The organism is Metabacillus sp. YM-086 (assembly GCF_048059995.1).
GTDB classification, from domain to species: domain Bacteria; phylum Bacillota; class Bacilli; order Bacillales; family Bacillaceae; genus Metabacillus; species Metabacillus litoralis_B.
In genome coordinates this window covers 1-47,632 of the sequence record NZ_JBLUOI010000040.1, presented here as the reverse complement: position 1 = coordinate 47,632, position 47,632 = coordinate 1, and the positions used below count along the sequence as shown (strand labels likewise).

Annotated in this window: 45 protein-coding genes, 1 tRNA gene, 1 rRNA gene and 1 riboswitch; of the genes, 15 read left to right on the top strand and 32 right to left on the bottom strand. The window is 35.6% G+C overall.

Going from position 1 to position 47,632, the window contains the following annotated elements; translation table 11 throughout:
- Positions 1–72: transfer RNA gene (locus tag ACEWK1_RS16755), tRNA-Glu, on the bottom strand.
- Between the two features lie 35 nt (positions 73–107).
- Positions 108–223 (bottom strand): 5S ribosomal RNA (gene rrf, locus ACEWK1_RS16750).
- A gap of 317 nt (positions 224–540) precedes the next feature.
- Between rrf and ACEWK1_RS16745 the strand changes: the two genes are divergently transcribed.
- The 5 genes from ACEWK1_RS16745 (at position 541) to ACEWK1_RS16725 (ending at position 3,889) form a co-directional block, all read left to right on the top strand.
- Complete coding sequence (locus ACEWK1_RS16745) at positions 541–804, top strand: DUF1292 domain-containing protein (protein WP_247341112.1); 264 nt, start codon at positions 541–543, stop codon at positions 802–804.
- A 17-nt stretch (positions 805–821) separates the two neighbouring features.
- Positions 822–1,199, top strand: coding sequence for a hypothetical protein (locus tag ACEWK1_RS16740; RefSeq protein WP_416636524.1), 378 nt, complete (start codon positions 822–824; stop codon positions 1,197–1,199).
- Between the two features lie 17 nt (positions 1,200–1,216).
- Positions 1,217–2,482: an erythromycin esterase family protein gene (locus tag ACEWK1_RS16735; protein ID WP_416636523.1), complete on the top strand. Its 1,266-nt coding sequence runs from the start codon at positions 1,217–1,219 to the stop codon at positions 2,480–2,482.
- A gap of 115 nt (positions 2,483–2,597) precedes the next feature.
- The gene (locus ACEWK1_RS16730) at positions 2,598–2,786 is read left to right on the top strand and encodes a hypothetical protein (RefSeq protein ID WP_098798479.1); all 189 of its coding nucleotides are present in this window, start codon (positions 2,598–2,600) and stop codon (positions 2,784–2,786) included.
- A gap of 164 nt (positions 2,787–2,950) precedes the next feature.
- Entirely contained in the window at positions 2,951–3,889 is a 939-nt protein-coding gene (locus ACEWK1_RS16725; protein ID WP_416636522.1) for an exonuclease domain-containing protein, read from the top strand.
- A gap of 81 nt (positions 3,890–3,970) precedes the next feature.
- Here the strand turns inward: ACEWK1_RS16725 and ACEWK1_RS16720 are convergent, their stop codons facing one another.
- Positions 3,971–5,032, bottom strand: a complete 1,062-nt coding sequence (locus tag ACEWK1_RS16720; RefSeq protein WP_416636521.1) for a hypothetical protein — start codon at positions 5,030–5,032, stop codon at positions 3,971–3,973.
- Positions 5,033–5,248: 216 nt separating this feature from the next.
- On the opposite strand from ACEWK1_RS16720, the gene ACEWK1_RS16715 reads away from it, so the two are divergent.
- A complete protein-coding gene (locus ACEWK1_RS16715) occupies positions 5,249–5,947 on the top strand; it encodes a DUF421 domain-containing protein (protein WP_416636520.1) in 699 nt (232 codons plus the stop codon).
- A 173-nt stretch (positions 5,948–6,120) separates the two neighbouring features.
- Here the strand turns inward: ACEWK1_RS16715 and ACEWK1_RS16710 are convergent, their stop codons facing one another.
- The 10 genes from ACEWK1_RS16710 to ACEWK1_RS16665 all read right to left on the bottom strand — a co-directional run bounded on the left by ACEWK1_RS16710 (position 6,121) and on the right by ACEWK1_RS16665 (position 16,075).
- Complete coding sequence (locus ACEWK1_RS16710; protein ID WP_416636527.1) at positions 6,121–7,383, bottom strand: peptidase; 1,263 nt, start codon at positions 7,381–7,383, stop codon at positions 6,121–6,123.
- Between the two features lie 38 nt (positions 7,384–7,421).
- A complete protein-coding gene (locus ACEWK1_RS16705) occupies positions 7,422–8,084 on the bottom strand; it encodes a 3-oxoacid CoA-transferase subunit B (RefSeq protein ID WP_416636519.1) in 663 nt (220 codons plus the stop codon).
- A 68-nt stretch (positions 8,085–8,152) separates the two neighbouring features.
- Positions 8,153–8,857, bottom strand: a complete 705-nt coding sequence (locus tag ACEWK1_RS16700) for a CoA transferase subunit A (protein WP_416636518.1) — start codon at positions 8,855–8,857, stop codon at positions 8,153–8,155.
- Entirely contained in the window at positions 8,823–10,211 is a 1,389-nt protein-coding gene (locus ACEWK1_RS16695) for an aspartate aminotransferase family protein (RefSeq protein WP_416636517.1), read from the bottom strand. The genes ACEWK1_RS16700 and ACEWK1_RS16695 overlap by 35 nt, the downstream gene beginning before the upstream one ends.
- A gap of 31 nt (positions 10,212–10,242) precedes the next feature.
- Positions 10,243–10,515 (bottom strand): YokU family protein, encoded by a 273-nt coding sequence (locus ACEWK1_RS16690; RefSeq protein ID WP_416636516.1) that lies wholly within the window; start codon positions 10,513–10,515, stop codon positions 10,243–10,245.
- Positions 10,516–10,553: 38 nt separating this feature from the next.
- Positions 10,554–11,942: a lysine 2,3-aminomutase gene (ablA, locus tag ACEWK1_RS16685; RefSeq protein ID WP_416636515.1), complete on the bottom strand. Its 1,389-nt coding sequence runs from the start codon at positions 11,940–11,942 to the stop codon at positions 10,554–10,556.
- A gap of 243 nt (positions 11,943–12,185) precedes the next feature.
- Positions 12,186–13,037: a putative beta-lysine N-acetyltransferase gene (ablB, locus tag ACEWK1_RS16680; RefSeq protein WP_416636514.1), complete on the bottom strand. Its 852-nt coding sequence runs from the start codon at positions 13,035–13,037 to the stop codon at positions 12,186–12,188.
- A gap of 14 nt (positions 13,038–13,051) precedes the next feature.
- Positions 13,052–14,440: a sigma-54 interaction domain-containing protein gene (locus ACEWK1_RS16675; RefSeq protein WP_416636513.1), complete on the bottom strand. Its 1,389-nt coding sequence runs from the start codon at positions 14,438–14,440 to the stop codon at positions 13,052–13,054.
- A gap of 70 nt (positions 14,441–14,510) precedes the next feature.
- Positions 14,511–15,314: an ABC transporter ATP-binding protein gene (locus tag ACEWK1_RS16670; protein ID WP_416636512.1), complete on the bottom strand. Its 804-nt coding sequence runs from the start codon at positions 15,312–15,314 to the stop codon at positions 14,511–14,513.
- Positions 15,315–15,439: 125 nt separating this feature from the next.
- Positions 15,440–16,075 (bottom strand): LysE family transporter, encoded by a 636-nt coding sequence (locus ACEWK1_RS16665; protein WP_416636511.1) that lies wholly within the window; start codon positions 16,073–16,075, stop codon positions 15,440–15,442.
- 147 nt (positions 16,076–16,222) lie between these two features.
- On the opposite strand from ACEWK1_RS16665, the gene gvpU reads away from it, so the two are divergent.
- A complete protein-coding gene (gene gvpU / locus ACEWK1_RS16660) occupies positions 16,223–16,654 on the top strand; it encodes a gas vesicle accessory protein GvpU (RefSeq protein ID WP_416636510.1) in 432 nt (143 codons plus the stop codon).
- 135 nt (positions 16,655–16,789) lie between these two features.
- Positions 16,790–18,145, top strand: coding sequence for an amino acid permease (locus tag ACEWK1_RS16655; RefSeq protein ID WP_416636509.1), 1,356 nt, complete (start codon positions 16,790–16,792; stop codon positions 18,143–18,145).
- Positions 18,146–18,208: 63 nt separating this feature from the next.
- Here the strand turns inward: ACEWK1_RS16655 and spoIIP are convergent, their stop codons facing one another.
- The 4 genes from spoIIP to ACEWK1_RS16635 form a co-directional block, all read right to left on the bottom strand.
- Positions 18,209–19,363, bottom strand: a complete 1,155-nt coding sequence (spoIIP, locus tag ACEWK1_RS16650; protein ID WP_416636508.1) for a stage II sporulation protein P — start codon at positions 19,361–19,363, stop codon at positions 18,209–18,211.
- A 112-nt stretch (positions 19,364–19,475) separates the two neighbouring features.
- Entirely contained in the window at positions 19,476–20,657 is a 1,182-nt protein-coding gene (locus ACEWK1_RS16645) for an MFS transporter (RefSeq protein ID WP_416636507.1), read from the bottom strand.
- Positions 20,658–20,840: 183 nt separating this feature from the next.
- Entirely contained in the window at positions 20,841–21,260 is a 420-nt protein-coding gene (locus ACEWK1_RS16640) for a hypothetical protein (RefSeq protein ID WP_416636506.1), read from the bottom strand.
- A gap of 164 nt (positions 21,261–21,424) precedes the next feature.
- Positions 21,425–21,625, bottom strand: a complete 201-nt coding sequence (locus tag ACEWK1_RS16635; protein WP_098798468.1) for a cold-shock protein — start codon at positions 21,623–21,625, stop codon at positions 21,425–21,427.
- Between the two features lie 251 nt (positions 21,626–21,876).
- Here ACEWK1_RS16635 and ACEWK1_RS16630 point away from each other — a divergent pair, with 251 nt between their 5' ends.
- Together ACEWK1_RS16630 and ACEWK1_RS16625 are read left to right on the top strand one after the other, a co-directional pair.
- The gene (locus ACEWK1_RS16630; RefSeq protein ID WP_416636505.1) at positions 21,877–22,668 is read left to right on the top strand and encodes a Cof-type HAD-IIB family hydrolase; all 792 of its coding nucleotides are present in this window, start codon (positions 21,877–21,879) and stop codon (positions 22,666–22,668) included.
- Between the two features lie 36 nt (positions 22,669–22,704).
- Entirely contained in the window at positions 22,705–23,130 is a 426-nt protein-coding gene (locus ACEWK1_RS16625) for a DUF1801 domain-containing protein (RefSeq protein ID WP_416636504.1), read from the top strand.
- Between the two features lie 75 nt (positions 23,131–23,205).
- Here ACEWK1_RS16625 and ACEWK1_RS16620 read toward each other — a convergent pair whose 3' ends face one another.
- The 4 genes from ACEWK1_RS16620 to ACEWK1_RS16605 form a co-directional block, all read right to left on the bottom strand.
- Complete coding sequence (locus tag ACEWK1_RS16620) at positions 23,206–24,444, bottom strand: PucR family transcriptional regulator (RefSeq protein WP_416636503.1); 1,239 nt, start codon at positions 24,442–24,444, stop codon at positions 23,206–23,208.
- Between the two features lie 133 nt (positions 24,445–24,577).
- Positions 24,578–26,062, bottom strand: coding sequence for a flotillin family protein (locus ACEWK1_RS16615; RefSeq protein WP_416636502.1), 1,485 nt, complete (start codon positions 26,060–26,062; stop codon positions 24,578–24,580).
- Between the two features lie 329 nt (positions 26,063–26,391).
- Complete coding sequence (gene pruA, locus ACEWK1_RS16610; RefSeq protein ID WP_416636526.1) at positions 26,392–27,939, bottom strand: L-glutamate gamma-semialdehyde dehydrogenase; 1,548 nt, start codon at positions 27,937–27,939, stop codon at positions 26,392–26,394.
- Positions 27,940–27,966: 27 nt separating this feature from the next.
- Entirely contained in the window at positions 27,967–28,884 is a 918-nt protein-coding gene (locus tag ACEWK1_RS16605; protein ID WP_416636501.1) for a proline dehydrogenase family protein, read from the bottom strand.
- Positions 28,885–29,260: 376 nt separating this feature from the next.
- Here ACEWK1_RS16605 and ACEWK1_RS16600 point away from each other — a divergent pair, with 376 nt between their 5' ends.
- Complete coding sequence (locus tag ACEWK1_RS16600) at positions 29,261–29,446, top strand: hypothetical protein (protein WP_121660967.1); 186 nt, start codon at positions 29,261–29,263, stop codon at positions 29,444–29,446.
- 209 nt (positions 29,447–29,655) lie between these two features.
- Complete coding sequence (locus ACEWK1_RS16595; RefSeq protein WP_416636500.1) at positions 29,656–29,835, top strand: hypothetical protein; 180 nt, start codon at positions 29,656–29,658, stop codon at positions 29,833–29,835.
- 68 nt (positions 29,836–29,903) lie between these two features.
- On the opposite strand, the gene ACEWK1_RS16590 is transcribed toward ACEWK1_RS16595, so the two are convergent.
- The gene (locus tag ACEWK1_RS16590) at positions 29,904–30,596 is read right to left on the bottom strand and encodes a YesL family protein (protein WP_416636499.1); all 693 of its coding nucleotides are present in this window, start codon (positions 30,594–30,596) and stop codon (positions 29,904–29,906) included.
- Between the two features lie 193 nt (positions 30,597–30,789).
- On the opposite strand from ACEWK1_RS16590, the gene ACEWK1_RS16585 reads away from it, so the two are divergent.
- A complete protein-coding gene (locus tag ACEWK1_RS16585) occupies positions 30,790–30,969 on the top strand; it encodes an SE1832 family protein (RefSeq protein WP_416636498.1) in 180 nt (59 codons plus the stop codon).
- A gap of 55 nt (positions 30,970–31,024) precedes the next feature.
- Here the strand turns inward: ACEWK1_RS16585 and ACEWK1_RS16580 are convergent, their stop codons facing one another.
- Entirely contained in the window at positions 31,025–31,798 is a 774-nt protein-coding gene (locus tag ACEWK1_RS16580) for an SDR family NAD(P)-dependent oxidoreductase (RefSeq protein WP_416636497.1), read from the bottom strand.
- 296 nt (positions 31,799–32,094) lie between these two features.
- Between ACEWK1_RS16580 and ACEWK1_RS16575 the strand changes: the two genes are divergently transcribed.
- On the top strand, positions 32,095–33,336 hold the full coding sequence (locus tag ACEWK1_RS16575) for a glycosyltransferase (RefSeq protein WP_416636496.1): 1,242 nt from the start codon (positions 32,095–32,097) through the stop codon (positions 33,334–33,336).
- Positions 33,337–33,363: 27 nt separating this feature from the next.
- Positions 33,364–34,242 (top strand): glycosyltransferase, encoded by an 879-nt coding sequence (locus ACEWK1_RS16570; RefSeq protein ID WP_416636495.1) that lies wholly within the window; start codon positions 33,364–33,366, stop codon positions 34,240–34,242.
- Between the two features lie 8 nt (positions 34,243–34,250).
- On the opposite strand, the gene ACEWK1_RS16565 is transcribed toward ACEWK1_RS16570, so the two are convergent.
- The 9 genes from ACEWK1_RS16565 to ACEWK1_RS16525 all read right to left on the bottom strand — a co-directional run bounded on the left by ACEWK1_RS16565 (position 34,251) and on the right by ACEWK1_RS16525 (position 47,361).
- Positions 34,251–34,916, bottom strand: coding sequence for a M50 family metallopeptidase (locus ACEWK1_RS16565; protein ID WP_416636494.1), 666 nt, complete (start codon positions 34,914–34,916; stop codon positions 34,251–34,253).
- A 101-nt stretch (positions 34,917–35,017) separates the two neighbouring features.
- Positions 35,018–35,977, bottom strand: coding sequence for a 2-hydroxyacid dehydrogenase (locus ACEWK1_RS16560; protein WP_416636493.1), 960 nt, complete (start codon positions 35,975–35,977; stop codon positions 35,018–35,020).
- A gap of 205 nt (positions 35,978–36,182) precedes the next feature.
- Positions 36,183–36,800: a PRC-barrel domain-containing protein gene (locus ACEWK1_RS16555; RefSeq protein WP_416636492.1), complete on the bottom strand. Its 618-nt coding sequence runs from the start codon at positions 36,798–36,800 to the stop codon at positions 36,183–36,185.
- Positions 36,801–36,990: 190 nt separating this feature from the next.
- A complete protein-coding gene (gene atzF, locus ACEWK1_RS16550) occupies positions 36,991–38,736 on the bottom strand; it encodes an allophanate hydrolase (protein WP_416636491.1) in 1,746 nt (581 codons plus the stop codon).
- Entirely contained in the window at positions 38,733–42,365 is a 3,633-nt protein-coding gene (gene uca, locus ACEWK1_RS16545; RefSeq protein WP_416636490.1) for an urea carboxylase, read from the bottom strand. The genes atzF and uca overlap by 4 nt, the downstream gene beginning before the upstream one ends.
- Before the next feature lie 55 nt (positions 42,366–42,420).
- Positions 42,421–43,071 (bottom strand): urea amidolyase associated protein UAAP2, encoded by a 651-nt coding sequence (locus ACEWK1_RS16540; protein ID WP_416636489.1) that lies wholly within the window; start codon positions 43,069–43,071, stop codon positions 42,421–42,423.
- 37 nt (positions 43,072–43,108) lie between these two features.
- Positions 43,109–43,849 carry an urea amidolyase associated protein UAAP1 gene (locus tag ACEWK1_RS16535; protein ID WP_416636525.1) on the bottom strand — a complete coding sequence of 247 codons (741 nt, stop codon included), beginning with the start codon at positions 43,847–43,849 and terminating at the stop codon, positions 43,109–43,111.
- A gap of 70 nt (positions 43,850–43,919) precedes the next feature.
- Positions 43,920–44,052, bottom strand: a riboswitch (guanidine-I (ykkC/yxkD leader).
- A 108-nt stretch (positions 44,053–44,160) separates the two neighbouring features.
- Positions 44,161–45,510, bottom strand: a complete 1,350-nt coding sequence (locus ACEWK1_RS16530) for an APC family permease (RefSeq protein WP_212137257.1) — start codon at positions 45,508–45,510, stop codon at positions 44,161–44,163.
- A gap of 162 nt (positions 45,511–45,672) precedes the next feature.
- Positions 45,673–47,361 carry a methyl-accepting chemotaxis protein gene (locus tag ACEWK1_RS16525; protein WP_212137255.1) on the bottom strand — a complete coding sequence of 563 codons (1,689 nt, stop codon included), beginning with the start codon at positions 47,359–47,361 and terminating at the stop codon, positions 45,673–45,675.
- Between the last annotated feature and the right edge of the window lie 271 nt (positions 47,362–47,632).

The following is a 47,632-nucleotide window of genomic DNA, read 5'->3' as shown; positions in this document are numbered from 1 at the left end:
TGACCCATACGGGATTCGAACCCGTGTTACCGCCGTGAAAGGGCGGTGTCTTAACCGCTTGACCAATGGGCCATATTTTAATTGTTGCATGACCTAAAAATGGATACGCCTGGCAACGTCCTACTCTCACAGGGGGAATCCCCCAACTACCATCGGCGCTGAAAAGCTTAACTTCCGTGTTCGGCATGGGAACGGGTGTGACCTCTTCGCCATCATTACCAGACAATTTTCAAGGACAAATATTATTATAATAACTTCACGAAAAATTTCAAGACCTTTTTATAAAAAACTTATTTGACTTGTCTTGTTTCGAGTGAATCAGGATTTATAATTTATCACACTAGTTAATCATGTGTCAATATCTTAATTGTATTTACTAGGTTTTCTCGGCAACGGAAACAATCATCTCAATTTATAAAAGAAAAGATCCAAATTATGGGCTATTATTTTTTATTCTTCTAAGTAAGTAATTCCCCTCTCAATCTCATTAAATGATTCTAATTAGGATAAACTACTTTTGACAATTTGGAGGTGTGTAAAATGACTTTGGAGCAAGAAAGGGATTTTATTACAGTCGAAGATGAGTACGGAAAAGAAAGAACGTTCTCAGTTGAAGCATTACTTGCTGTGGAAGCTGAAACCTATGCCCTATTAACATCAAAAGATAATGATGATGATTCCATCATTATGCAGGTTTTAGACGAAGAAGATGGTCAATATCTTGTTGGAGTTTCAGATCCAATTAAAAAGAATATCGTATTAGATGCGTATGAAATTGCAGTTGATGCGAACCCTGCTGATTAAACCGAAGGAGATCAGTGATGAAGGATAACATTATAGAAGTAATGGACGAAAGCCTAAAGCTTAAAATTGAAGAAGAAATAAAAGGAATGACCTATACTAAAAACTTTCGCTCACCTTCTGCAGAGGAATGGTATGTTTTTTTACCAAGTTATAAAGATCCTTTAACAGGTGGAGCTGCTGGAAAAACAATTATCCACTACAATCTTTTTGATACGAAGCACATTTTTATCAATACTACTATTATCTTTGATGATCCTGAATTACATATTAGAAAACATCACCAACTTGTTTATTCGATTTCTGATGAAATAGTTAATCGACTTGTCGGCTACGCAGACACCTTATTGTCTGTTCATTCTGGTGAAAACTCTTATCATGCTGAATACAAACAATAATTAAAGGGGAATGAAAAATGCCCAACAAATTAATTCAAGCGATTAAAGATTATTCTAAGCCAATACATGAATCAGAGGATTTAGATTCTTTGATAAACGAATTTAGTAACCACCAATTTGTCCTTCTCGGGGAATCTTCTCATGGCACTTCTGAGTTTTACACAATGAGAGCAGAACTTTCGAAAAAACTTATAAAGGAAAAAGGATTTACATATGTTGCAGTTGAAGGTGACTGGCCTGCATGTCAACAAGTAAATAGATATATTAAAGGTATTGATAAACAATCCTCACATGCACGTGATGTGCTAAAATCCTTTAATCGCTGGCCAACATGGATGTGGGCCAATGAGGAAATGATTGATTTAATTGAATGGTTAAAAAAATATAATCAACATCAACCTGATGACAAAAAGGTTGGTTTCTACGGAATAGATGTTTACTCTTTATGGGAATCAATTGATGAAATTATTAAGTATTTAGAAAGAACAACTCCTTCTCACGTTGAAACAGTAAAAAAAGCTTTTGCTTGCTTTGAACCATTTAATCGCCGCCCTGAAAAATACGGAATTTCTGCTTCATTTTATGGTGAAGGTTGTCACGAGGAGGTTTCCAAATTATTAACCGATATCCGTCTGAATAAATCAAATTATTCAAGTAATAAAGAAAATGAATTAGACCTTGAAGTAAATGCCATCATTACAGCAAATGCTGAAAATTATTACCGAACAATGGTATTGAATGATAATGAATCATGGAATATTCGTGACCGTCATATGGTAGAAATCATTAATAAAATTCATCAATTTTATGGAGAAAATGCAAAGGGTATTATTTGGGAGCATAACACCCATGTTGGGGACGCACGTGCAACAGATATGGCTAATGAAGGGATTGTTAACGTAGGGCAGCTCTTAAGGGAACAAAAAGGAGAAGACAAGCTTTTTATTATTGGATTTGGTACACATCGTGGAACAGTTATTGCAGCAGATCAATGGGGTGTAAACCTTGAGAAAATGGTCACCCCTCCCGCTCAATCTGGCAGTTGGGAAGACTGTATGTATCAAGCAGGTTCATATGATAAATATTTAGTATTCAATGAACAAAATAAGCATCTTTTCAATAAGACGATTGCTCATCGAGCAATCGGAGTTGTCTATAATCCTGCTTACGAACATTATGGAAATTATGTACCATCAATCATGTCAAATAGATACAATGCTTTTATTTATATTGATCAGTCAAATGCTCTAAGTCCGATCGAGGTACAAGAGGTCCTACTATAATTAAGGTAAAGAGTTAAATTTTACTCCCTTCTTTCTTATAAGTAAAGGCTAGAAATTAATTTTTCCCTTGTTATAATGCTAAATGGATAGATTATTTTCATAAAGGTGGGCATTTATGGGGAACACATGTCGGTTTGTTGTCAATGCGGTAGGTAAAAAGGGAGAAACTTACTATACCCAACTAAACACAAAAAAAGAACTTGAAAATTGGATAACAGACCATCAAGACAAATTATTAATGGATGAATTAAAAATCGTAGACAAGAAATTACCGCCTTTCTTAAAATGGTTTTTGAACAAATAAAATAAGAAGCATAAGTAGATATTTGAGTATCTTCTTATGCTTTTACTTTTTAAACGATGTAAAAGGCTAATTGTAATATTAGACATACTTTCATTTTACACTTATTGGATCTTTTCATTTTAAACTTTCCCCCATATAATTACCTGTTAAAGGGGGGGAAATGAATGGCGGACATTAAACAATATATTTTCTTTGATTTCGAGATGTTATGCTCTGATCAAGGGATGGCTTTTGAGAAGATGGAAGCCATTCGTTTGGGTGCGGTAAAATATGAGCTAGATTCAGAAGAAACTTCATATTTTGATCGATATATTCGACCAGAAAATAGAAATCCATTAACTGACTTCTGCAAAAGGTTAACGGGTATTGATGATTCTGATTTAGAAAAAGCTAGTGATTTTAAAGACGTTTTTGCTGATTTTCTTGAATGGGTTGGCGGGTTAAAGAAGTCTCAATATTTTTCCTGGTCTCCAAGTGATTTATCACGTTTAAAAATCGATTCATTAAAACATAGCATCCCAGAACGGACAATTAGAAAAATCGAAACACGATATACAGACTTTCAAGATATTTTCAAAAAAAGAGTTTCTAAGAATAATATATCGGTTGAGGATGGATTAGCTCTGTACGGATTAGAGTTTCTAGGTGAAAAGCACAACCCTATGTATGATGCTTACAATACATTTCGTATCTACCAAAGTTATTTGTGTGAACCAATCAAGTCTGACATGATTATGCTAAAACAATTTATCTTTGAAGAAGAATCACCTAAAGACATTAGGATGATAAACCTAAAGCTTTCTAAACAGCTGCAACAAGATGCGAAAGAGATAACAGAACAATTACGCGAAATATATCGGATACGTGATGTTAAAAAGCTCTTAAAGCCCATAAAAAGACTTTCTTTAAAATATGAAAATGTATTATTAAATCGATCCGGAATTTTCACTAAACAAAATGTTTGTAATGCCGAGTGCTTTCTTTCGTTTTATCAAGATTTCCTATTCACTTTTGAAGAACATTTTGCACATTCATCGAGAGTTGTTATATTACATGAATATATGCTTAACCCATTAAAGCAATTAATCTCAACGAACACTTAAACCCCACCTTCATATAGTGGGGTTTTTTAGTGTCGATCATTTATTATTAACTTGAACTGAACAAATATATCTACGGTTTCATTAGTCCTCTATTTTTCTTATTAACGCTTGATAAAATCTTTCAGGTTCATCCGGTGAAAGATGTACTTTCTTTACTTTTCTCTTAAAGCCATACATGAATTTGGCTTCCTGCTCACAAGTAAATTCGATTTCAAAAATTGGCTTTTCTTTCATAAAATCAGGTAGTACTGCATCAAATACCTTTTCTCTCTCTTCTTTGGACAATTTCTCGGGACCATCATAATAGTGAATGCTTTTTATTTCTTCTAAAGGTACGATTAGCTGCTTTCCTAATCCAATCTGTAGAGACACAAAACGGTCAGTGATTATAAAAGGTGTTAGACGAATTGCGTTAATTTCAGCTAATAAAAAGAAAAGGGTGTACACATTCAAAACGAGTGAGATGATAGCCACAACCTCATTCCAAGAATGAAGCAGAAAATGAAACCCTACAGATTCGAGTATCAAAGCGTGAATCAGCATGATATTTAATGCCATAGAGCTTGTTTTTTTATGGTACGTAAACATTTCTTGATTATTACGTATTGTTAGTGATTTTTTTCTCCAAGTGCAAAGACTAAAATAAAACATAGAAAGCTCAGATACGATGATATTTAAGAATCGTGAAGGCTTTAACTCATGATAAATAGACTGTTCTATTCGATATTGCAGAGTAGGAATTTCTGTTTGATGTGTTTTTACTCTTTTTAAGATAGCGGGTATTTTTGTTATTAATTTATAGACAATATAAAGCTCTAGTAATAGTAATGCAGCTTCCCCCGCAAAAAGCAGATATTTCACAAACGAATAGGAAGAAAGTAGTCCGTTCGGTACAACGAGATAAGCAACTCCATAGCCTGCTAATGCAACGGGAAGTAAATATTTTAATGAGTAACGTTTTCTGATGATAAAAAAGTAAGCTAATAATGGAATAACAATAATAAAATCAAACAAAGAACCTAGTGCAACCCCATTCGGAAGCGGTTTCGCAAATTCCACACGATACAGCATGGTATTGGCTGTGATAATTAATGAAAGAAGAATAAAAAAACTAATTAGGCTTTTCTTTGATATAGCATGCATAATGAATACCTCCTTTCTTCTATTATATAAGAAAAATTAGGAAGAAATAGGAGTTCACAAAGGAAATTTATTACAATTTGATGGCGAGATTTTTCATTAAATCTCTTTAACTGTTAGAATCTATTAACAATTTCATTGTGATGTGAAATAAAATACATAATTTGAGCTAAAAGGAAAAAGATTAATAATAAATAAATATCATTTAGGAGAATGAATATGTCCGTCACAGAATTAATATCAAGAATTGCTATTACCTTTACAACGCTATTAGTTTTGACAAGAATAATGGGCAGAAAAGAAATTTCTCAAATGACTTTTTTCAATTTCGTTTCTGGGATTGCGATCGGTACTATTGGTGCTTCATTAGTAATTAATTCAACAGTTTCAATTAGAAACGGCATTATAGCATTGGCCGGGTGGAGTCTTTTTACAATTGCTCTTGGTTATATTGACATCAAATCGAAGAGAGTACGTACAGTCATTGAGGGACAGCCGCGAATTTTGATTAAGAATGGGAAAATTATGGAGGATGAACTTCGTAAAGTTCGCCTGGATGTTAATGCTTTAAATGCCTTACTTAGACAGAAAAATGTATTTTCAGTCCTTGATGTTGATTATGCTATTTTCGAAACGGATGGTAAGATATCCGTTATGAAGAAAGAAGCCCAACAACCATTAACGAAAGCGGATATGAATATACAATCAATAAAACCTGTTTATTTTCCAATAGCTACTGAGGTAATTAATGACGGAAGAGTAATCTCAAAAAACCTGCAAAAATTAAATCTAAATCAAGAATGGCTTGAACAGCAATTGCAACAATCCGGAATCCAATCTATTTCAGACGTATTTTATGCTCAAATTCAGAAAGACGGAAGCATCTATATTGATACAAAAAATGATTTGATACATTAAACAAGCAAAAGAGGCCTTACCAATTTGGTACAGCCTCTTTCATTCGACATACTTCGGGTCGTACCTGTCACTTGTCGAACTACTTCCAAGCACTACTCGCAATGTCAATAACGTGGCGAACCTTCGCCCATTGCTCTTCTTCAGTTAGTAAGTTACCTTAAATGAAACCGAATCTACCGTTCAACTCCACACCAGTCAACAATTGTTAGCGCAATAATTTCAGCTGCTTCAAATACTTTTTCAATTTCAATGTATTCATTTGGGTAGTGCGCTTTTTCAGTAACACCCGGCCCAAACACAATGGTTGGAGTTGAACCAACTGTAGTTAACAAGCCACCATCAGTTCCCCATGGAGATGCTTCAATAACTGGTTGCTCACCTGTAACTTTTGAGTAGCTTTTTGATAATGAAGACATGAATGGATGATTAAGATCAATTGAACCCGGAACCCATCTTGCTCCAAACCATTCAAGAGAAACTGGATATTTAGCAAACCACGGATCTACTTTTTCCAGGGCCTGAATCCACTTTTCAAATTCTTTTTGAGCTTGCTCTATCGTCTCATCGGGAGAAATTCCTACTCTTCCTTCTAACTTGACAAGATCAGCGACAGATGAGGGCCAATCTCCACCTTCAATTTTCCCTATATTAATTGGGATAGGAATAGGGATATTCTTGTAGAGGGGATCTGTAATACGCTCATTTCTACTTTTTTCAAGTTTTTTAATATGTTCAATAACGACCATAGATTTTTCAATCGCACTGACCCCTTCATACCGTGTTCCTCCGTGTGCAGCTAGACCTTTAACATTTAACCGAAACCACATTGATCCCTGCTGCTTCGGGAATATTTTCATATTTGTCGGCTCAGGAATGAGGGCAGCATCAGCCTGGTAACCTCTTAGTATCGCTGCTAGTGTGCCAGCGCCTCCACTTTCTTCTTCTATTACACTTTGAAAAATAACATCTCCCTTCAATGGAATACCCAGTGCACGTAGAGCAGATAATGCCAAAAGGAGGGAAACATTTCCACCCTTCATATCTGTTGCACCACGACCATAAAGCTTTCCATCAACAACCTTCCCGCTATAAGGTTGTTGATCCCACTGTGTTACATCACCCTCGGGCACAACATCAATATGTCCGTTTAATATAAGAGAACGACCTTCACCAGTTCCCTTTAATACACCAACAACATTTAAACTGCCTTTAAATTCATTTCTTGGTGATGCAAAATAAGGATGTTCAACTAGCTGTTTCCCCTCAGGCTCCCACGCATCAACTTTTAAACCAATTTTACGTAGCTTTTCAATAACAATTGTTTGAGCTTTTCGCTCATTCCCCTGAATACTATTTTCTTGAACTAATTTTTGTAATAGCTTTATTCCATGATCATGATTATTAGTAAGCCATTGGTTTATTTGTGCCCGAAGCATCTCTCGTTCTTCGTTCACCCTTCATCCCCCATCTCTATTTAGTAGATACTATTCTTACTATTTTCTGATAGTTGTAATTTAGCATTTGTTAGACTTACAACTTCTTCAACTGAATAAGGTTCCATCACTTCTTTTAACAGTAAACCCTCATTTGTTACTTCAATTACCGCCATTTCTGTAATAATCATGCTAACACACCTTTTTGCGGTTAAAGGAAGTGTACATGTTTTAACAATTTTGGACTGCCCTTTTTTATCACAATGATTCATTAAAACAATGACTTTTTTCGCTTTTTTAGCTAACTCCATCGCCCCACCAATACCGGGTATTCGTTTACCAGGTACAATCCAGTTTGCCAAATCACCTTCTTCACTCACTTGCAGTCCACCAAGAATGGTCATATCTAAATATCCTGAACGAATCATTCCAAAAGCTGTGGCACTATCAAAATAAGATGCTCCCGGTACGATGCTCACCGGAAAACCAGCTGCATTGCACAAAGTTGGATTTTCTTCTCCTTTTTTGGGTGACTCACCCATTCCTAAAATTCCGTTTTCTGCCTGAAACATAACCTGTAGTTTTTCGGGTAAATGATTTGGTACCAGTGAAGGAATTCCAATTCCTAAATTAACAATCATGCCTTCTTCAATTTCCTTAGCTGCACGTTTGGCAATTCTATTTCTAGCATCTAATTCTGCCATCACTTTTCTAACCTCCCCTTAACGAATTTCGACATAAACAGTCAAAACCCGGGAAGTGACAGGCACCATCACTCCCAAGCCCATTTCCAATCGATCCCTTCGCTTTGTACGACGATGTCTACGTATACGCCTGGTGTGATGATGCTTTCTGGGTCAAGTTCTCCTGTTTCGACAATTTGTTCAGCTTCGACGATTGTATATCGACCAGCCATCGCTACTAAAGGATTGTTATTTCGGGCACTTGTTTCATAAACAAGATTTCCGAAGGTATCTGCTTTTTTGGCGTAAACAATTGAAACATCTGCAGTGAGTGCTGTTTCTACTAAATAGCTTTGACCGTTTATCTTGATTTTTTGTTTTCCTTCTTCAATCATGCTATCAATCCCGATATCAGTGAAAATTCCTCCAAGACCAACTCCACCTGCCCTAATTCGTTCTGCCAATGTTCCTTGAGGACAAAATTCAACTTCCATTTTCTCATCTATCATTAACTGCCCTGCAATCGGATTTGACCCAATATGGGAGACAATCATTTTTTTCGCCCTTCCTTGACTGACCACTTTCCCAATTCCTATTGTAGGAAATCCAGCATCATTTCCTATGAGTGTTAAATCCTTTATTCCCTTTTGAAGTATGCCATTTATAATAGTTGGTGGATTTCCTACTCCCCCAAATCCACCAAACATAAGTGAACATCCATCACTAATACGGGAAAAACCTTCATCTAAACTCCCAACCTTATTTACCCTCTTTTTTGACATTGATTGCTTCATGGTCTGTTCCCCCTGTTAGTCCTAGCTCCTTCTGAATTTCGGAGACAACTTCCTTAAGAATAGAAACAAGTTCCTCTATTTCTTCTTTTAAGATAATAAAGGGAGGAGAAATGATAATCGCATCTCCACCTACCCCATCTTGACCTGCGGAGGACGGATAGATTAATAAGCCTTTTTCTCTAGCTTTTTTTACAACCTTGTTCGTAACAGTACCATTATTATGAAATGACTGCTTTATATTTTTGTCAGAAACAAACTCAACCCCAATCATTAGTCCTTTCCCACGTATATCGCCAATTATTTCAAGGTTGGCTATTTCTTCTTTAAGTCTTTTCAGCAAGTATGTGCCATTTTCTTTTACCTTATCTACAAGGTTATTATTTTCAATATATTCTAAAACAGCTAAAGCACTTGCTGCTGATTGAGGGTTGGCACTATACGTATGGCCACTCATGATAGAATTTGAGCCTTGTAGAATCGGTTTCATCACTTTTTCACTTACGAGTGTTGCAGCAATAGGGGTAAATCCCGCACTCATTCCTTTTCCCAGTGCAATAATATCAGCCTTTACTCCCCAATGATCCAGGCCGAACATTTTTCCAGTTCTCCCGATTCCCGTCATCACTTCATCTGCTATAAATAAAATGTTGTAGCGATCGCATATCTCTCTAACTTTCTGATAATATCCATCCGGAGGTACGATCACACCTCCTGCTGCACCAATAATTGGCTCAGCGATGAAAGCAGCAATATGATCAGCTCCGATTCTTTTTATTGCTGCTTCCACTTCATGTGCACACATTAACTGACAAGTTGGATAGGTTTTATCAAAAGAACATCTGTAGCAATAAGGAGCTGTAACAGAGGGATAATCCTCAAGTAAGGAAACAAATCGTTCCCTGCGATTTATGTGCCCAGACATAGATAACGCACCGAGGGTGATTCCATGGTAGCTCACCCACCGCGACAAAATTCTTTGCTTCTTAAAATTCCCTTGCTCCTGCCAATATTGAATGGCAACCTTCATCGTCGTTTCCGTTGCTTCTGATCCACTATTTACAAAAAAGGACCAATAATCTTCATCAGCATCAACTAGTTTGTTTAATTTCTCAGCCAGACGTTCAGCAGGCTCTGAAGTAAATTGAGAACGATAAACAAATGAAACTTTATTTGCTTGATTCTGCATGCTTTTAATAATTTCGTTTACCCCATGACCAAGGCTCGCTGTAACTGCACCTGAGGATCCGTCAATATATCGCTTGCCCTTATTATCGTATAAATAAATCCCCTTCCCATAACTCACTGTTGGATATTGCTCATTCATGGTTGGTTTAATTAATAATGACCGCTTCATACGATCGCCTCTTTCTTTTACATAAACAACGCTAAAATTTAAAATAGTTACGTTTTAATAACCTTGGCATTGTCATTAACGATTGGAAAGAAATCACTTTATCCACTTTCTTTGTATCAATAAGAAATAACTGATCTTCTAGCTCCTCAATTATTTTTTCATCTTGATATTCCATCCCACATGAGGCACATTTCACACCAGGTGTATCAGTAATTTCAATGGCACGTGTTCCATCAGGCAGCTCCCAAAAAACCGTACAGGTTATCTTTGTTACATTAGCGGATTCACACCATTCACATTTCATTTAAAATGATGACACCTCCCTTGCCCTCTGTTTACTAACTAACTCTCTTTCTTTTGTTGTGCCTGAAACTTTTTCTCCTTTAACTCATCTCGCTTTTCACGCTTATCTTTTAATGTTGAATAATTCGGATCTTCTTGGAAACTTTGTCTACGGTGAAGACGTTCCAATGACTCTGGTACAAGATTAAATTTCTCATCATTTAATAGAGAGGTAATTCCAGTTTTAGACGGTTTGATATTTTCCGCACCATAAATCTCATTAAAGTAATCATCTGCACGCCCTGCAATATACTTTTCCGGTTCTGGATACGTTGTGATTACTCCTTCAAAGTTTCGTAGTACCGTTTTAGTCGGACTTTGGGAAATCACATAGTTTGGTTGTAACGTAATTTTCCCTCCACCACCAGGAGCATCAACAACGAAGGCTGGAACAGCATAACCGCTCGTATGCCCACGTAAGCCTTCGATGATTTCTAATCCTTTAGAAATCGGCGCTCTAAAGTGACCGATCCCCTCTGACAGATCACACTGATAAATGTAATAAGGCCGGACTCTAATTTTGACCAAGTCATGCATGAGTTTTTTCATGATCGGCACACTGTCATTTATTCCCGCTAAAATAACAGCCTGATTGCCGACAGGCACACCTGCATCAACAAGCATTTCACAAGCACGCTTAGATTCTTCTGTTATCTCAATAGAAGTATTAAAGTGTGTGTTTAACCAAACAGGATGATATTTTTTTAAAATATTACAAAGGTTTTCTGTTATTCGTTGCGGAAACACAACAGGTGCTCTTGTGCCAATCCGAATGATTTCCACATGTGGGATTTCACGCAAATTTTTTAAAATATATTCTAAAATTGTGTCATTTATTAAAAGTCCATCTCCACCAGATAATAGAACATCCCTAACATCTGGTGTATTACGAATATAGTCTATTGCCCCATCTAGTTGCTTCTTAGGCACCCCCATCCCAATTTGCCCCGAAAAACGACGGCGGGTACAGTAACGGCAATACATGGAGCATTGGTTCGTAACGAGAAAAAGCACACGATCTGGATAACGATGTGTTAAACCTGCTACAGGAGAATCTTCATCTTCCTCTAACGGATCTTCTAAGTCATATTTGGTTTTCTTTATTTCTTGGCTAATCGGAACAGATTGCATTCGAATTGGACATCTCGTATCAGCTGGATTCATAAGTGATGCATAATAAGGAGTAATATTAAGTGGTATAGTTTTTGTAGATATTTTAACACCCTCTTCTTCCTCAGGTGTTAAGTCAATGACTTGTTTTAAATCATCAAGAGTTCGAATTGTATTTGTTAACTGCCAAATCCAATCATTCCATTTTTCATCCGTAACATCTTTCCATAAACTAATTTCCTTCCAATGACGGTCCGGTTTATATAAATCATGCAACATGAAGATTTCCCCCTTATATTTGCTATTCACAAATTATTAAGCAAGATTTGTGCCAACTATAAGAAGGGAAAACATTTTCTTTAGATAAATCGTTATGTTTAAGCATCTGGAAAAAAATTTATGTCTACTCTTCATTAAAAGATATTCTTTTTCTTAATAAAAAAAGCAGCAAGTGCCAAGATTCGGGCAAACAACGCTTATGAAACTTGCTGAATATTCGGCAGCATGATAAAAACTCGGCAGTTAATGAGAGAGATCTTTCACCCATACATTCATATCTTCAAGCTTATCAAATATATAACAGTTCTTAGTCAATCTCCCATTGTATTCATAACCAAGCTGATAAAACGCTGCATTCATCCCAAAGGATAGTGATCTCGCAATTGAAAATGCACAAAAAATCCCATTATTGCGTAAATCAGTTTCAAGAAATAATAACAGCATTTTCATTAACCCGTACTTTCTATGTTCTGGCAATGTTGCACAGTCTGTTAACTCAGCATTTTTAAAATCAATGTTCACATCTGCAGAAGCAGCACTAACTATTAAGTTGTTGCTTTCCACTACATAAAAAAGATTGCCCGCATTAATCATTTTTTTTACATAGTCTTTATTATTCATCGGTATTGGATAAATTTCAAACACCTTACCATATAAATTAGCCAGTTGTTCAGCATCGTTTATTTCAGCTTTGCGGAAATGATAATGAGCAGGTAAGTCTGTTTCATTTATTTGTCTTTCTTTTTGAAAGACTTTTTCAAGAATAGTATTCTCTTGAATCCAGTGTTCACTTGTTCTTCTTTTATCATCTATATACTTTGTCATAATCATGTTATCAGCACCATTAAAATATCCTTTTATTACTGCTTCCAACTCATATCCTTTTGATAAAAGGTCCATCCACTGCTCAGGGCGTGTGTAAAAAATAATTTTTTGAAAGGTATTTTCTGCGCTTAATCTTTCTATTTCCTGCAAAATCATTGTCATATTTCCCCGGTAATGATCGACGCGAATTCGTTCATTAAAATAGTCTAAATACAGTTGCATGACATAACGAGATGTTGAAATTTTCTTCGTTTCGGAAGTCAAGGTCATTGTATCCACCTCATTTAGTGAATTTTATATTTTTTCATTTTATATTGAAGAGTTTGTCTTGGGAGTTCAAGGAGCTCAGAGGCCTTAAGCACATTTCCATTTGTTTTGTGTAGTGCTTGTTGAATTAAGTCTTTCTCTGTTTTCTCAACAACTTCACGAAAGGATTTTATTACATCCTTTTCAGCAGGAATTTTATCTTTAATAAAGGAAGGTAGATGGTGAATTGTTAATGTATCCTCATTTTCTACCATGTTCATCGCATATTCAATTACATGCTCAAGTTCTCTAACATTTCCTGGCCAGGAATGACCTTCTAGCAGTGATATCACTTTCTCATCAATATGAATCACAAGTTTACCGAAATTGTAGTTATATTTTTGAATAAAATGATGAATTAATAGAGGAATATCTCCCGTTCTTTTTCTTAAAGGAGGAAGTTCAAGAAAGAAAACATTTAGACGATAATATAAATCAGTCCTTAATTGCTTCTTTTCCATACAAATGTAAGGATGCTCGTTCATCGCGACAATAACTCTTACATCTACTGAATATGAATCAACACCTCCAACTCGCCTAATAACTCCATCTTCCAGGACTCGTAACAGCTTTGCTTGAAAATCCAAAGGCATTGTATGAATCTCATCTAAAAACAGCGTTCCACCATGAGCAAGCTCAAATAATCCCGCCCGATCGACCGCTCCTGTGTAACTTCCTTTTTTCGTTCCAAATAAAATACTTTCAAGTAATGATTCAGGCAAAGAAGAGCAATTTTGAGCAATAAATGGCCCATTTTTTCTTACTGAACCATTATGAATGGCTTGAACCATTAATTCCTTTCCTGTGCCAGTCTCACCATATACCATAACCGGTGATGTACTATTGGCAGCCTTTTTAGCCAATCTCTTTAATTCATTTATTTCTTCACAAGCAGTTACAAAATGGTCCCACTCATACTTTGCTCCTGAAATGGTTATTGGCTTTGATTGTTGCCCATTCATTTTTTCCTGAAGTTCAAGAAGCTTTTGAGAAAGTTGTTTTACTTTTGTAAAATCCTTGGCAATTTCAACTGCCCCAACAATGTTATTCCCAACTTTAATAGGTAAAGTAGTATTTACCGTATCAATTAGCTGGCCTTTACTATTTTTATAGGTTTGAGATTGCTGATAAATTGAGTTTCCTGTCTCAATGACCTTAAGTAAGGTACTTGTTTGCCAGTTTAATGAAGGAAATACCTCAAGAACATGCTTTCCAAGTACTTCCTCCACTTCAACTCCGTCATGTTTTGCAGCTACTTGATTATAAAAAATTGTTATCCCTTCAGAATTAACAGCATGAATTCCTTCATCAATACTCTCTAAGATTGCCTCAAGCATTTGTTTCGTTTCAAAGGATTTTAGAAACATTTCGAACACCTTCTTTGTAATCGTAAAAGATGTAGGCCTTATTTCTAATTTTATTAAGAAAGAGCGAGTACTATTCTGCATCAATGGTTTGAACTTTTTTCCTTAAACTTGCACGTCCTTCATCCCAGATTACTGAAACGTCAGAATCAAAAAGCGCTGAGAGCTTCCCAGCAGATAGCATCTCATTTGTTTCACCAGAATCGAATACTTCTCCACTTTTTAATAAAAGAGTATGAGAAAAGATTGGCAAGATCTCTTCAACATGATGAGTAACATAAAGAAGAGTTGGTGCGGATTCCTTCTTCATCATGCCCTCTATTGATTCTAATAGCTGTTCACGTGCAAGAAAATCTAAACCTGTTGTCGGTTCATCTAAAATTAAAAGCTCAGGCTCTGACATTAAAGCTCTAGCAATTAAAACTCGCTGCCTTTCTCCCTGTGACAAAGTTTCATATGCTCTATCCGCATAATGTAAACAGCTCAGTTCTTTTAATAGTCCAATCGCTTTTTGTCTCATTTCTTCTGTTGGTTTATCATAAAGTCCGATTGAAGCAAAAGCACCACTTAATACAATTTCAAATGCAGTGTCTGAAGGATAAAATTTCTGTTGTAGCTTTGTCGATACTAGTCCGATTTTTTGACGAAGTTTTTCCGCTAAATAATCACGACCAAATACCTTTCCTAATACTTTTACATCTCCTTCAGTTGGAAAATAATACGCACAAAGCATGTTTAAGAGAGCTGTTTTTCCAGCACCATTTAGTCCATACAACACCCAATGTTCATGCTTTTTGATTTCCCAATTAATATCCTTCAAAATCCATTGACCATTTCTTTTTAGTGAAACGTGTTTTAATTCGATTATTGATGCCATAAGTTCTCCTTTCACCCACATTAGCTTTTTCCTCTTAATAGTATAAGTTTAAAAGAAAAAAGCGATTGAATAAAGGCAATCGCTTTGCTAACTTTTATTTCCAATGATCAATTACATCATTGGAATTAGAAACTAAAGAGCGCTTTCAGCCCTTGATAGCCAAAATAAAGTCCAAAACCTAAAAGTGAAGCACCAGAGATAATTGAGATTACTTTTAAGCTAGTATCATTTAAAAATTTACGGAATCCTGTTGTAAGACCAGCAACAAAAACATCCCACAATGTTAGCCCTACAAAAATCATACAGCTGTACACCAATAATTGGCTCGTACCATTCATTTGGATCGTTTTAGCTAATACTGATCCATAAATCCCTAACCAAAACAGAATGGAAAGTGGGCTTGTTATAGACATCATAAACCCAGTAAAAAAGCATTTTGTTAAGGAATCCTTTTTACGGGTTATTGTAAGATTAACCTTATTCACACCTAGAATACTCTCAATACCTGAATAAATAAGAATAAATCCACCAAATAACCATAGAAAAATTTGGACAAAGGGTATATCTAGAAAATTCACCATACCAAGGTAAACAAAGAGCATAAAAATAGCATCTGCAATCATACTTCCTGCTCCTACAATCCAAGCATGCCAAAATCCATTCTTTATTCCTTTGTCTAATCTTGCAGAATTAACTGGTCCAATCGGAGCAGCTAAGGATAACCCTAAAAAAATGTAGCTAACTAATATGCTGATACTCAATGAAACCACACACTCCCTTTTTACCGGACTTGTACATTATATGAAGGGAGTTGTCCACTATGATTAAATGTTAAAAAATGGAGTAAGAATCACCTGCTTTTTAGGGCATGATAACTTTACCAACGTTTATTTGCGAGGTGTTTCAATATGGCAAAAGAAAAAGAGCAAAAACAAACAGGTACTGATGATGCTATTATTTTGATGTTTTTAGATCTAGTAGAGCAAGACGGTGTTGAAGTTGATGTTACTTTAAGCGTGAACGGAACTGTTGTCTCAGGAACTCTTATCGGGGCAACTGCCTATTACGAAGGAATTACTGAAGCATCGAAGAATTTCCATGATAGTACAATGTCAAAAATTATTTCAAAGAAGTTTCATGATTTAAAAGAAGAATACGCCAAGCAGAAACAAGAAGAATCTGATAAAGAGTCTAAAGACAATTCGACTCCTTTCACCTTTATTCACCTTAAAGATGCTAAATATCTAAATACAAACAGTCAAGAAACTCTTAACCGCGGAACATGGTGGAGAGGAAGAATTTCAGCAGTTGATGGCTTTTCCTTCAATTCGCTTGTCTAATAATATTCCCCTTACTATTGTAAGGGGTTTTTAAATGACGCTTAGCCTTCTATTTCGGATAGCAACCGAAACTTTACATAATAAAATCAATTCTTTGAAACCCTATTTATTAGGGAGTTTTTGGGAGGGTATTGTATGGAAAAGTCTGAAAAAAACACATCACAAGGTAACTTGAAATGGTGGCAGTTATCACTAATTGGAATTGGATGTACTATTGGAACAGGTTATTTTCTAGGATCTGGAATTGGGGTTAAAATTGCCGGGCCTTCCATAGTTTTTTCCTTTTTATTAGCTGCCCTTGGAACTTTTATTGTTTATAATGTTTTAGCAAAAATGACTGCTAAAGACCCACAAGAAGGCTCATTTTGCTATTATGCTGGAAAAGCGTTTGGTAAGTGGGCAGCATTTGGTTGTGGATGGAATTATTGGAGTTCAAATATTCTTGTAATGGGAAGTCAATTAACTGCACTAGCTATTTTGTCACAATTTTGGTTTCCTAATGTTCCTTTATGGATTTTCTCAGCAGGGTATGCGGTACTTTCCATCCTTGTTGTGATTTCTGGAACGAGTGGGTTTGATAAAATGGAAGACATTTTTGCTGTTGTGAAGTTTGCTGCTATCCTTATGTTCATCATTCTTGCCTTTGCTGCACTCTTTGGATGGATAGGTGGTGGAGACGCAAAACCAACAGGTGTACCTGTCGCACCTAAGGAACTATTCCCAGATGGTTTTAAAGGCTTTTATTCTTCACTCATTTATGCATTTTATGCATATGGCGGAATTGAAGTTATTGGATTAAAAGCAATGCAATTAAAGGATAAAAAGGATGCACCAAAAGCTGGATCTTTCATGTTAATCAGCTTAACTTCCGTATATGTTTTATCTTTAGGACTTGCTGTTTCACTAGTTGCATTTGATAAATTTAGTGACAAAGAAAGCCCATTTGTCACTGCTTTATCTGACTTTAATTTGCCATTTTTCCCACATGTTTTTAATGGCGCCATTATTATTGCTGGTTTTTCAACAATGACAGCCGCTTTATATGGAGTAACAAACCTCCTTGTTACCCTTGCTGATGATGGGGATGCACCAGCTGTATTCTCAAAGAAGTTAAAGTTTAAAAGCTTACCTTTACCTTCATTAATCCTTGCAACAGTTGGGCTTATTGCCTCAATCGTTACTGCTTTATTGTTACCAGGAAAAATTTACGAATATATTACAACAGCAGCAGGAATTTTGCTGCTATATAATTGGATCTTTATTATTTGTTCTTCATTCAAACTTCTGAAGCTAAAAGTCTGGAATAAAATTTTAGGATATATTGGCTTAATTCTTCTTCTCGCTGCAATCAGCGGAACCTTGTTTGAAAAATCAATACGACCAGGTTTTTACGTTAGTATATTATTTATTACCATTATCGGGATTGTTTGTTTAATTATGAGAAAGCATTGGAAAAACCCTAAATCTAATAGCAAAATTAAATATTATTAAATTAACACCTCTATATACAACAAAAGCCGGTTTTTCAATAAAATTCCGGCTTTTGCTCCAATGTCACTGTCCATCCACTTCTTTTGCCTCATGATTTTCCCAATGATATTCAGAAAGAATATCAGCAAAAACATCAACTGTTCTTTCAAGTTCATCAAGATTGTTATCTACTCCACCTATTTCAATCAACATTGCTTTATTAGAAACATCTTGATTATAAACACCATTACCCTCACTTTTTGATTTTAAGAATACACCTCGACTAATTCCTGGATATTTTTTTTCGAGTTTTTGATGTAAGGTCTTTGCAAAATCAAGATTTTCTAAATAGTTTTCATTTTCTTTTCCCACAACAAAATAGAGTCTTGCGTAAGTCTCTCCATTAATAGTTTTTGTTGTAATGTTTTTTCTTGCAGAATCACGATGAATATCAATGTAATATACATATTCACTATTTGTTGCCGTCGCTGCTTGATCTACAATTGTTCCAGAAACGGTATATGCTTTCGTTGACTTCCAACCTTTTTGTTGTAGCTCTTGAGTCATATTGGTTTTATCGTGCTGTACACCAATTTTCTTTTTCATTAGATTTTCAGTTAAACGACTTCCAAGGCCAATTACATTTACACGCTCATCTGAACTTATTGCCTCACTTGGCTGTTCAGCACCCTCCAATAACGGTAAAAAAGACTCCCAGCTATGGCTCTGATAGATAAACACTGTTTTTTCTTCTGGATTAGTTATTTGTTCATTATTATCATCTGTTGTTCTTCCCTTTAATTCTTCCTCCACAACTTTTCTTTCCTGAAGTAAAATTTCAGTTGGTGGTGGTGATTCATATGGTATGTTGCTAAGATTGGTTCCTTCACCTGCAACTGCTATCTCTGTATCATATAATCTAAGACCAGGTAATTCATTTCCTAGAAAGGTCCTTGCGTCAGTTGGTTTTACACTTGTTGCAAGCTGAATAGCTAAGGTAGATAAATTAGATGTTGTTAATAAGGGGTTTTCAGATTCTGGGTAGAAATAATGATTTTCAAACTGGAGAAAATGTACAAATAACTGTTCTGTGTTTAATTCACCGATCGTTCTCTGGATACTTCTTGAATCCACAGTAACATTCATCGAAATCAGAATGCCAATTAAGAAGAACATGAGGAGGATTATAAGAATAGGTATATAAATAAGTTTTAAAATGAATGGTCTTGTAGATTTCACTGTACAACCCCCTTCACTTATATATATGAATAGCAGGAGATTGTATGGCTAATTTTTCTAAATTTAACCTTGAAAAGGCCACTATGTTGTCATTTTACACAGCGGCCATCTATTAACTAACACTTTCCACTTCAATTTGCTTAATTTCTGTTTTCCTCTCCCTTTTATAAAAGAAAAGAAAACCAATCAACCCTAAAAACGAAGATCCTGCTAGTAAGAAATATAACGTTGATCCCCCGAAGTTTTCAAAAATAATCCCTCCTACTGAAGATCCGATGATTCCTGTTATTCCAAAGGAAATACCTACGAATACCATGTGCCCTGTTGCTTGTAACTCCTCAGGGACGACTTTATACAAGTACTCAAGAGCACCTAAAAAAACAATAGCAAAACAAATTCCATGTAAAACTTGAATACTTAAGAGCATCGTTGGATCCTGCGAAAGTGCTGTTAATATCCAGCGAATACAATAAAGAACTGAGGCGATTATAATATATATAATTGGGCTAGAAGAACGAAACCATTTGGCACTTAAGAAAAACAGAAGTGCTTCACTTGATACACCAATAAACCATATCCATCCAACTAACATTTCGTTTCCACCTATTTCAAACAAATATAAGCTAATAAACGAATCACTTGTTCGATGTGTAAGCAAAACTAACGCAATCAAGATAAAAAATGCCGTTAAGGTTGGATCTTTAAAAAACATACCGATGTCTTTATAGTTCACTTTTTTGCTACCGGCTTTTGCATCAGTTAACGTCAATGAAAGTAAGCAAGTAGAAACTGCAAGAACAGTAATCGGGATGGCTAAAAATCCAATCCCAAACTTCGTAAGTAAAAAGCCGCTAAATAATGAAACGAGGGCAAAACCTATAGACCCCCACATCCTTATTGAGCCAAATGTAACGGAGTGAATCTGAGATTGTCTTTTTGCCAGATTATCAGCCAGAGGATTAACTGGTGAGAAAAAAAAGAAAAAGAGAGATCCGGCTATAATAATCCATAAAAATGAATCAATCTGAAACAGCCAAATAACACTTACCGAAAATCCTATTAAACAAGCAAATAAAACTTTTTTAACTGTCTTATACTTGTCACTAGCATATCCCCATAGCGGCTGCGCAATCAAGCCAACAAATGGACCAATTGCCAAAAACCAGCCAATTTGAGAGCTAGAGAATCCTTTATACTGAAAGTAAATTGGGAGAAAACTAACAACCATTGATCCGATAGCGCTAACAAAAAACATAAATGTTCTTAATGGTACAAGGGAGTTTTGGTTTATCATAAAAAAATCCTTTATGTTTTATTTGCAAGTATGAGATGATATATAACATTTTCATACTTACATATCTTAGAAGTTTAGTTATCAATTTTTCTATTATAAAACATCTTCTCCAAAAATGTAAGGGTTTCACTTTCCAAAAGAAAAAACACTAGCATGCTAGTGTCTTTCCATAAAGTCGTAAAATTATTCAACATTTTCTGAAGCACTAATCGCTTCCTTTTCTTTTAAGTAGTTCAAGTAATTCGTTTTATCTTCTAATTCTCTTTCTAAATAACCCATGTACGCGAATATTAAGCTAATATCCTTAGATAATTCATTATCCTTTTCTCGGACATATTTTTCTTTTATCTTTTTCACCTCTTTTTTCACAATCCACCGCTCTTGATTAACTCCTTCTTCTACTACGTCAAAACCTTTAACATCAGCTGACGAGATAAGCTCTATCCCCATAAATCGTTTCACAGGGTTTTCTTCATGTTTATTAATGATATAAACAAACTTTTCTGATTCGAGCTCCGAAAGCGCGTCAGGATGAATTTTAATTGACTTTGGAATTACATCTTGATTTACAATAAATTCTTTTAATTGATCAACCATCTTCATTACTAATGCCCCCATTTCTATGAATGTCGATAAATTGACGATTAGTACAAACCTATTCAAAGGCTGTTTAAAAAAGTACAGAATCAAAATAGGAGCTTACAACGAAAAAAGTCTAAAAATAAAAACAGACCCTAAATAGGGCCTGTTGGATGGTTTAGTCGGTTTTATATTTTTTGAACGTTAGCAGCTTGAGGACCTCTGTTACCTTGCTCAATATCAAAAGTAACTTCTTGTCCTTCATCTAAGCTCTTATAACCTTCTCCTTGAATTGAAGAGAAGTGAACAAACACGTCATCTCCACCTTCAACTTCAATAAATCCAAAACCTTTTTCTGAGTTAAACCATTTTACTTTTCCTTGTGCCATTAAAAATTTCCTCCTAAATCAATCAAAACATGTTTGATGACAATTTCGGTTATTATTATTACCCGTTGGAGAAAAATTAAACATATAAATATAAATTTTTTTTAAAAAGGTAAAAACTACATAAAATTATAGTTAAACTTTTATTCACCCGTTTTTTCTATGATAAAATAATTACTTGAAGAAACTGGATTAAAAACTCACTTAAACTTATTAATGGAGTACACTTTATAAAACTGAGATGGAGATGAAAAATGACTAATTATAAAATTTTGTTTCTAGACATTGATGGTACACTGCTAAGACCTGATGACACAATAGAGGATTCTTCAAAAATAGCTATAGCTGAAGTGAAGAAAAAAGGAATTGAAGTATTCCTTGCAACAGGCCGCCCGTTACATGAAATATCACATATTGCAGAGGAATTAAATATTGAATCATTTATTGGCTACAATGGAGCGTATGCCATTCATAAGGGTGAGGATATTTTTCGGGCTCCAATGTCAAGTTCAACTGTTGAAAAATATGTTGATATTGCCAAAAACAATGGACATGAGCTTGTTTTGTACACTCATGAGGAGAATATTTTCTCAGACTTAGAAAGTCCAATCGTTAAAGAATTTATTTCAGCTTTTCACCTACATAAAAATAATTCCTATTCACTTGATGTAATTGATAAGATTTTAGGAATCACTCTGATTAATTTAAGTGAAAATGAACCAGCATTATATGAAAAAGCAGATCCTTCGATTCATTTATCACAGGTTAATGTTGATGGATTACGCCATAGCTATGATGTGATTCGTGATAACGTAAATAAAGGGATTGCGGTTCAGCAGATCCTAGAACTACTTTCTCTACCAAGAGAAGCCGCCATTGCTTTCGGTGATGGAATGAACGACAAGGAAATGCTCAAGGTTGTTGGTGAAGGTTTTGCTATGGGGAATGGACATCCTGATCTTTTTCAATACGCAAAATATAAAACAACGAAGGTAACAAACTCAGGTATTTACAACGGTTTAAAATCACTTGGCCTTGTTGACTAAGCTGTGTTTCTAATTTGTTTTTTAGGAGGAACTGCTTTGTACGAACAAAAAACAAAAGAGAATGATAAAAGTGTCATTGAATATATTGAAAGCGTTGAAAGTCCCAAAAAACGTGAAGACGCCTACAAATTATTAGATATTTTTACGGATGTATCAGGCTATCAGGCAAAAATGTGGGGACCAAGCATTATCGGGTTTGGAAAGTATCACTATAAATACCCCACCGGTCATGAGGGTGATGCACCCCTTGTTGGCTTTTCTCCACGAAAAGCCAAAATAAGCTTGTATTTTGCAACAGGTGATACCGAACGAGAGCAGTTATTAGAAAAATTCGGTAAGCACACTAGTGGAAAAGCATGTGTTTATATTAATAAACTAGCGGATATTGATACAGAAGTTTTAGAGGAGTTAATTACTCAATCAATCAATTTTTTGAGAAGAACTTATCCAGATCAAAAGTAACCAAACAAAACCAAACCTTTCATCGATTGATATAATGGTTTGGTTTTTGCTTTATTTTGTATTGTCTTAAAATCCTTATCTAGGTTGCTTTTTATTTAACATCAAATCAAGATATAGCTGACACTTTTGATTAAAATCTGAAAAATCAATAGTTGTTAACTCTGCAATTTGTTTCATTCGGTAATTTAACGTATTTGGATGAATAAACATTTGTTCTGCAGTCGGCTTCAATTTGCAGTTATTCACAAGATAGTACTCAAGAGTTTTGACTAGCTCTGTTTGACTTTCTTTATCTTTTTGTTGAAGAATCTTCAGATTTTTATTTGTATAGCTCATACTCTTATTTTTTTCGTTTATCACATCAAGATAGCGAAAAATACCAATTTTATCATGTTCATACGGAACGTTCTCCTGTGTTCCAAGTTTTTCAGCAATTGAAACAACTTCCAGCGCTTCTTTGTAACTCGTTTGAAGCAATGTAATAGGTTGATATTCATTACCGATTCCAATAAAAATGTCCGAATATCGCTTCTCATCAAAGTTTGATAACAGGTTTTCGATAATATTTAAGGCAGCTTCTACTGGTGAGTATTTAAGGGAATAGCAACCAACGATAATAACTATATTTGTCCGATCAACTAACACATGGCTTGTATTATCTTTTAAATTTAAATATGATCGAATGGTTTCTTTTAATTCTTCTACAAGCTCCTCATCAGCATGAATAGCATTCACAACCATAACACTAAAAATCGACGGCAAAACTATATCTAGCTGTGTGGCTTCCCATTTAAGTTCCTTCTCATTAACAGAGTCACCATTAATCACCTGACGGAAAAAATGTTCAATTTTTTCAGCTTTTTGCTGTTTCAATTTATTTTTCTTATAAATCATCTTACCAACATGAAAGGAAACATCGTATAGGAAGGTTAACTGTTCATCAGTTAAAGGATCATCAATTTCTTGTATCCAAATGTATCCCATAATTGTTCCTTTGTATTTGGCACTTACAACAACTCGTTGATTTAAACCTATTTCCTTCATTTCGTGAATTCTAAAAGGATGTTCATTTGTTTTTAATCTGTCAATAATTCCTGTCTCAACGAACCTTTCAAATATATTTAATGGACATTTTTTTGCAAAAATCGTTTGTTGATTTGCTGAATCAAAATGATCCACATAATAGGAATTATAAGCAAGTAAGAAAAAATGATCACTCTCAAGAATAACAGGCTTTTTTAAACCATTGCTTATACCGTCCACAATTTCGTGTAAATCAGATAAAGATAACACACGTTCTAATAGCTCATCCATATGAAAACTCCTACTCATTGTTTCTTACCATTATGATACTTTGTCAATAAAGACTTGTATAGATTCTTTGTAGGAAATGTGGCAAGGTTTTTTTGAAATAAAAAAGCGGACATTCAAGCGTCCGCTTTTTCCATCATTCCCCATCCTCTTCAACTACTGTAACCGTGTCACTGCCGTTATCTCGTTTTGCTTCTTGAAAGGTAATATGATTATCCGTACGATTTGTTCGAGTTGCATATGATTTCAGCAGTTCTCCCATATCAATACCTGTCATTTCTTTTAATGGTTCTTGGATATCTACCATTGTTTTTGTAATGCTTTTACCAAATGAAGAAACTCCTTGACCGTTACCGGAATCAATTATCTTAACAGAATCAATATTCGTTAGTGGCTGAGCAATTTTCTCTGCAAATACTGGTAACATTTCAATTAATTTTTCAGTGATAATAACATCACCATGTTTTTCCATTGCCTCAGCTAACAGCTTACGAGCCTCTGCTTCTGCTTTACCACGCTCACGAATAACATCTGCTTCAGCAGATCCTTCTTCACGGCGAATCCTTGCTTTTGCTTCTCCATCAATTTCAGATTTTCGTGCCTCTGCTTCTGCTTTACGTGTTGTTTCATAGTATTCAGCATCAGCTTTTGTTTTACGTACCTTACTTTCTTCTTCCTCAAGCTTAACTGCACGTTCCCGCTCTAAAAACTTAAGCGTTAATTCTTCTTCCTTAACCTCTTTTGCAAGCTTTGCTCTTTCTAATTCATAAGATTGCTCAGATTTAGCTCTTGCACGTTCAGTTTCCTCTTTAAAGGCTGCATCTTTAATATCTTTTTCTTTCTTCGATTCAGCAATTGCGATCTGACGCTTGTATTCTTCCTCTTTAGCCTCTTGATCTGTCTGTGCTCTATGAATTCGTGTTTCACGCTCACTATTGGCCTCGGCGATTTCTGCCAATTTTCGAACCTCAGCAATACGAGGTCTTCCTAGGTTTTCTAGATATCCGTTTTCCTCATCAGCATCACGTAAATCCGTTAACCCTAGTGAAGTAATTTTAAAACCCATTAAATCTAATTGTTTTTGAGCAACCTCGGAAACGTCATGATTAAATTTTTCACGATCACTGTTAATATCCTCAACCGTCATTTTTGAAAGAATCGCACGTAAATTACTTCCAAGTACCTCAATAATTTCTGCTTCAATTTCTTCCTGTTCTTTTCCTAAAAACTGTTCAGCATAATTGGCAATACCATTTAACGTATCTGCCACCTTTACCATGGCAACAGCATCTGCTACAATCGGCACGCCTCCATTTGTATAAACTCTTGGTGTTGATAGCTTTAATTGAAACGAAGTAAGGTTAACAGGTGTAGCTGTTTGAAAACGTCTAAGTCTGTAACCGCCACCTCTAATAATTTTCATAGAACGTCCTTCTTGATCAGCAAATATATTCGTTTCTTTCTCAGGATCACCTAGTTTTGGACCAGTAATAATAAGTGCTTGATTTGATCTAGCAGTTCGATAACGAATTTTCACCCAAAAGAAATAACTAACTCCAGCTATTGCTGCAACAATTAACAATGGAATGAAAATAACAATTACACCAAAAAAACCTGACATATGTCTTCCCTCCGTATGTTTTGATAATGTAAATTTCTATGATCCCACGTGGGAAATGACCATTTCTATTTACAATCTGTATAATGAAACGTAACTAGTTATGTTCATTAAGTAATACGAACGAAGTAGACGAAAGTTTCACGAAATTAAAAATTATCTAACTTTATTACAGGAGTGTGTATGATGCCATATTCAAACGTTAACCCAAAGAAGGCTCCTCGCACTCCCCGCGGAAAGCGAGCAACATGCCAATACTAATTTTTTCTTTTCCTTTGTCCTTAATATAAAAAAGAGAAAGCAGAATAATCTCCACTTTCCCCAAGTATCTATTAAAGCATCTCACTAATTGTTTTTGCCTGCATATGAAGAGCCAAGTAATCAGGTCCACCAGCTTTTGAGTCAGTGCCAGACATTTTGAAGCCTCCAAATGGGTGATAACCAACAATAGCTCCTGTACAATTACGATTAAAGTAAAGATTTCCTACATGGAATTCATGTTTTGCACGTTCAATATGTTTTCTATTTCTTGTAATTACAGCACCTGTTAAACCGTATTCTGTATTATTAGCAATCTCAAGAGCTTCGTCGAAGTTTTTTGCTTTAGCAAATGCTACAACCGGTCCAAAAATCTCTTCTTGCATAATTCTTGCATGAGGATCAAGGTCCGCAAAAATGGTTGGTTCAATAAAGTACCCTTTTGAATCATCACCATTTCCACCACTTACTAAGCGACCTTCTTCTTTACCAATAGAGATATAGTCCATGATTTTATCAAATGACCCTTGATCAATAACCGGTCCCATGTAAGTATTAGCTTTTTCTGGGTTCCCAGTTACTTTACTTTCTGTAATCTCAATTACACGTTGCAGGACTTCATCATATACATCCTCATGAACTACTGCACGAGAGCCTGCTGAACATTTTTGTCCTGCAAAACCAAATGCCGAAGCGAAGATGGATTGAGCAGCTAATTCAATATCACAATCATTATCTACAACAACTGTGTCCTTACCACCCATTTCAGCAATCACTCGTTTTAAGTGTATTTGACTTGGTTGAACTTTTGCAGCGCGTTCAAAAATACGTGTTCCTACTTCACGTGAGCCAGTAAATGTAATGATGCTAGTTTTTGGGTGATCAACTAGATAGTCACCTACTTCAGCTCCACTACCTGGAACAAAGTTCACAACTCCTTTTGGTAACCCAGCTTCTTCAAGTACCTCAACAAATTGAGCTGCAATAACAGGTGTTGCACTTGCAGGTTTTAATACAACTGTATTTCCAGTTACAATCGGTGCAACTGTTGTACCAGCCATAATCGCAAATAAGAAGTTCCAAGGTGGAATGACAACAGTTACGCCTGTTGGGGTATAGATATATTTATTACTTTCACCTTCACGGCTGTTAACTGGCTTTCCTTTTGCTAGTTCAATCATTTGTCGACCATAATATTCTAAGAAGTCAATTGCTTCGGCTGTATCGGCATCAGCTTCATTCCAAGGCTTCCCAGCTTCTTTAACTAACAATGCTGAAAAGTCATGCTTTTTACGACGAATAATGGCAGCTGCACGGAATAAAATATTAGCTCTTTCTTCCGGGTTCCAATATCTCCATTCTTTAAACGCTTCATCTGCCGCCTGAATTGCCATTTCTGCATGCTCTTGAGTAGCCTTTGATACTTTACCAACAACTTCTTCTTTGTTTGCTGGGTTATATGAGACAATTTTCGCTTCAGTTGTTATTCTTTCTCCATTAATAACAAGTGGGTACTCTTTTCCCATGATTTCCTGCACGTTTTCCAAGGCTTTTTCAAAAGCTACTCGGTTTTCCTCAAGTGAAAAATCAGTAAATGGTTCGTGTTTGTATGGTGTTGTCATCATTCATCGTCTCCTTTATTTGAAAGTTTATTTTTTAGTCATTCCTTTAATTGCAAAGGCAATATTGGCTGGACGCTCAGCAAGTCGTCTCATAAAATATCCATACCAGTCGCGTCCATATGGTACATACACACGCATGTTATAGCCTTCTTTAACTAGCTCTCTTTGTGTTGTGGAACGCATTCCATAAAGCATTTGAAACTCAAAAGAAGTTTTAGGAATGTTGTATTCATCTACTAATCTCTTTGTGTACTCAATAATTGCATCATCATGAGTAGCAATTCCTGCATAATTTCCATTTAATAGATGTTTTTTGATCATTTCTTTGTAATTATTATCAACATCCTCTTTTTCAGGAAATGCTACTTTTGGAGATTCTTTATATGCACCCTTTACAAGACGTAAAAAGGGTTGATAGCTGTTTAAATCATCTAAGTCTTTCTCTGTTCGGTACAAGTATGCTTGTAAAACAGTACTTATATAGTGATAATCCTTTTTTAGATCTTTGAAGATTGATAGTGTATCTTGACAACGTTGTTCATCTTCCATATCAATTGTTACCATCACTTTATTCTTTTCAGCGGATTCCATGATTTTCATCATATTCTCATAAACTAGATTTTTAGAAATATCTAATCCTAGTGAAGTAAGTTTTAATGAAACATGAGAATCTAACTGCTGAGCAACAATCGTTTCGATCGTTTGAATACATTCTTCTGTACGTTCTCTTGCTACCGTTTCACTTCTAACAAACTCACCTAAGTGGTCAACTGTAACCGATAATCCTTCATTATTTAATTCTTTAATAAATTTAATGGAGCTTGGAAAATCCATTCCACCAACAATCTTTCCAGAGGCAATATTAGCACCCCAATTTTGAGCGGCACGATTTAACGTTTTGTTGTTAGATAAATATAAAAATAGATCTCTTGTAATAACTGACACTATAAACACCTCCATTAAGAAGCAAGTAAGAGTTTGTTTCTTTACAAATATTTTACGATTTAACAGCGGATTTTCACAATGTAGCGCAAATACAAAGATTTCATTACCTTGTTGTGTAAAACATACAACCCACAGGAAACCGTTTACAAAATTGTATATAAACTATCCGCTATATTTATATACTTCCACAGTTTTAGATAAGTTAAACAAGCTACGTGAAATTCACTCATTACTTTATGTCAAAGAAAGGGATGACTAGATGACCTTAGTTAATAGATAATAGGGCTTTGCCAATATATAAATTTAAAAAAGCATGTCTTAATAAGATTTATAGTATGATATAAAAAGAAGCGTATTGAGACGAGGAGGACAAAAAGTGAAATTAGCCATCTTTCTAGTGATTATTATTGGGGCAATATCCTTAATAGGAACGATTTTAATTGGTGGCAAAGGTGATAAAGATTATGATGAGAAAACAAAATCAAATATTTCTCGTTTATCATGGATTTATATTCTTCTAGGTATCGCTATTATTATCGCCTTCGCCATATACTTAAAATAATGAACATAATACTTATTTCATTCTTCTTAGTTTAAATGTGAACAAATTAAGAAGAATTTTTTTGTAGGTAAAAAGGAAGGGTTCATTAGGTTGACATTTCCTTTCAAACCGATTAAAATGAAAGCGTATACAACATATTCAAAATATAATTGAAACCGATTTCACATATTTGTAAATAATTAGTATTAACATCAAAGGAGAATACAGAAATGAAACAGTTTGTTTTTTTAATTGACCTTGGAGAAGATAAAAGAGAATATAAAATTGCTGCATCAGGTATGACGGAGGCAGTTGCTAAATTAAAAGAAGTTAAAAATCAATTAAAAAAAGAGAATTATGCAAAATTTAAAATTCAATTCAAAGGTGTTATTTATGAAAACGCTTCCTGATATTTGGATGCATAGTTAAACTTCCACAAAGAAAGAGATCGCCCATGTGACGATCTCTTTCTTTTGGTTTATTTTTGAGCTTCTGAAGTCTTATCATGTATTTTCTCAAGTTTATGAAAATAAGCAGCAAATGATACATACGCAATAAGTGTTCCCATGAAAAATGGGATAAGGAATGTAAAAACTCCAATGCTCATATAAAGAATAATTGCGCTAGAAACTAAAACCATTAAATTAATCAATGGATAAACCATTGTGAGAAAGAATGAATTCTTAATACTTGTAAATAGCTTTAACTCGGAATGCACAGTGTTTGAGAAGAAAAACACTGTCATTAAAAACAAAAATAAAAAGCCTACTAAAAAAAACGAACTTATAATAATATTCATTTTAGCAAAAAAGAAAAAATCCGCTCCCCATACTACCCAGATAAAAGTTAAGATTATTCCTCCTGTTAAACTTCTTAGATAGTTTTCTTTATAATATGTCCAGTACGATTTTAATAAGGGTACATCAAGATCCCCCATCACCCATTTACGAACTACACCAAACATTGCCGTTGTTGCAGGGAAAAAGATAAAAGGTGCCAACACTGCAATAGTTAATAAAAACAAGAACATAGACGATTGATCTGTAGCAAAAAGTATAGAGAAAAGTAAATAACAAATTGGTAGATTAAACAAAATCCAAAGTATATTAATAACGGACAAACGCATAATCCATTCAAACACACGATTTAGTCCACCCATTAAACCACTCATCAGCAACATCCCACTTTCACATATAATACTAATTTTATTATACCACTTATCTGTATCCGATTACATCTGTAGGAAATTGCTTTCTATCATAAAATAAATATTTTATAACCGTTTAATTGCTATCACTTTGTCTTTCTTTCTTCTTTTCGTTACACTATTCATTAAGAAACGATTATAAAGGAGATTCAAACGAATGAATGCACAAGAGGTAAAGCAGAAAATTGACGAACTAAAAATGGAATATATCCGAGTACAAGGTGACATTGAAAAACTCGAATCAACAGGACATTCAATAGAGAAGCTCGAAGCTAGATTAGAAGAAATAGAGTCAACTATAACAGAATATCGTACCCAACTATCAAAACAATCCTGATATGGGGGTCCCCCCCCTATATCAGTTTGTAAAATCTTAAATCTTTCACTTGTCATTAAAAGCCGTTAATTGTCATACCGCCATCAACAAACAATGTTTGACCACTTATGTAGCTTGAAGCATCTGATGCTAGAAATACTGCCGGTCCTACTAATTCAGGAAGTTGACCTATTCGTTTTAACGGTGTAACAGCTAATATGTCATTTACATATTCTTCATTTGAAAGTAATTCCTTGGTTAGCGGTGTTTCAAAGTACCATGGCCCAATGGAATTAACATTTATATCATATTTCCCCCATTCAAACGCAAGTATTTTTGTCATTTGAATCATCGCAGCTTTTGTAGCTCCATAAGCCACTCCTGTTCGTAAAGCGATCTTTCCTGCAACAGAAGAGATATTAATAATTCGTCCCCCTCCACCATGCTCCTTCATAAGAGCACCGATTTCACGAGACATAAAAAATGCGGATTTTATATTCGTATTCATGATTTTGTCCCACTCGTCTTCTGTTACATTTAATGCTTCCGTACGGATATTCATCCCAGCATTATTAACCAAAATATCTATTTGTATTTTTTCCTGGTTGATTTTATCTATAGCTTTAGAAATCTCCGATGGTTTCGTAACATCCGTTACAATTGGCAATGCCGTTCTGCCCATATCAAATATAAGTGATGCCACTTCATTAAGCTCTTTTTCCGTACGTGATAATAAGACTAAATTAGCTCCAGCTTCTGCAAAACCAATAGCAAGAGCTCTCCCTATTCCTCTACCAGCTCCAGTAATTACAGCTGTTTTATTAGATAAGTTGAATGATGGTAAATACATCTACAGTCACCCCAAAAACATATATTTATCTAGATTGTAACCTTAACATGTCCTTAAGCCAAATTTCACACTTAAGATCCTTTGTCATATCTCTCTAACAAAAAACACCAATACTATTTTCAAGGGTAACCTGGTTTTATAACCTGATTCCTTATGGAAGTTATATGATAATTGACCATTTTACTTAGAAGTAAGGTTACTAGCTTATACATCCTTCACCATTCTTTATATCTTATATTGATTTGCTTTTATAAAATTTTTCATAATACATCGTGATGAAAGGTTGTTTCAGCTATATGCTCAATTACACGACGAATGATTACTTTCTAAGAAGAAACACCCAAGCTTCCGAAGAAGTGGAAATAAGTATCATTATCCCTTCTTACAACAAGTATCCGTTAAATCTATTTACTCTTTATTCTCTGGAAAAACAACACTATGATCTTTCCAAAGTAGAGGTTTTCTTAATAGATGATGCTTCTACAGATCAAACCTCTGAGCGAGTAGAGACCTACAACCCTCCTTATCATTTTCACTATTTTCGCTGTAAAAAAAATATCGGCAGGGCAAAGGCGAGAAATTTAGGTATTCAGCATGCTCAAGGAAAAGTCATTATTTTTTTGGATGCTGAAATGTTTGTAGAACCAAGCTTTCTTCGTAATCACTATCAATATCACCAGCAAAAAAATAACTTAATTGTAACGGGAGCTATGTCTTATAAGGGCTTATACTCTTGTATTTTTCCAGATTTTCAACCAAAACAAATACAAGAAATTGCCAAGCTAACTAAGGACGATTCTAAGCTTTTTTCTCGTTTTTCGACCTATAAAAGCTCATCGCAACAAGCTTTTCCTTTACTTAAAAACAAAGACTTTGACCGTGGACGTTATAAAACATTATGCTTCGAAAAGTCTTCCTGGTTTAGCCTCATCTTGGAACAGTATGGTCCTAACTTAGATGGTTTTTCATTTCCCTGGATGGCTTTTTTAACTGGAAATGTTTCCTTAGAGAAATCTTTGTTAAATAAAGTTGGAGGTTTTGATGAGGATTTTGTGGGATATGGCTATGAAGATTGGGAACTTGGATATCGATTAAATAATGTTGGGGCAGAATATTTAGCAAGTGATAAAGTCATTAGCTATCATCAAGAACATCCAATTAGCTCGGAAACATGGCAAGAAGCAATAGAGAATTATTATCTTTTTCTAACAAAACATCCTGATATTGACGTTCTTTTTTTAGGAATTGAGATAAGTCAGATCTTGAATTTAGATGATATGAATGAATTACTCAATGAGTATAAAGTTTTTCTAGAAAACGATCTTCATGAATTTACATCGCTTAACAAGATGTTTATTAAAATCCTTGTAACAATAACTTTACTTTTAAAAATAGATATTAGACATAAAAACATTTTAGGAGCAGCAGGGTTCTCAGAAAATCAGAGAAATGAGTTGTTCGACGAAGTAATGAGACTGAAAAAATTAAATCGTTACAACAGACTAACAAAATTTATTGAAAGACTCATCTCCTCTTAACATTTAAAAAACAAAGGAGTCATACCAATGAAAGTATCCATTATCACCTGTACGATAAGAGATCAATTTATGGAAAATGTTTTTATGAATTACGAACAACAGCAATGGGATGAAAAGGAGCTTATTATCATCTTAAATAAAGATGAATTAAATCTTAGTTTGTGGCAGAAAGAAGCTGAGAAATATCAAAATGTTCGGGTGTTTCAATTACATGAAGGAGCTACATTAGGAGATTGTCTTAATTTCGGGATTTTAAAAGCAAACTATGACTTCATTGCTAAATTTGATGACGATGACTGTTATGGACCAAACTATCTTTCTAATTCTATGAAAGTATTTAAAAATGATGATGTATCCATTGTTGGTAAAAGTTCATACCACGTTTATTTTACAAATAAAAAAGCTCTAATGCTTATTCAAAACAAAGAGAACACTTATGATGAAACTGTTTCAGGAGCTACTCTTATTTTTAGAAAAGAAGTTTACAACAACGTACAATTTCAAAAAAGAACAAGAGCTGAGGACTACTTTTTTATTGAAGATTGCAAAAGGAATGGCTATAAAATATTTGCAACAACTAAAGATGATTTTGTCGTCATAAGACACGATTCAGGAAACCACACATGGAAAATAGCAGACGATGATTTCCTCACATGGGGAGAGACGATTGCCTATACTGATGATTTCAAGTCTGTTCTACCAGGTTTCAAAAGGCAGCCAATAAAAAAAGAAAAAACAAGCAGTCAAAACAGTAAGTTAGTTAATGAAAATAATCCTAAGGAAAAAGCTCTGGCCCTAAGAGAAGTTTATAAGACTATGTTGAATCACATTCTTCAACAACACCAAAACCAGGATTATACGGAATATATTCGTTCTAAATATTTTAATAAAACGAGATCTCTGTAGATCTCGTTTTACGAATAAAAATGATCTTTAATTGAAAGTATTGCAACATAAATCGCCTGTAGAAAAAACAGAAAGCCCCATAATACTGCTGGAATTTTTGTATAGCTTGCTAAACTTGTTGCATCTCCAGCAGCCTTTCTCCGAATAAGACTAATCATAAATATGTGCAAAGCAGAGGAAACGGACTGTGTTAATAAAATTGAAGACAAAAAATAGGCTAAGGAGATTTGCACCTCAGTATGATCACTATAAATAATCCATCCACACATCATGATAAACGTAAAAAGCCACAACGCTCCATAAACGTTTCGAATCCATAACAATAAATTTAAAACAGCAATAACAACAAATCCATATAAAACGAGAATAACCTGCCCTTTCGAAATCAACAAAAAGCAAGCATATACAGCAATAGATGAAGATGTGTAGCCAGCATAAGAAATTACTACACTTGAAAACCATCCTCTTTGGCCAGTAACTGCTTCACCAGAAGTATTGTGAAATAGCTTAATTGAATACACCTTTCCATTAAGAAGTAACGCTGCAAGTGCATGACCATTTTCATGTATCATTGTGTTTACCATGGAAACATAACGGCCAATAAAAGGTAAGTTCGAAACAATTAACGCCAAGATTATGTAAAGGAAAATATGATTTGTTTGCAATAGTCCCATAAGAACCCTTTCCCCTTTCGGATATACCTATTGCTATTCTAGGGAAAAAATTGAAAAAGTAAACTTAGAAAAGGAACAGATTATACACCTGTTCCTTTTAACTATCTTATTATGTTTAGAGGCGTTTCTCCATCTAGTGCTTTTGAAAGATTTTCTGCTGCTAACATCGCCATTTTTTCTCTTGTTTCTTTTGTAGCAGAGCCGATATGCGGCAATGTCACAACATTAGACATAGTTAATAGCGGGTTATCCTTTTCTATTGGTTCGTGTTCAAATACATCTAAACCAGCACGTAATATCCATTTTTGTTGTAAAGCTTTAATTAACGCTTGCTCGTCAACATTCTTTCCTCTTGATCCGTTAATAAAAATCGCCGAACTTTTCATTAGTTGAAATTCCCGTTCACCGATCATCTTTTCTGTTTCAGGGGTATGAGGAATCATAAGACATACAAAGTCAGATTGAGTAAGCAACTCATCTAACGAGCAATAGATCGCACTAAACTTCTCTTCTGCTTCTTTTTTTCTAGAACGATTATAATATAAGATCTCCATATCAAAGCCAAAATGAGCCCTTTTCGCAATGGCTTGTCCAATGCTCCCCATTCCGATAATGCCCAACTTTTTATGATGAACATCAACACCAAATAAATCTTCATTTTTGCTTCCATTCCAATTACCTGATTTCACATAATGATCGAGCTCTGTCATTCTTCTAGCTGTTGCGAGAAGTAAACCAAAGACTGTATCAGCTGTTGTGTCGTTTAAAACTCCTGGTGTATTGGTTGCTATAATTCCCCTGTTCTTTAACTCAACTAAGTCGAGATTATCATAGCCTACCGAAATATTAGAAATAACTTTTAATTTTGGCGCATGATCTAATAGGGTTTTATCCATTTTCATGCTGGCTCCTAACAACCCGTCAGCATGATGAAGTTCTTTTATAAATTCATCATAATTATTAGTATGTAAATTTTTGAAATAGCTAACTTCAAAGTTTTCCTTTAAAGTGTTTACAACTCTTTCCGGAACTTCTCTATATATCACAATTTTTTTCTTCACTAGAGCACCTCTTTGTATTAATTAGTTTTATTTAAATACTTCAAGTTTGTTATCAAAAGTCCTTCTTTTTCAATTATAACCTATTAATGTTTGAGAGCTAGAGAACTAAGTAATCCTCCTCAGTAAACAGTACTGAGGAGGATTACTTCTTTGGCAAATTTAGATCAAGTAAAAGGTAAAGTACACATATTACCCATATTAATTGTTAATTGTTAGTATCAGGATCTTTCTCACTATTTAGTTTATTCAATTTTGGTAATTCATTCAGTATTAATTCATTCAACATACCCTTTAAGGCATCTTTTTTATTGCTTTTATTCTCTGTCTTTCCTCCGAATTGCTCATCAGTCTCTAAAATGGGTACCATTTCAGATGATGATTCATTTGTTATTACCCGCTCTTTGCCAAGGTATAGTACATTTTCGATTGGTAAGAAAAATTTATTGTTAGCTGAATGAATAAGTAAACTTTCCAAATGCCCGTTTTCCTCATTAAAATAATAATCTGAGATAACACCCGAGTGTTCCCCGCCTCTTGTAATAACCTGAGAACCAATCAATGGGACCATTTTATTTATAAAAGGAATATCATCTAACCCTATTATGGAATTTTTCTGTTCAATCATAACCGCAGAATCTCCAACTCCAACGACCTTGTCATAGGAAAGTGCATTAAGGCCCCCATGCCAATCATCCTGTCCTAAGATTAAATAATTAACTGATTTTTCATCAGGATTAATAATTAAATCTTTAATTATTCCTAGCTGTTTCCCTTCAGAAATACTAATAATAGGTAAATGTAATAACTCTTTAGCCTTTTTCATTTTTAGCCCTCCATTTTTAACAATTTACCAAAACTCTATTCAACCGATACAATAGGGAGATATACTGATAAGAACACTGTATTAAGTAACTGTATTTTTATATGTTTTTCTGGGCTAAAATGTGCAACGAAGACATTAACTAAAATAAAAACCCTTGCTTGAACAATTCAAGCAAGGGTTTTTATAAGCATTAAATTTCTAACAAAATTTTTCTCCAGCTTCCTGCATCTGAAATATCTTCTGCGGCTTCAGCAGCGTATCCTTCACAAATAAATCCCGGTACTTCTATACCATCTTGTAACTCAACCTTCCCCATTCCAAGTGGCGCAGGAATTAATGCCGCCAAAGCACCAAATGAGGAAAGTGGCATTTCCCAAATTTCTAGCTCAATTGCTTTTCCACCTGTTTGCTTCTTAATCAATCCTGGTTTCGCTGGTTCAGTTGGAAGTTTCACAAATTGATATTTTTCAGCAGTCACATCCTCGCGAATAAAGGATGCACCAAATTCAAGCATTTGCTTTTCTAACGGAAAGCCTCTCATATGCAAACCACATACAGCAACTAAAGTGGTTTCTTGTTTTGCTGGCATTTTATTAACAAATGCCTCGGCAGCTCCAGCAATCAATCCTTCATTATGAGACAAAGCAAAGAATGTAATTCCAAAAGGCAGGTTTGGTGCTACTTCGCGGGCTTGGATGGCAACCGCACACAAATCTAATAAATTACAATGATTTGTGTAAAGCCCCATATCACTATTTGTTTTAATCGGGTCTACACGTACTTGATCACGAGTCCATGTTCCACCTGCAGTTGGCGTAACAAGAACAGCATCATGTAGTAGCTTGCTAGCTTTTAATTTATATTCCTGTAGCTTGTGCATTGAATGAAAAACAGATGCAGCATCATGTTTTGGTTGTGAACCTGAACGAAGGACTTTCTCCGTTACCGAGAAAGTTACTCCTGGATGATTATTAATAAAGCCGCCTAGATCAGCCCATCGTTCCGCTATAAACGGCCCATCATAAAGAATTGCTGCTGCTTCTGCAAAAAATTGATAGTCAATGTATTCAATTTGAATATTTAATTGTTTGATTTGGTTAACAGCTCCATCCCAGGCTTTTTTATATTCCTCAGCAAAAGGACCATAAAACATTAAATCGTCTTTTGGTAAACATATTTTCTTAGGAAGCTTAGCTTGTGGAATGGCAAGATCACGTGACCAAGGATCTTCTTGATCTAAACCTCTAGCAATCGCATCTACTTTATACGCTTCTTCTAAATTATGTGAAAAAACTGTTACACAATCAAGGCTAGCACACGCAGGTACAACACCCTTTGTTGGCCATGCTCCTAAGCTTGGCTTTAAACCTACTAAATTATTAAGCGCAGCAGGTACACGACCAGATCCAGCTGTATCTGTCCCCAGTGAGAAAACAACCTGCCCTCTTGCAACTGATACAGCAGATCCAGAGCTGGAACCACCGCTTATCAGCTCTGGACGAAGAGAATTATGGGTTTCTCCATAAGGGCTTCGCGTTCCTACTAGACCTGTTGCGAATTGATCTAAATTTGTTTTCCCAACCGGAATGGCACCTGCAGCTATTAATCTCTCAACGACTGAAGCATGTTCCGTAGGTGTATAACTATATTCTGCACACCCAGCTGTTGTTGGAACATTTGCTAGGTCAATATTATCTTTTATAGCAAACGGGATCCCCCATAACGGTGAAGACTCAAAATCTAGCGCTGAAAGACGCTCAAGATAAGGCTGAATTAGAGCCATTTGAGGTGCTGTAATCCAAATATTCATTTCCTCATCATCTTGGGAACGTTGAATAATCGCCTCTATAACTTCTTCTGGCTTCAATTCTTTTGTTGCATATTTTTCACGTAACCAGTTAAGTGTTAATTTCATAGGAATTTCCAGATTTCTCATTGAGCAACACCCACCTTTTTTTCTTCAAAGATACTGACTATCAATTGACCTGCATGGACTGAATCTCCTGGTTTTACATATACTTCAGCAATTTCTCCATCACAAGGAGCCGCTTGAGGAAATTCCATTTTCATACTTTCTTCTATAATAAGTACATCACCTTTTTTCACCTGCTGACCTGGAGAAACAAGCACTTTCCATACACTCCCTGGCATAGAACAATTAACAGGGATTGAGCCTTCTGGAATTTCATCTTCTTCAATCGAACCCATTGAATTTTCTTCTGAAACATGCTCTGCAATTCCTTGCTCCTTCCATCTTTCACGTTCTGCATGGAAGGCTGCTTGTTGACGTTGTTTAAACAACTCTGCACTTTCTTTTATACCATCTTGAAACTTCAAGTATTCCCCGAGATCGAATGTTGTTTCGGTAATATCAACTTCAAAACGACCACGAAGTACATCTTCACGAAGTTGTAGCAATTCATCGGCTTCAACAGGATAAAATTGAATTTGATCAAAAAAGCGCAATAACCATGGTTTACCTGGTTCAAAGCTCTCAGTAGAACGAAGCTTATTCCACATTTGAATTGTACGACCAACAAATTGATAACCTCCAGGTCCTTCCATACCATATACACACATATATGCTCCACCAATACCAACAGCGTTTTCCGGTGTCCAAGTTCTAGCCGGATTGTACTTCGTTGTAACTAATCGATGTCGGGGATCGATTGGCGTCGCCACAGGGGCTCCTAAATATACATCTCCTAATCCAAGTACAAGATAATTAGCATCAAAAACAACATTTTTTACATCCTCAATACTTTCTAAACCATTAATTCGTCGAATAAATTCAAGGTTATCCGGACACCATGGTGCATCTTGTCGGACATTTTGCTGATAGCGTTCTGTAGCCAATTGAACAGATGGATCATTCCAGGATAATGGTAGTCGCACAATTCGTGATGGCACCTGAATCGATTCGAGTGGTGGTAAGTTTCGATCAATTTCTAATACTTTCTTAGCAGCTTCTTTCACCGTTATTTTTGAAGCGTCAATATGAATTTGTAATGAGCGAATTCCTGGTGTTAGATCCAATACAGGAAAATTCTCACTCTTGTGAATAGCATCCATTAAGACATGTGCTTGGAATCGTAATTTTAAATCAAGCTCCATATCTCCGTATTCTATAAGAAGATTTTCATCTCCGCTGCAGCGGATTGTAATTGGAATTTGACGATCCTTTTCAATAGCTAACACAGGGTAAGCAGATGTAATCTGAACTTCAGGGTCAGCAAGCTTAACTTCACTTAACTTTGCGAAATTAGCTTCTCCGATTGCATGAAGATTTCCATCCTGTAGCTTTCGCAAACGAGCTGCTTCTTCTAGAGTCATTAATTTAAATTGAACAGTATCACCAGGATGTAGCTGACCAATTTTCCAAAATTCTGCTGAAGCAGTAGTGACAGGACAAACAAATCCACCTAGACTCGGACCATCCGGACCAAGTAAAATTGGCATATCACCAGTTAAGTCAAGTGTCCCGATTGCATATGCATTGTCATGAATGTTCGATGGATGCAGACCTGCTTCTCCTCCGTCTTCTCGTGTCCATAATGGTTTTGGACCAATTAAGCGGACTCCAGTGCGCGAGCTGTTAAAATGAATTTCCCATTTTGTTTCGGTAAGTTGTGTTAAATAATTCGGTTGCAAAAACTCCTCAGTACAATGCGGTCCTGGAATAACACCAATTGTCCATGTGTTGTTAACTTTTGGTTGATATTCTATTGGAAGTGCCTTTGTAGCAGGAGGGATAACATCGTTATGAACAGATAGAACATCCCCTGTTCTAAGTGCTCTACCACCATGTCCACCAAAGTTTCCGAGTGTAAATGTAGAAGAGCTGCCTAATATTTTTGGCATATCGAATCCGCCTGCTACTAACATATAAGCTCTCATTCCAGCCTTTGCTTCTCCGAAAGATAAGACCTGACCTTTTTGGGCAAAAATTGGTTTATATAAAGAAACTTTTTCACCATCTAGCTTCGCTTCCATATCAGCACCCGTTAAACAGAACCACATCTCATTTCGGAATTGATAAGATCCTCCTCGTAATGTAAATTCCAAGCCAGGTGCATCGTCGTTATTTCCTAAAAGCTTATTTCCGATTCGAAAGGATAAGGGATCCATCGGTCCACAAGGTGGTACTCCAACATCCCAATGACCTTTTCGTCCAGGCCAATCTTGGATTGTTGTTTGTACTCCTCCATCTAGTACTTCAAGTGCATTTTCAACTGCTTCAAAGCTATTTAACATTCTAGTGTACACATTACCAGCAACACATTCCTCTTCATGTAACAATGCTTGTAAATACTGTAGATTCGTTGTGATTCCATACATTCTGGTCTCACTTAAAGCTTGAATCAATTTGCCTATTGCATCTTGTCTGTCTATACCGTGAACGATAATTTTTGCAAGCATTGGATCATAAAGAGAAGTAATCGTTATACCGTTACGGATCCATGTTTCGTTACGAGCAAGACCCGAGAGAATCACTTGGTCTAATTGCCCAGCACTTGGACGGAAATCATGAAAGCAATCTTCAGCATATATTCGTGCTTGGATACTATGTCCTTCCGGTTTAGAAATGAGAGTGTGTAAGTTTTTCAACTCATCTGCTGCTTCCTTTACCATCCACTCTACTAAATCTAAACCTAATACCTCTTCTGTTACTCCATGCTCAACCTGTAAGCGTGTATTTACCTCTAAGAAGTAAAAACCACAGCTTTCGGGGTCATATAAAAACTCAACTGTACCTGCACTGCGATAGCCTACCTCTTCAGCTAAACTCTTTGCAGCAGCAAACATCTTTTGGCGAACATTATCCGAAAGCTTAGGAGCTGGGCTCTCCTCAATAACCTTTTGATTCCGACGTTGAATTGAGCAATCTCTCTCCCCTAATGTCACTACTTCTCCGAAACGATTACCAAAGATTTGCACCTCTACATGTCGAGCTTTTGCAATATATTTCTCCAAAAATAAGCCAGCATTGTTAAAATTCGTTTCTGCTAAATGACGAACACCATCATAGGCTGCTCGGAGCGCATCTTCATTGTCACAAACACGCATTCCAATTCCGCCACCGCCTGCTGTACTTTTTAAAATAACAGGGTAGCCAATTTTACTTGCGTGATTTAATGCTGTATCAAGAGAGTCAATTAAATCCGTTCCAGATAACATTGGTACTCCAGCTTTTTCAGCAATGGCACGTGCCGAGTGCTTTAGACCAAACATCTCCATTTGCTCTGGGGCAGGACCAATAAAGGCAATCCCCTTTTTCTGACATGCTCTAGCAAATTCAGCATTTTCACTTAAAAAGCCATATCCAGGATGAATCGCTTCTGCTCCTGTTTCAATAGCTGTTTTAAGAATAAGTTCAGCATTTAAATAACTGTCTTTTGCCGCTCCCTCTCCAATGAGAACTGCTTCATCAGCATAGTCAACATGCAGGCTGTCTTGATCAGCCTTCGTATAGACCGCTACCGATTGAATGCCTAGCTTTTTTAATGTCCGTTCAATTCTTACTGCAATGGCACCTCGATTGGCGATGAGTACTTTTTTAAACATAAAAACCTCTCCTCACTAAAGTTCTATGATGATGTTTATATTCTAAACATTCTGTTTATTTATCCCAAATTAACACACGTACAGGCGTAGGATTATACGCATTACATGGATTGTTTAGTTGAGGACAATTACTAATTAACGCAACAGTCCTTACAATTGATTGCATCTCTACATAACGACCAGGTGCTGATACTCCGTCTGCAAATGTAAGGCCGCCATCAGGTGTTACTGGTACATTCATAAAGAAATTGATATTGGGTGCTAGATCGCGCTTTGTATATTTTTCATCATACTTAGAAAGCTGAAGCATAAACGTATCTCGGCAATTATGCATTGGCAATGTATCATGTTCATATCGCACTGTATTACTTTGTGCTGAACAAGCTCCTCCCAATGTATCATGACGCCCACAAGTATCAGCCACAATTTTAAGAAGCTCTTTATTTGATTCAGAACGTAAAACTGTTCCTGTTGATAAATAAATATTTTTTTGACCTAGCATCGTCATGACTGCACTGTAATGATCTTCTGGGTCTTCAGCATGATAGAAAAGGGTATCCGCTGCTTGATTTCCCTCTAAATCTACTATTCTTAAAACCTGACCAGGCTCTAGTTCATGCATCCAGCCTTCTCCAGCAGGAATCACTTTATCATATATTGCTTCTTCTACTTTTCGTGAGCTTTCTGTATAATTTAAAACCGCCATGGTTTCTCCTCCTTATAAAATCATCTTCGACTCTCTTTTATTTCAGTACAACTGATTTTGAATCACTAAGTAGTGTGTGGTATTCCCATGTATTTTCAAAAGCTCTCCTGTTTTCCGGACGGAAGTTCACACACACATCATCATCTTTAACTGGCTCTGCATCGAATACTTCTATCTGAATTGGTACTGAAGGATATTCGTTACGAAGATCTAATGGATTTGGTGTATTCGAGAAAATGAATAATGTATCCATCTCAGTTCTTAATGTAACAGTTGCTCCTTCTTGACAATGGTCCTCAACATAGTGCATATCGCCATTTTCATCACAAACTACCTTTGAAAATAGGTTTAATACCGGAACTAAATCACGTACACCTAATCCATTTCTAACAAGCTCTACAGCAAAATTTTCTTCGCCGCTTCTTAACCAATTATTCCTAAGCTCTTGATAGGTTGTGATCCCGTATTTCTCATCTGTTTCCTTACGTGACGTATATCCTGAAATACTGTCATGCCAGCCTAGACTATCCTCCACTATACTCGTTAACACCCGCCCGTTATCACTCATTAGCACATGACCTTTTGTTAGGTGAGAAGTATGTTGAGCTTTTAATGTATCCGGCATGTTATAACGCTCTGTTAACTGATTTGCATGATACATGATTGTTGAAAGATTTGCCCCCTTACCTAAAGCTGTAAATTTTACAAGTTTCCCTTTTCCGATTGTTCCTGACCATTTCCCACCAGCTGGGATTGTTTTATTCCAAATGCTATTTATCATAAAGAATTCCTCCTTTGAATAATATCGAGTAGAGAAAATAAAAAAGATAAAAGCCTGGGAGATTTTCGTCTCCCAGGCTTTTATCCCTCCGTGTATATAGCTGACATGCGGTATCAGCTATACGCTCTCTCTCGGACCAGACTCCTTGTATTGAATGAGGGGATATTCGCAACAAGAACGGAACCCTAGACAGCTTTTTCCTTCTCATCTGAGAAGCTTTATTTAATTTGTTCTGTAAATTTATTATAGACCACCCTATTACAACCTTCCAAACACTATGTCAGATTTTCTAACACACTTTTTGAAAATTATCTATTTTCGATTGCTACCTTTCCTTCCTTTAAAGTAGAAATCGGCTTTTTAAACATGCTTGTTCGGATTCCAATGTAAATAAATCCTATTACAATCCAAGCAATTCCAATTAAGAGTGTTTGTGCTTCTAACAAAGTTAATAACCATCCAATAAAACAAGCACCGACGAAAGGAAAAATGAGATAAAGAAAAGTTTGTTTAGCAGACCGCATTTTACTTTTTACATAATAATGTGAAATAACAGATAAATTGACGAACGTAAATGCCGTAAGGGCACCAAAGCTAACAAATGTTACAGCTGTATCTAAATCAATAGCTATGGAGAAAAACGAAATGATTGTCACAAAGATAATGTTCATCACGGGTGTTTTATATTTAGGGTGTAAATAACCAAACACTTTGTTCGGCAAGATTGACTCTCTCCCTAATGCAAATAAAAACCTCGTTACACTTGTAACAGATGAAACTCCTTGAGTAAAGGTTGCCACAATTAATACGGTTGTAAAAAGGGCACTTAATAGATTTCCACCAACCATTTGAATAAGCTCAAAAGAAGCTGTATCACCATTTTCAAACGTAAAGTTAGGATAGGCTAGTTGTGTTAAATAAGAGATAGAAATGTATAACACTGCAGCAATAATAACTATTAGGAAAATTGCTTTAGGTATTGTTTTACGAGGATTAACTGTTTCCTCTGCCATTGTGGTTACTGCATCAAATCCTAAAAAACAAAAGCAGATAAGAGCTGCTCCTGAGAAAATCGTTGAAACGGAAAAGTCACTAGAAAAGAACGGTTGAAAGGAAAATAAACCTGATCCGTCTCCGCCAACAAGAATATCCTTTGTTACAAAGGCACAAAAGAAGATAATAAAGAGGATCTGAAAAATAACAGAAAACCCACTTACTCTTGCTACTGATTTAATCCCAATAATATTCACAAATGCCAAAATGACATTTAACAAGATAATCCATACATAAACTGGTATACTCGGAAACTGTGCATTTAAGAATAGGCCAAATGTTAAACAAGCAATAATTGGTGAAACAATATAATCAAGCAAAAGAGCCCAGCCAACAAGAAACCCCATCTTTGGATTGATTGCTTTCTTAGTATAGGTGTAGGCTGAGCCCGAAATCGGATAAGCCTTTACCATTCTGCTATAGCTATATGCTGTAAAAAAAATCGCTATAAATGCTACAACATAAGCAGCAGCAAGCATTCCACCCGCTGCTTCAAACGCAACACCGTACACGGTAAAAAAGATCATTGGTGTCATCCAGGCAAGTCCAAGGAAAACAACACCAAATAAATTTAGAGACTTTTTGAATTCAGTTGTTTGTGTCATGCTTTTTCCCTCTCTCTTTTTCTGAATATTCAGACCATATAAACCACAATTTCACTACTATACTTTAAAGCGATAAATAACATTTTTACTTGTGTTCCATTATAATGTCACAAAATCTAACAGTTCAAATAGTGTGTTAGATTTTGTGACAAACTATTTCACCTAAACTTTAAACCTTCCCACCGTAATCTGTAGTGTTTCAGCCATTGTTGCTAGATTTTCTGCTGAAGATGTAATTTCCTCAATGGAAGCAAGTTGCTCCTCTGATGACGCGGCTACATTTTGAATCGTCGCCGAAGCTTGTTTGGTCAGTTCAGATAATCCCTCAATCGATAACATGCTATCGTTTGCTTCTGCTGACATTTCTTCTGCCAAAGCAGAGATACTTTCTACTTGTAGTGTGACATTCTCAATTTCTTTTGATATTTTTTCAAAAGCTTCACTTGCTTCATTAACAGCAATCAATCCTGAATCTACTTCCTTCTGACCATTAAGCATATAATCTATTACTACTTCTGTACTCTCTTGTATTTTTTGAATAATAATTGTAATTTGACTAGCAGATTTTTTCGATTCCTCTGCTAACTTGCGAACCTCTCCAGCAACGACAGCGAAGCCTTTTCCTTGTTCTCCGGCACGAGCAGCCTCAATTGCTGCATTTAAGGCTAGTAAATTTGTTTGATCTGAAATTCCTGTAATCACATCTGATATTTGTCCAATTTGCTTCGTTAAATTTCCTAATTCCTTTGTTTTTTCATTTGCTTCACTGACTGTTTTTTGAATGAAGTTCATTTGTTCTCTTGATTGATGGATAGCAAGGTTTCCGTTTTGCGCAGCACTTGATGTATCTTTTGCTGAATCATAAACAGACAGTGAAAAATCAGCAATTTGCAATGCCCCCGAAGAAACGTTGGACATTTTGGTAACACCCTCTTCAGAATCCTTCACTTGTCTTTCACCAACAACAGAAATTTCCTGCATTGCATTTGTTAACTGGTTAGAAGCAGCGGCATTTTGTTCCGCACTAGCAGAAAGTTCGTCAGATGAAGCTGCTACTTCAACAGTTGTTTTTTGTACGAGCTTCATTAACTGCTGAATATTGTCCAGCATCTTATTAAATGCATGAGCTAGCTGACCCACCTCGTCTTTACTCTTCACCTCAAGTCGTGCTGTTAAATCTCCTTCATTGTTAGACAATTCTTCAAGTTTTTGTACTACTTGAGTTAATGGTTTTGTAGTATTTCTCGAGACAATAACAGCAATTAAGAATCCTATGATGATGGCGATAACAAAAGCACATAGTCCAAAAAGTGCTTGTCGATCCATTGTGTCAGCCTCCTGCTGTACTTTCGTGGAGATCAACTCTGTTTGTATTTCTTTAAAGTGTTCTAATTGACTGCTAAAGATCTCTCTCACCTCAGCATATTTACCATTAAATAGCTCGAGAGTTTTTTCCTCATCTGTTGCAGCAAGCTCCATCATTTGTGTTTCAAGATCAATTAGCTCCTGATTATGTAGTTCAAGGTTATGAAAAATTTGTATTGTTTCTTCATTATCTAAAAGTGGAATAACCTCATTAATGTGTTCCTCTATTTTCACTGCATATTCATTGTATCGATCAAGCTCAGCCTGATTTGACGGCTCAATAATGATGCCTCTAACGGAATCTGTAAGAGTTAAATCATCAAACTGAATATCATGAGCTAGCTCAAGCTTTTTTACTTCTTGTTCTGCTAGTGTTTCGTACGAGTTCATTACGTGTTGAAGGGAAAAATAAATGATAATAAATGCAATAAGGGCCGCTGTAAGTACAGCTGTAAATCCAAATAGTAGTTTTGTTCTGATGCTCATCCTTGAGCCCTCCTAAAAATGAAATCGTTATAGAAGAATTAAATTCCTTTTATCAAAGATAAATCTAAAAATCCCCCTGCTATTGTAGATATTCTGCAACAATAAAGGCAGTAGCTAAGCACCACTGCCTTTTACCACACCATGTAAAATGTGACCATTTAATGCTTTAATAACGAGACAATATGCTTCTTCAGCTTCATAAATTGATCAACTTCCACCAAGTCACCATCTTGAAACAGGTGAAGGTCTGCGTCAATTTCCTCGATAATTT

Excerpts from the sequence above, each read along its gene's own strand:
- ACEWK1_RS16745 (WP_247341112.1), top strand. The coding sequence starts at position 541 with ATGACTTTGGAGCAAGAAAGGGATTTTATTACAGTCGAAGATGAGTAC.
- ACEWK1_RS16740 (WP_416636524.1), top strand. The coding sequence starts at position 822 with ATGAAGGATAACATTATAGAAGTAATGGACGAAAGCCTAAAGCTTAAA.
- ACEWK1_RS16735 (WP_416636523.1), top strand. The coding sequence starts at position 1,217 with ATGCCCAACAAATTAATTCAAGCGATTAAAGATTATTCTAAGCCAATA.
- ACEWK1_RS16730 (WP_098798479.1), top strand. The coding sequence starts at position 2,598 with ATGGGGAACACATGTCGGTTTGTTGTCAATGCGGTAGGTAAAAAGGGA.
- ACEWK1_RS16725 (WP_416636522.1), top strand. The coding sequence starts at position 2,951 with ATGGCGGACATTAAACAATATATTTTCTTTGATTTCGAGATGTTATGC.
- ACEWK1_RS16720 (WP_416636521.1), bottom strand. The coding sequence starts at position 5,032 with ATGCATGCTATATCAAAGAAAAGCCTAATTAGTTTTTTTATTCTTCTT.
- ACEWK1_RS16715 (WP_416636520.1), top strand. The coding sequence starts at position 5,249 with ATGTCCGTCACAGAATTAATATCAAGAATTGCTATTACCTTTACAACG.
- ACEWK1_RS16710 (WP_416636527.1), bottom strand. The coding sequence starts at position 7,383 with ATGCTTCGGGCACAAATAAACCAATGGCTTACTAATAATCATGATCAT.
- ACEWK1_RS16705 (WP_416636519.1), bottom strand. The coding sequence starts at position 8,084 with ATGGCAGAATTAGATGCTAGAAATAGAATTGCCAAACGTGCAGCTAAG.
- ACEWK1_RS16700 (WP_416636518.1), bottom strand. The coding sequence starts at position 8,857 with ATGAAGCAATCAATGTCAAAAAAGAGGGTAAATAAGGTTGGGAGTTTA.
- ACEWK1_RS16695 (WP_416636517.1), bottom strand. The coding sequence starts at position 10,211 with ATGAAGCGGTCATTATTAATTAAACCAACCATGAATGAGCAATATCCA.
- ACEWK1_RS16690 (WP_416636516.1), bottom strand. The coding sequence starts at position 10,515 with ATGAAATGTGAATGGTGTGAATCCGCTAATGTAACAAAGATAACCTGT.
- ablA (WP_416636515.1), bottom strand. The coding sequence starts at position 11,942 with ATGTTGCATGATTTATATAAACCGGACCGTCATTGGAAGGAAATTAGT.
- ablB (WP_416636514.1), bottom strand. The coding sequence starts at position 13,037 with ATGACCTTGACTTCCGAAACGAAGAAAATTTCAACATCTCGTTATGTC.
- ACEWK1_RS16675 (WP_416636513.1), bottom strand. The coding sequence starts at position 14,440 with ATGTTTCTAAAATCCTTTGAAACGAAACAAATGCTTGAGGCAATCTTA.
- ACEWK1_RS16670 (WP_416636512.1), bottom strand. The coding sequence starts at position 15,314 with ATGGCATCAATAATCGAATTAAAACACGTTTCACTAAAAAGAAATGGT.
- gvpU (WP_416636510.1), top strand. The coding sequence starts at position 16,223 with ATGGCAAAAGAAAAAGAGCAAAAACAAACAGGTACTGATGATGCTATT.
- ACEWK1_RS16655 (WP_416636509.1), top strand. The coding sequence starts at position 16,790 with ATGGAAAAGTCTGAAAAAAACACATCACAAGGTAACTTGAAATGGTGG.
- ACEWK1_RS16645 (WP_416636507.1), bottom strand. The coding sequence starts at position 20,657 with ATGATAAACCAAAACTCCCTTGTACCATTAAGAACATTTATGTTTTTT.
- ACEWK1_RS16640 (WP_416636506.1), bottom strand. The coding sequence starts at position 21,260 with ATGAAGATGGTTGATCAATTAAAAGAATTTATTGTAAATCAAGATGTA.
- ACEWK1_RS16635 (WP_098798468.1), bottom strand. The coding sequence starts at position 21,625 with ATGGCACAAGGAAAAGTAAAATGGTTTAACTCAGAAAAAGGTTTTGGA.
- ACEWK1_RS16630 (WP_416636505.1), top strand. The coding sequence starts at position 21,877 with ATGACTAATTATAAAATTTTGTTTCTAGACATTGATGGTACACTGCTA.
- ACEWK1_RS16620 (WP_416636503.1), bottom strand. The coding sequence starts at position 24,444 with ATGGATGAGCTATTAGAACGTGTGTTATCTTTATCTGATTTACACGAA.
- ACEWK1_RS16615 (WP_416636502.1), bottom strand. The coding sequence starts at position 26,062 with ATGTCAGGTTTTTTTGGTGTAATTGTTATTTTCATTCCATTGTTAATT.
- pruA (WP_416636526.1), bottom strand. The coding sequence starts at position 27,939 with ATGACAACACCATACAAACACGAACCATTTACTGATTTTTCACTTGAG.
- ACEWK1_RS16595 (WP_416636500.1), top strand. The coding sequence starts at position 29,656 with ATGAAACAGTTTGTTTTTTTAATTGACCTTGGAGAAGATAAAAGAGAA.
- ACEWK1_RS16590 (WP_416636499.1), bottom strand. The coding sequence starts at position 30,596 with ATGAGTGGTTTAATGGGTGGACTAAATCGTGTGTTTGAATGGATTATG.
- ACEWK1_RS16585 (WP_416636498.1), top strand. The coding sequence starts at position 30,790 with ATGAATGCACAAGAGGTAAAGCAGAAAATTGACGAACTAAAAATGGAA.
- ACEWK1_RS16580 (WP_416636497.1), bottom strand. The coding sequence starts at position 31,798 with ATGTATTTACCATCATTCAACTTATCTAATAAAACAGCTGTAATTACT.
- ACEWK1_RS16575 (WP_416636496.1), top strand. The coding sequence starts at position 32,095 with ATGCTCAATTACACGACGAATGATTACTTTCTAAGAAGAAACACCCAA.
- ACEWK1_RS16570 (WP_416636495.1), top strand. The coding sequence starts at position 33,364 with ATGAAAGTATCCATTATCACCTGTACGATAAGAGATCAATTTATGGAA.
- ACEWK1_RS16565 (WP_416636494.1), bottom strand. The coding sequence starts at position 34,916 with ATGGGACTATTGCAAACAAATCATATTTTCCTTTACATAATCTTGGCG.
- ACEWK1_RS16555 (WP_416636492.1), bottom strand. The coding sequence starts at position 36,800 with ATGAAAAAGGCTAAAGAGTTATTACATTTACCTATTATTAGTATTTCT.
- atzF (WP_416636491.1), bottom strand. The coding sequence starts at position 38,736 with ATGAGAAATCTGGAAATTCCTATGAAATTAACACTTAACTGGTTACGT.
- uca (WP_416636490.1), bottom strand. The coding sequence starts at position 42,365 with ATGTTTAAAAAAGTACTCATCGCCAATCGAGGTGCCATTGCAGTAAGA.
- ACEWK1_RS16540 (WP_416636489.1), bottom strand. The coding sequence starts at position 43,071 with ATGGCGGTTTTAAATTATACAGAAAGCTCACGAAAAGTAGAAGAAGCA.
- ACEWK1_RS16530 (WP_212137257.1), bottom strand. The coding sequence starts at position 45,510 with ATGACACAAACAACTGAATTCAAAAAGTCTCTAAATTTATTTGGTGTT.
- ACEWK1_RS16525 (WP_212137255.1), bottom strand. The coding sequence starts at position 47,361 with ATGAGCATCAGAACAAAACTACTATTTGGATTTACAGCTGTACTTACA.